Origin of the sequence: Pseudoalteromonas sp. PPB1 (assembly GCF_015356275.1) — a bacterium.
GTDB classification, from domain to species: Bacteria; Pseudomonadota; Gammaproteobacteria; order Enterobacterales; family Alteromonadaceae; genus Pseudoalteromonas; species Pseudoalteromonas rubra_D.
This window is the reverse complement of the sequence record NZ_JACEQV010000026.1, coordinates 1-57,671: the sequence shown is the minus strand read 5'-3', so window position 1 is coordinate 57,671 and position 57,671 is coordinate 1. Positions and strand designations below refer to the sequence as shown.

At 50.3% G+C, this 57,671-nt stretch carries 42 protein-coding genes, 2 tRNA genes and 3 pseudogenes (1 of these 47 running past the window's edge); 21 read left to right on the top strand and 26 right to left on the bottom strand.

Annotation, left to right across the window (positions count from 1 at the left end):
• The 4 genes in view from IY568_RS20330 to IY568_RS20315 are tightly spaced (at most 11 nt apart) and all read left to right on the top strand, a layout consistent with a single transcriptional unit that may run on beyond the window.
• Nucleotides 1-4,541: the 3' portion of a non-ribosomal peptide synthetase gene (locus tag IY568_RS20330; RefSeq protein ID WP_194868521.1), read on the top strand. The gene continues 469 nt to the left of window position 1, outside the view; 4,541 of the gene's 5,010 nt are visible here — the last part of the coding sequence; its start codon lies off the left edge, out of view; the stop codon is at nt 4,539-4,541.
• Between the two features lies 1 nt (nt 4,542).
• Nucleotides 4,543-10,929: a non-ribosomal peptide synthetase gene (locus IY568_RS20325; RefSeq protein ID WP_194868520.1), complete on the top strand. Its 6,387-nt coding sequence runs from the start codon at nt 4,543-4,545 to the stop codon at nt 10,927-10,929.
• Between the two features lie 11 nt (nt 10,930-10,940).
• Nucleotides 10,941-15,062 (top strand): non-ribosomal peptide synthetase, encoded by a 4,122-nt coding sequence (locus tag IY568_RS20320; RefSeq protein WP_194868519.1) that lies wholly within the window; start codon nt 10,941-10,943, stop codon nt 15,060-15,062.
• Complete coding sequence (locus IY568_RS20315) at nt 15,059-16,342, top strand: MFS transporter (RefSeq protein ID WP_125564342.1); 1,284 nt, start codon at nt 15,059-15,061, stop codon at nt 16,340-16,342. Before IY568_RS20320 ends, IY568_RS20315 begins: the two co-directional genes overlap by 4 nt.
• On the opposite strand, the gene IY568_RS20310 is transcribed toward IY568_RS20315, so the two are convergent.
• On the bottom strand, nt 16,332-16,997 hold the full coding sequence (locus tag IY568_RS20310) for a fumarylacetoacetate hydrolase family protein (RefSeq protein WP_125564340.1): 666 nt from the start codon (nt 16,995-16,997) through the stop codon (nt 16,332-16,334). The two genes, IY568_RS20315 and IY568_RS20310, sit on opposite strands and share 11 nt — an antisense overlap.
• A gap of 252 nt (nt 16,998-17,249) precedes the next feature.
• On the opposite strand from IY568_RS20310, the gene IY568_RS20305 reads away from it, so the two are divergent.
• Nucleotides 17,250-17,927 (top strand): nitroreductase family protein, encoded by a 678-nt coding sequence (locus tag IY568_RS20305; RefSeq protein WP_010386962.1) that lies wholly within the window; start codon nt 17,250-17,252, stop codon nt 17,925-17,927.
• Here the strand turns inward: IY568_RS20305 and IY568_RS20300 are convergent.
• From IY568_RS20300 to IY568_RS20290, 3 genes are read right to left on the bottom strand one after another with little or no spacing between them, the layout of a single operon-like run.
• Nucleotides 17,890-18,990 (bottom strand): efflux RND transporter periplasmic adaptor subunit, encoded by a 1,101-nt coding sequence (locus tag IY568_RS20300; protein WP_194868518.1) that lies wholly within the window; start codon nt 18,988-18,990, stop codon nt 17,890-17,892. The genes IY568_RS20305 and IY568_RS20300 overlap by 38 nt on opposite strands.
• Complete coding sequence (locus IY568_RS20295; protein WP_194868517.1) at nt 18,983-22,309, bottom strand: efflux RND transporter permease subunit; 3,327 nt, start codon at nt 22,307-22,309, stop codon at nt 18,983-18,985. Before IY568_RS20295 ends, IY568_RS20300 begins: the two co-directional genes overlap by 8 nt.
• The gene (locus IY568_RS20290; protein ID WP_010386968.1) at nt 22,306-22,614 is read right to left on the bottom strand and encodes an ArsR/SmtB family transcription factor; all 309 of its coding nucleotides are present in this window, start codon (nt 22,612-22,614) and stop codon (nt 22,306-22,308) included. Before IY568_RS20290 ends, IY568_RS20295 begins: the two co-directional genes overlap by 4 nt.
• Nucleotides 22,615-22,728: 114 nt before the next feature.
• On the opposite strand from IY568_RS20290, the gene IY568_RS20285 reads away from it, so the two are divergent.
• Nucleotides 22,729-22,917 (top strand): DUF2892 domain-containing protein, encoded by a 189-nt coding sequence (locus IY568_RS20285; RefSeq protein WP_010386970.1) that lies wholly within the window; start codon nt 22,729-22,731, stop codon nt 22,915-22,917.
• 3 nt (nt 22,918-22,920) lie between these two features.
• Nucleotides 22,921-23,267, top strand: a pseudogene (locus IY568_RS25360) (rhodanese-like domain-containing protein).
• Here the strand turns inward: IY568_RS25360 and IY568_RS24910 are convergent.
• The gene (locus IY568_RS24910) at nt 23,252-23,755 is read right to left on the bottom strand and encodes a DUF6653 family protein (RefSeq protein WP_228553479.1); all 504 of its coding nucleotides are present in this window, start codon (nt 23,753-23,755) and stop codon (nt 23,252-23,254) included. The pseudogene IY568_RS25360 and the gene IY568_RS24910 overlap by 16 nt on opposite strands.
• Nucleotides 23,756-23,952: 197 nt before the next feature.
• Here IY568_RS24910 and IY568_RS20275 point away from each other — a divergent pair, with 197 nt between their 5' ends.
• On the top strand, nt 23,953-26,538 hold the full coding sequence (locus tag IY568_RS20275; RefSeq protein WP_194868515.1) for a serine hydrolase: 2,586 nt from the start codon (nt 23,953-23,955) through the stop codon (nt 26,536-26,538).
• On the opposite strand, the gene IY568_RS20270 is transcribed toward IY568_RS20275, so the two are convergent.
• From IY568_RS20270 to speA, 6 genes are all read right to left on the bottom strand, one after another.
• Nucleotides 26,535-27,353, bottom strand: coding sequence for a substrate-binding periplasmic protein (locus IY568_RS20270; RefSeq protein ID WP_125564328.1), 819 nt, complete (start codon nt 27,351-27,353; stop codon nt 26,535-26,537). The genes IY568_RS20275 and IY568_RS20270 overlap by 4 nt on opposite strands.
• A gap of 109 nt (nt 27,354-27,462) precedes the next feature.
• Entirely contained in the window at nt 27,463-27,894 is a 432-nt protein-coding gene (locus IY568_RS25355; RefSeq protein WP_323744766.1) for a hypothetical protein, read from the bottom strand.
• Nucleotides 27,825-28,667: a mechanosensitive ion channel family protein gene (locus IY568_RS25350; RefSeq protein ID WP_323744765.1), complete on the bottom strand. Its 843-nt coding sequence runs from the start codon at nt 28,665-28,667 to the stop codon at nt 27,825-27,827. Before IY568_RS25350 ends, IY568_RS25355 begins: the two co-directional genes overlap by 70 nt.
• Nucleotides 28,664-29,584 carry an acetyltransferase gene (locus tag IY568_RS20260; RefSeq protein ID WP_194868514.1) on the bottom strand — a complete coding sequence of 307 codons (921 nt, stop codon included), beginning with the start codon at nt 29,582-29,584 and terminating at the stop codon, nt 28,664-28,666. The genes IY568_RS25350 and IY568_RS20260 overlap by 4 nt, the downstream gene beginning before the upstream one ends.
• A 24-nt stretch (nt 29,585-29,608) precedes the next feature.
• Complete coding sequence (locus IY568_RS20255; protein WP_194868513.1) at nt 29,609-30,532, bottom strand: acyltransferase; 924 nt, start codon at nt 30,530-30,532, stop codon at nt 29,609-29,611.
• Between the two features lie 154 nt (nt 30,533-30,686).
• Complete coding sequence (gene speA, locus IY568_RS20250) at nt 30,687-32,567, bottom strand: biosynthetic arginine decarboxylase (RefSeq protein ID WP_194868512.1); 1,881 nt, start codon at nt 32,565-32,567, stop codon at nt 30,687-30,689.
• A gap of 238 nt (nt 32,568-32,805) precedes the next feature.
• Here speA and speE point away from each other — a divergent pair, with 238 nt between their 5' ends.
• On the top strand, nt 32,806-33,672 hold the full coding sequence (gene speE / locus IY568_RS20245; protein ID WP_194868511.1) for a polyamine aminopropyltransferase: 867 nt from the start codon (nt 32,806-32,808) through the stop codon (nt 33,670-33,672).
• Between the two features lie 76 nt (nt 33,673-33,748).
• Here speE and hemE read toward each other — a convergent pair whose 3' ends face one another.
• Nucleotides 33,749-34,816, bottom strand: coding sequence for a uroporphyrinogen decarboxylase (hemE, locus tag IY568_RS20240; protein WP_010386986.1), 1,068 nt, complete (start codon nt 34,814-34,816; stop codon nt 33,749-33,751).
• Nucleotides 34,817-35,458: 642 nt separating this feature from the next.
• Here hemE and rsd point away from each other — a divergent pair.
• On the top strand, nt 35,459-35,932 hold the full coding sequence (gene rsd, locus IY568_RS20235) for a sigma D regulator (RefSeq protein WP_125564318.1): 474 nt from the start codon (nt 35,459-35,461) through the stop codon (nt 35,930-35,932).
• A gap of 105 nt (nt 35,933-36,037) precedes the next feature.
• Here the strand turns inward: rsd and fkpA are convergent, their stop codons facing one another.
• Nucleotides 36,038-36,814 carry an FKBP-type peptidyl-prolyl cis-trans isomerase gene (fkpA, locus tag IY568_RS20230; RefSeq protein ID WP_049863512.1) on the bottom strand — a complete coding sequence of 259 codons (777 nt, stop codon included), beginning with the start codon at nt 36,812-36,814 and terminating at the stop codon, nt 36,038-36,040.
• A gap of 268 nt (nt 36,815-37,082) precedes the next feature.
• On the opposite strand from fkpA, the gene IY568_RS20225 reads away from it, so the two are divergent.
• Complete coding sequence (locus IY568_RS20225; protein WP_125564316.1) at nt 37,083-38,075, top strand: WD40 repeat domain-containing protein; 993 nt, start codon at nt 37,083-37,085, stop codon at nt 38,073-38,075.
• 2 nt (nt 38,076-38,077) lie between these two features.
• Nucleotides 38,078-38,290 (top strand): SlyX family protein, encoded by a 213-nt coding sequence (locus IY568_RS20220; protein ID WP_194868510.1) that lies wholly within the window; start codon nt 38,078-38,080, stop codon nt 38,288-38,290.
• 33 nt (nt 38,291-38,323) lie between these two features.
• Here the strand turns inward: IY568_RS20220 and IY568_RS20215 are convergent, their stop codons facing one another.
• Entirely contained in the window at nt 38,324-38,524 is a 201-nt protein-coding gene (locus tag IY568_RS20215) for a YheV family putative zinc ribbon protein (protein ID WP_010386993.1), read from the bottom strand.
• 172 nt (nt 38,525-38,696) lie between these two features.
• On the opposite strand from IY568_RS20215, the gene IY568_RS20210 reads away from it, so the two are divergent.
• The 6 genes from IY568_RS20210 (at nt 38,697) to IY568_RS20185 (ending at nt 44,304) form a co-directional block, all read left to right on the top strand.
• Nucleotides 38,697-40,619 (top strand): ATP-binding cassette domain-containing protein, encoded by a 1,923-nt coding sequence (locus tag IY568_RS20210; RefSeq protein ID WP_125564315.1) that lies wholly within the window; start codon nt 38,697-38,699, stop codon nt 40,617-40,619.
• Nucleotides 40,613-41,056, top strand: coding sequence for a TIGR02444 family protein (locus IY568_RS20205; protein WP_125564313.1), 444 nt, complete (start codon nt 40,613-40,615; stop codon nt 41,054-41,056). Before IY568_RS20210 ends, IY568_RS20205 begins: the two co-directional genes overlap by 7 nt.
• Nucleotides 41,057-41,174: 118 nt before the next feature.
• A complete protein-coding gene (locus IY568_RS20200) occupies nt 41,175-41,315 on the top strand; it encodes a DUF3149 domain-containing protein (RefSeq protein ID WP_010386996.1) in 141 nt (46 codons plus the stop codon).
• A gap of 463 nt (nt 41,316-41,778) precedes the next feature.
• Nucleotides 41,779-42,768 (top strand): hydrolase, encoded by a 990-nt coding sequence (locus IY568_RS20195; protein ID WP_125564311.1) that lies wholly within the window; start codon nt 41,779-41,781, stop codon nt 42,766-42,768.
• A 7-nt stretch (nt 42,769-42,775) separates the two neighbouring features.
• Nucleotides 42,776-43,021, top strand: a complete 246-nt coding sequence (locus IY568_RS20190; RefSeq protein WP_125564309.1) for a YheU family protein — start codon at nt 42,776-42,778, stop codon at nt 43,019-43,021.
• A gap of 98 nt (nt 43,022-43,119) precedes the next feature.
• Nucleotides 43,120-44,304, top strand: a complete 1,185-nt coding sequence (locus tag IY568_RS20185; protein ID WP_125564307.1) for a dipeptidase — start codon at nt 43,120-43,122, stop codon at nt 44,302-44,304.
• 714 nt (nt 44,305-45,018) lie between these two features.
• Here IY568_RS20185 and IY568_RS20180 read toward each other — a convergent pair.
• The 4 genes from IY568_RS20180 to nudE form a co-directional block, all read right to left on the bottom strand.
• Nucleotides 45,019-45,095: transfer RNA gene (locus IY568_RS20180), tRNA-Met, on the bottom strand.
• Nucleotides 45,096-45,196: 101 nt separating this feature from the next.
• Nucleotides 45,197-45,273 (bottom strand) — tRNA-Met (locus tag IY568_RS20175).
• A 227-nt stretch (nt 45,274-45,500) separates the two neighbouring features.
• A complete protein-coding gene (gene cysQ / locus IY568_RS20170) occupies nt 45,501-46,298 on the bottom strand; it encodes a 3'(2'),5'-bisphosphate nucleotidase CysQ (RefSeq protein WP_125564756.1) in 798 nt (265 codons plus the stop codon).
• A complete protein-coding gene (gene nudE / locus IY568_RS20165; RefSeq protein WP_125564758.1) occupies nt 46,298-46,861 on the bottom strand; it encodes an ADP compounds hydrolase NudE in 564 nt (187 codons plus the stop codon). Before nudE ends, cysQ begins: the two co-directional genes overlap by 1 nt.
• A gap of 61 nt (nt 46,862-46,922) precedes the next feature.
• Between nudE and yrfG the strand changes: the two genes are divergently transcribed.
• Nucleotides 46,923-47,579, top strand: a complete 657-nt coding sequence (yrfG, locus tag IY568_RS20160; RefSeq protein ID WP_125564760.1) for a GMP/IMP nucleotidase — start codon at nt 46,923-46,925, stop codon at nt 47,577-47,579.
• Here yrfG and IY568_RS20155 read toward each other — a convergent pair whose 3' ends face one another.
• Nucleotides 47,580-48,200 carry a dUTP diphosphatase gene (locus IY568_RS20155; protein WP_010387004.1) on the bottom strand — a complete coding sequence of 207 codons (621 nt, stop codon included), beginning with the start codon at nt 48,198-48,200 and terminating at the stop codon, nt 47,580-47,582.
• A gap of 131 nt (nt 48,201-48,331) precedes the next feature.
• Here IY568_RS20155 and IY568_RS20150 point away from each other — a divergent pair, with 131 nt between their 5' ends.
• A complete protein-coding gene (locus IY568_RS20150) occupies nt 48,332-48,973 on the top strand; it encodes a peroxiredoxin-like family protein (protein ID WP_125564764.1) in 642 nt (213 codons plus the stop codon).
• A 28-nt stretch (nt 48,974-49,001) separates the two neighbouring features.
• Here IY568_RS20150 and IY568_RS20145 read toward each other — a convergent pair whose 3' ends face one another.
• The 3 genes and pseudogenes from IY568_RS20145 to IY568_RS20135 all read right to left on the bottom strand — a co-directional run bounded on the left by IY568_RS20145 (nt 49,002) and on the right by IY568_RS20135 (nt 52,451).
• Nucleotides 49,002-51,338: a fatty acid cis/trans isomerase gene (locus IY568_RS20145; RefSeq protein ID WP_194868509.1), complete on the bottom strand. Its 2,337-nt coding sequence runs from the start codon at nt 51,336-51,338 to the stop codon at nt 49,002-49,004.
• Nucleotides 51,338-51,709 (bottom strand): hypothetical protein, encoded by a 372-nt coding sequence (locus tag IY568_RS20140; protein WP_125564768.1) that lies wholly within the window; start codon nt 51,707-51,709, stop codon nt 51,338-51,340. Before IY568_RS20140 ends, IY568_RS20145 begins: the two co-directional genes overlap by 1 nt.
• 77 nt (nt 51,710-51,786) lie before the next feature.
• Nucleotides 51,787-52,451: pseudogene (locus IY568_RS20135) on the bottom strand (SDR family oxidoreductase).
• A gap of 127 nt (nt 52,452-52,578) precedes the next feature.
• Here IY568_RS20135 and IY568_RS20130 point away from each other — a divergent pair.
• Nucleotides 52,579-53,304, top strand: a complete 726-nt coding sequence (locus IY568_RS20130; RefSeq protein ID WP_125564772.1) for a transporter substrate-binding domain-containing protein — start codon at nt 52,579-52,581, stop codon at nt 53,302-53,304.
• A gap of 33 nt (nt 53,305-53,337) precedes the next feature.
• On the opposite strand, the gene IY568_RS20125 is transcribed toward IY568_RS20130, so the two are convergent.
• The 4 genes and pseudogenes from IY568_RS20125 to tuf form a co-directional block, all read right to left on the bottom strand.
• On the bottom strand, nt 53,338-54,141 hold the full coding sequence (locus tag IY568_RS20125; protein WP_194868508.1) for a VOC family protein: 804 nt from the start codon (nt 54,139-54,141) through the stop codon (nt 53,338-53,340).
• Between the two features lie 83 nt (nt 54,142-54,224).
• Nucleotides 54,225-55,868: a DUF4105 domain-containing protein gene (locus IY568_RS20120; protein WP_194868507.1), complete on the bottom strand. Its 1,644-nt coding sequence runs from the start codon at nt 55,866-55,868 to the stop codon at nt 54,225-54,227.
• 152 nt (nt 55,869-56,020) lie between these two features.
• Nucleotides 56,021-56,380: an adenosine deaminase gene (locus IY568_RS20115; RefSeq protein WP_125564777.1), complete on the bottom strand. Its 360-nt coding sequence runs from the start codon at nt 56,378-56,380 to the stop codon at nt 56,021-56,023.
• A 1,067-nt stretch (nt 56,381-57,447) separates the two neighbouring features.
• Nucleotides 57,448-57,671, bottom strand: a pseudogene (gene tuf / locus IY568_RS20110) (elongation factor Tu); the annotation flags it as partial.

Genomic DNA, 57,671 nt, shown 5'->3' with positions numbered 1-57,671 from the left:
ACGCGATAGGGTACGTGATTTATACCTCAGGAACAACCGGGCAACCCAAAGGCGTGCAGATCCCGGCGCAAAATATTTTACACCTCGCCGACACCCATATTGACGCGTTCAACACGCCACAGTATCAGCGCGCCTTGCTATTTGCCTCTTACATTTTTGATGCCAGCGTATTCGAACTGTTCGTCCATTTATTACTAGGCCAAAGCGTGTATATTGCCAGCGAGCATGAGCGCAAAGATGCGCAAGCCTTGAGCACACTGGTACAGCAAAATGACATCGAGTTTGCCTCTATTCCGCCTGCACTGCTGGCATTAATTCCACCGCAACAACTCAGCGCACTCAAATGTCTGATCGTGGCCGGTGAGACACCCAACGTAGCCATGCTCGAAGCTTACAGCCAGATCACCGCGATCTATAATGGGTATGGCCCGACAGAAAACACCGTTGCAACCAGCTTGCATCGCTTTTCACCACAAGACAGTGAGCTGAATATTGGCCAGCCGCTCAATGATACGCGCTTATATGTGCTGGATCCCCAGCTTAATCCCTGTCCACAAGGTGAGGTCGGTGAATTATATATTAGTAGCCCGCGCCTGGCACTCGGGTATCTCAACCGTGATGAGCTGACCCAAAGTCGCTTTATCGCCAACCCGTTTTATGACCCCCAGTCCGATGCCAGCGGTTTCAGCCGCTTATATAAAACAGGCGACTTAGCCTCCTTTGATGGTCAGGAGTACCATTTTGCCGGCCGTGACGATGGTCAGGTCAAGCTACGCGGTTTTCGTATCGAGCTCGAGGAAATCGAACAAACCATCGCCACTTTAGACACAGTCAAACTGGTCAGTTGCGTTATCAAACAACAGGGCAATCGTCGCTTACTCGCCGCCTATGTCGTGACACAGCACGATGAAGCAACTCAGACTCAAGACATCGCCAACCACCTTAGCCGCACTCTGCCAGATTATATGCAGCCCGACCTGATCGTGCTGCTCAGTCAGCTGCCGATGACAGAAAATGGCAAAACGGACAAACGCGCACTGGCGGCATTACCTATTGAAGTTGAACACACCCATCAGGATGCTCAGTTATCGCATACGCAGCACGCCTTTTTGACCCTGATGCAGGGCTATTGCCCGGCAGAGCTACACTGGCACAGTGATTACTTTGAACAAGGTGGTGACTCCATCTCTGCTATCCGTATCGCCAATGAAGTTCAGCAACAGCTTAAATTGCATCTGGATACCCAGCTGATTTACCGCTTGCGTACCCCGGCGCAGATCTGGCAGGCGTTACTGACTCACAACACCCGTCCGCCCGTCGACATTGTCCCGCGCGCAGCGCACTATCAACACACGGCGCCTCTGTCTGCACAACAAAGTGGGCTGTGGTTTTTAGCACGCCAGGCACCCGATAATCTCGCCTATCACTCGGTCAGCCGCCTGACGCTGAGCGGTGTACTCGACCCGGCGGCACTACAAGGTGCACTCAGTACGTTAGTTCAGCGCCACGAAATTTATCGAACGTCATTTGACCTACACGAGCCACTTCAGCATATCCACCCGCATTGTGTCCCTGAACTGCCAGTCTTAGATTACAGTGATCTGAGTGAACAGGACGCCCAGGCGAAGATCACCCAGCATTTGGCCCGGCTTAATGCCCCATTCAAGCTAGACAGCCTGCCACTGGCACGCTGGACACTGGTTAAACTGGATACTGAAAAGCACGTCTTGCTGCAAGTAGAGCACCATTTGATCCATGACGGCTGGTCAGCCAATCAGTTTGCAACACAATTACTGGCCCTGTATGCCCAGCTCAACAATGGCGAATCTCTTGCCACAATGCCCGATGTCATCCAATATGCCGACTATGCCTGCCACCAGGCCCAGTGGCTGGACAGCGAACAGGCACAGCAGCAACGTTTGTACTGGCAGACTCAGTTACAATCCGCTCCGCCGCGTATCAATTTACCTGTTTCACAGCTGGCACAAGATGTGCCCGTCAGCGCCGATACCTTTCGTCTTGAACTACCCAGACGTGTCTGGCAACAGCTTCAGCAATTTTGTCAGCGCAATCAGATAACCCCCTTTTCGGCTACGTTGGCCACATTATATGTCGTACTGTCGCGCTTCAGTGGAGATGAGGATATCTGTATTGGTTCAGCCATGGCCAATCGCAATCACCCTCAGCTTGAAGCCACCATGGGTATGCTGGTGAATACGGTGGTACACCGCTTACAAAGTGATCCGCAGACCACCATCAATGACCTGATCCAGCAGAGCTTTGAGGTATGCGTAGAAGCACAAGCAAACCAGGCTTTCCCCTTCCCGGCGCTGGTTGATGCACTCAATGTGCCACGTATTCCCGGCGTAAACCCGCTGTTTCAGGTATGTTTTACCTTCCAGGACACGCCACTGCCCGCAACCCCCCAGGATACATTCAAGGACATTCAACTTGATCAGGGGGCACCAGCACAGGATGCTAAATTCGAGCTGAATATTGCGATGTTGGACATGCACAGTCAGGATCCAGACCGCCCAGTCGTCATGCAATGGGAATATGACCGCAGTCGCTATGATCTGTGGTTTATTGAGTCTATGGCCAACAATTTTGCTCACCTGTTAGCGCAACTGGTGACATGCACGTCTCCATCCGCACTGTCTCAACCTTTGGCTGCACTGGCACCCGCGGCAACGCAGCCTGAACCGCTCACGACTCCGTTGCACTCCAGTGAAAGTCTGACTGCCTTATTCGAGCAACAGGCACAGCGCCAACCCGGCAATACCGCCTTGTTCACCTCAACAGGCTCCATGAGTTACGATCAGCTGACGCGTCGCGCGAACCGGCTTGCACACTGGTTGATGGCCCAAAATGTGGCCGGTCAGTTTGTCGGGCTATATTTACCGCCGGGCCCGGATACCCTGGTTGCGATTCTCGGCGTACTAAAAGCGGGGGCTGCCTATGTGCCGCTGTCTACACGTGCGCCCGTCAGTCGTAATGGCTTTATTCTCGAGGATGCTCAGGTACAGGTCGTTATCAGCTATCGTGAACTCATTGATGACCTGAATACACCGCGCCTGACTCCCCTTTTCCTTGAGGATGAGGCAACCCTGCTCAGCTATCCGGACACATCGCCCACCAGCTCCATCACAGGCGTAGATCCAGCCTATGTCATCTATACCTCTGGCACCACAGGCAAGCCCAAAGGCGTGGTTCAGACCCATGGCAATGTCGCCCGTTTGCTAAGCGCAGCCGAACAGCATTTTAGCTTTTCAACACAAGATACCTGGGTGCTATACCACGACTATATCTTTGATTTCAGTGTCTGGGAGATCTGGGGCGCACTGGCCTATGGTGGCAAGCTGTTTATTCCGGACTATCTGGAGATCCGCGACAGTATGCAATTTGTCGAGCAATGTCAGCAATTTGGCGTCACCGTACTCAACCAGACGCCCAGTGCGTTTTATACTTTTGCCGACATCGCCAGCACCGCTCAGATGCCGCTCAACACATTGCGCTATGTCATTTTTGGCGGTGAGCAACTGAACTATAGCAAGCTGGCGCCCTGGTGGCAGCAATATGGTGACCGCATCACTTTGGTCAATATGTATGGTATCACCGAGACCACAGTACACGTCACCGCGCTGACTCTGAGCGCTACTATGCCACGTCACATTGCCGACATCGGTCAGCCGCTTGCCGACATGCAGGCGCTGGTGCTGGACGAGCAACATCGCCCTGTCCCTGTAGGTTGCCCGGGTGAGCTCTATATCACCGGCGCAGGCCTGGCAGCGGGTTACCTGAACCGTGATACGCTAAGCGCAGAGCGCTTCTTTACCCTGACCCTGGGCGAGCGTGAATGTCGGGTGTATCGCACCGGTGACAAAGCACGCCTGCTCCCAACCGGACATCTGGAATATCTGGGTAGGCTGGACGATCAGGTCAAGATCCGGGGTCACCGGATAGAGCTGGGTGAGATAGAAGCGCAGTTACTGACCTTCGGCGAAATTTCAAAAGCCTGCGTACTGACTTATGACAATCAGGGGCAAACAGCACTGGTGGGATACATAGTTCCTGCCGTGCATACCAGTGAGTGCGAAGCGCTGCGTCAACGCCTGGCGACACGTCTGCCTAATTATATGATCCCGGACCAGCTGATTGCGCTGGACGCATTTCCGCTCACCGTCAATGGCAAACTGGATAAAAAAGCATTGCCGGCGCCCAGCCTGACCAGTCAGAGTAACTATGTCGCCCCTCAGACACCATTACAACGGCAGCTTTGCCAGCTCTGGCAACAGATCCTGGGGGTGAGTCAGGTGGGGATCCAGGATGACTTTTTCCAGCTAGGTGGGAACTCTATTCTGGCCGTCAAGCTGGTACGCGAAGCGCAGGAGTCTATGCAGCTGGCAATGCCGCTATCAGCCCTGCTGAATTACCCAAATATTGCCACCCTGGCTGAGCACCTGAGCAGCACTCAGGTAAATACCATCGTTCGTTCACAGCGTGCAACACAGACCAGCGCAAAGCAGGTCATGGAGCTTTAATATGTTATCTTTTGTTCAAAAACTACATGCGCAAGGCCTGCGGGTCTGGCTGGGTGACAACAATTCGCTGGCACTGGGATATGAGGAAACCGTCGCAGCAGAATTGATTGCCGAGTTAAAAGCCAACAAGCCTTGCTTGCTGGCTTTGCTTGAAGAGCATCAGATACATTCGGAGCAGGCCTTTTTAAACTGGTCTGTGTTGCAGCTGTCTTCATTGTCGAATGCCCAGGCAAGACTCTTATTTGTTGACCGAATGCAGCCACAGCGCTGTGCCTATCATATTCCGATGCTGGTTGAGCACACGCATCCCGTTGATATTGCAGCACTGGATAACGCGATTCAATCCTTGACGGTGCGTCATCCGATCTTAAACAGCCAGATTGTAGAGCATGACGACCTGCTCTATTGCCAGCCTCGTAGCACGATATGGCGCTCAGAGCAGCATGAATGCGCAGATCACCAGACACTCAAAGCAGAGGTGAAAGCTCAGGTGCTGACACCGTTTGATCTAACTCAGGACGCCCCCATGCGAGTGGTGCATTATCACTGTGTATCAACCACTTACACGTTGTTTTTATGGCATCACATTGCCTTTGACGGCTGGTCAATGCAGCTGTTTTTTGCTGAGCTGGGCCAGGCCCTGGGTGATCCCCTATGGGCTGTGCAACAAACGTCACCCTTATCGTACTTTGACTACGCGGCCTGGCACCGAGATCTGGACCAACAAAAAGCCCATGATTACTGGCAAACATACTTAAAAGGCGCGCTGCCAACCCGACTGCCAAAGACGCTGAGTGAGCCGCTGAGTACACCACTGACACGCGGCAGCAACCTATACTTCACTCTGCCCGACTCACTCGGCACGCAGATCCGTCAGCTGGCCAGCAACCTCAGTGCAACGCCATTTAGTGTGTTGCTCAGTGCCTATTATTACACTCTGATGCTCTTCACCAATCAGAATGATGTGCTGCTTGGCGTTCCATCTGACAACCGGGATCATCCTCAGACGCAGGATATTATTGGTTTTTTTGTCAACACCCTGGCCTTGCGGGCACAACTGGATAAACAAGCCAGCTTCGCGCAACTGGTCTCGCAGGTGAAAGAAAACCTGCATCAGGCCAAGCAACATCAAGATCTGCCATTTGACGAAGTGGTTCAATATTTTGCCCAGGACGACCGCGAGCAAAGTGCGCTGCAAATCATGTTCAGTGTGCAAAAGCTGGCCAGTCAGCTCGACCCCGCGCTGTCATTACCCTTTGCGCTCAGCCCGCTACTCAGTGATGAAGAATTGTATCAGCCTATTAAGGTTGACCTGTTGCTGGCACTGGATGACAGCGAAGAGATTATCTCAGGTCAGATTGATTACAACCCAAACCGCTTCAGTCATGCTTACATTGATGCCTTTCGTCAGACCTTTATTCACTTGCTTGAATCCTGTGTGGCCGCGCCCCACCAGCCTTTGCAGTCACACAGTTATGTACCTGAGGCACAATCCATAAGCAACGTATTGAGTGCTGAAAAGCCGGTGTATGAGCACCTGTATGAACGCTTTATCGAGCAAGCAGAAAAGACCCCTGATGCCACAGCACTTATCTACCAGGAACAAACGGTGAGCTATCGAGCATTGGCTCGGGAAGTCAGGATATTGGCCACTCATCTGCGCGCTCAGATTGCCCATCATGACGACCCCAAAGTCGCGCTGATGTTTGTCCGTGGCCCTCAGATGGTCACCGCTATTCTAGCCACCCTCGCTGCTGGCGCAGCGTATGTGCCCCTGAGCCCGACCCAGGCCAGTAGCCGTAATCAGTTTATTCTCAGCGACTGTGGCGCGGCGTTGCTACTGACACTTCCCCACCTGGCCACACAGGCACAGCAATTGGCGCAGCCGAGTGCCTTGCCTGTGGTCACAACAGAGGCACTGCTAACAGGCCCGGCGGATGATGCGTTACCGCAAGGCTGTACTGAGCAACTTGCCTATGTCATTTACACCTCAGGCAGTACCGGACAACCCAAGGGCGTCATGGTTGAGCATGGCCACGTTGACGCGCTGGTGCATAGTATCTCAGAGGTCTATCAATTCGACGCTGACGAGCGGACCTATTGGTTACCGCCTTACTTTTTTGATGCCTCGGTCGAACCCCTATTTATGACTCTGCTCAATGGCGCCTGCCTGATCATTCCCAGCGAACGCAGCTGTAACGACCCGCTGGCAATGCGAGAAGAAATTCTCGACCGGGAAGTCACCCACCTGGTAGCATCGCCATCGCATTTACAGACCATAGGTCACTGCGGTAAGGCCAGCGCCATCCGGCGTGTGATTTTTGGTGGAGAGTCTTGTAGTCAAAGTCTGATCGATACCTGGCAGCAGCGCTTGTTCAGTGAATATGGCCCCACAGAAGCCACGGTAACAGCAACAGTCCATACCCAGTTTGCCCAACAGCAAAACCTCAAAGCCATTGGCAAGCCCCTCAGCCATGTCACCATCGACATCGTCGATGACACCTTAAGTGCGCTGCCAGTGGGCTGTCCTGGTGAGATACTCATTTGGGGCCACAGTATTGCCCGCGGCTATCTCAATCTGCCAGAACAAACCGAAGCACGTTTTATCACCACCGCGGCCGGACGTGCCTACCGCACTGGTGATATGGCGCGTCGTCTGCCTTGTGGCAACCTCGAATTTATGGGCCGTAATGATGCGCAGGTCAAACTCCGGGGATATCGAATCGAGCTCAACGAAATTGAAGTCGTGCTGCTAAAACATGGCGACATTGAACAAGCCTGTGTGAAAGTACAGACACTGGCTCAGGGACCTGCACTGGTTGCGTATCTCGGCACCAACAGCACCCTAACGCTCGAGCAGTTATTACCCTGGCTGAGTGAGCGCCTGCCAGACTATATGCACCCGGCGGCAATACAATGTAGTGCGACCTTACCTCTGCTGCCATCTGGTAAAGTCGATGCCCGAGCCCTCACGCCACTGGACGTCAGCATCAGCACCACCTATGTCGCGCCGCAAAGCCCGCTGGAAAAAGATCTGTGTGCACTGTGGGCTGAGCATCTGGGAGTGGAGCAAGTGGGGATGTATGACAGCTTTTTTGCTCTGGGTGGCAATTCACTCAGTGCGATGACGCTGGTTGCCAAAATGCAGCGTACCTTATCACTGCCGGTCACACTCAAAGCACTGTTTACCCATAAGACACCCGCTGCGCTGCTGGCTAACCTGGATTCTCAACATAATATTGAGCCAATCCCCGTGCTCACTGATCCTACTGTGCGCGTCGCCGTCACCCCGCAACAGCAGGCCATGCTACTAAGTGAGCGTCTTGCCACCACCGCCGGTGCCTATCATATCCCACTCATGCTGGGTTGCGACTCCCTCGCTCATCAGCAGGCCCTGATGGAGGGGGTACAACAGGTGATCAGCCGACATTTGGTGTTACAACAAGGCTACGAACAGGATGAGCAAGGGCACTGGTACATTAGCCAAACTCGCTATCCCATCCCCTGTCAGGTACTGGCTGTGAGCGGCAATGATGACAGAGGGTTGCAGGAATTTGTCAATGCACCGTTTGCACTGGACACTTCTGCTCCGGTGAAAGTGGCACAGTTACGCGTTGGGCCTTTGCCTAGCTACAGACTGCTACTGGTGTTTCATCATATCGCCTTTGACGGCTGGTCAGTCGAACGCTTTATTCATGAGCTGGATCAGCAAATGGCTGGCAAAGTTATCACGCCTCCAGCACTGACCTATCGGGATTACGCGCACTGGCGCAGTCAACAAGATGAAAGCACTGAGCTGGCTTACTGGCAGCAGGCGTTTGCCGGTATAGACCTGACTCCCTGGGAAAGCGACTTTAGCCGCAGTGCCAGCTATGATCCGCAAGGCCGGGCGCTGACCTTCACATTACCCGATATCCTGACCCAATCATTACGCACTCTGGCACAACAACAGGGCGTAAGTCTGTATGCGACACTGCTTAGCAGTTTTCAGCTCGCTGCTTGCTTCTGGGCTGACCGGGATGACATTGTCATTGGCACCCCCAGCGACAACCGCGCCCATCCGGATAGTCATGAGCTGATGGGCTACTTTGTTAATACCTTGGCGCTGCCTCTGCGCTTGGACAGCACGCTCAGCTTTACCGCACTCATGACACAAGTGCAGGGACAGGTTCATGAAGCCAAAAGTCATCAGGGTGTGTCAGCGGATGTATTGGCAGACGCACTGAACGTTGAACGACAAAGTGGCTTATCGCCGCTCTTCCAGCTGTTCTTCACTCTGGACCAGTTCAATCCAATGGATCAGGCATTTAATGGCTTTGAAGTGATCCAGGAAAACCCAGAGGATTACGCCTATACCCCGGCCAAGTTTGAATGGAATATGGTCTTTAAAGACGACGGCACTCAGCTGCAAGGGCAGTTCACCTATGCCACGACCCGCTTTGATGCCACTCGTTGCGAGCAATTCCTGGCATTCTACCAGGTACTGTTAGAGAACCTGGTGAGTGCACCGGAACGCGCAGTGCGCGACTGTCCACTACTGAGTGACATACAGTTTCAGGCACTCGTTGCCCAACAGGCTCAGCAGTACAGTGAATCACAGACAAACTGGTTAGCCTGCTTTGCACAAGCCTGCCAACGTGCACCACACAACATCGCCCTGTCATTTGAAGACCAGCAACTGAGTTATGCTGAGCTGGATAGCTTGTCGTCACAACTGGCCGCTACACTGCATCAGCGTCTGGGTACACCGGGTGTTGAGCCAGCCCATGTCGCGCTGCATTTTCACAAAGGCTGCGATATGATCATCGCCATGCTGGCCACACTCAAGGCAGGTGCGGCATTCGTCGCGCTATCGCCTAACCACCCACAATCCCGGCGCGAAACCCTGTTGGAGCAGGCACAGTGTGCACTGCTACTCAGTGATGATGCATTAAGCTGGTCAACGGTGCCCACTTTGCTGTATCACTGGCGTGACTGGCCAGAAACGCAATCCGACTCTTATTGTATCGACTTTAACCACAACGCTGATCGCCTCGCTTATCTCATTTATACCTCAGGTACTACTGGCACACCTAAAGGGGCCATGCTCAGCCATCGCGGCTTGATCAATCTCTCAGAACATATGATGTACAGCCACCGCTTAATTGGTCGATCACGTCAGGTGATTGCCAGCCAGTATGCAGAATACGTCTTCGATGCGTCCATCATAGAGATATTTCCTGCGCTTGCTGCAGGCGCGAGACTCGAGATCATGCCTGAGGCGATCCGTCGTGACGTGCCCAGATTATGTGATTTCCTGCGTCGTCAGCAGGTCGATGTCGCGTTCGTGCCCACCGTACTGGTCAATCAATTTCCGGATCTGCTGGCGGCGTGCGAGTTAGACGTCCTGTTTGTCGGCGGCGCGCCACTGAATCCGGTACACATACCGCTGGCAAAAACCTTGTACAACGAATACGGACTCAGTGAAACCAGTGTCTGTATCAGCCAGGCCGAGGTGCTCCCGCAGCAGCCTGTCACCATAGGACGCGCTATTCGTAATAGCCGTTTGTATGTACTGGATAAATATCAGCGACCTGTGCCACCAGGTGGTTGTGGCGAGCTGCACAGTGCAGGAAGTAGTACCGGACTGGGGTATTGGCAAAATGCCGATAAAACAGCAGCGCACTTCTTCGAACTCACACTACATCACGGCTCACAACGCCTCCATGAGCAGGTGTATCGGACTGGTGACTTAGTACGCCGCGTAGATAAAGACACCCTGCAGTTTGTAGCACGTACCGATCAGCAGCTGGAGATTAATGGCTATCGCATAGAGCCGGGCGAGATTGAAGCTAAACTGCTGGCGCATCCCGATATAGCTCAGGCCGTCGTCTGTCAGGTGCAAGGTCATGCACAACAACTGATCGCTTACTGTGTGTTGAATCAGGATGACACCGTACAAGTGGCAGAGTCACAGTCTCGCACCTTGCTCAACTGGCTGAACGCACAGCTGCCCCCTTATATGCGACCAAAACACCTACTGTTTGTGAGTCACTTCCCGCTGACCTTAAATGGCAAGCTGGATCTGAAACAACTGCCACAACCTGAACTGAATCAGCTTCAGGTCGAACAACGGGCACCACAAACCCAAACAGAACAAACCGTGCTCGAACTCTGCCAGCGACTGCTTGGCGTGTCTGAGTTGAACATCAATCATGACTTTTTCGAACTGGGTGGCTCTTCCGTACAAGCCGCCCGGTTAATCGCCGAGTGCGAAAAAGCATTTGTGGTCAGTATTGAACTGGCCACCCTACTGACGCATCCGGTACTGGCCGAATTTGCTGCCGCCGTAGATCGGCTGCTGGCTGAACAAGCCATCCCTGACGCCGAATTTGAAATGGAATTATAATGAGGTTCTCCATGCACCAGTTAATGTACACCCTGAAAAGCCAACAGATCAGTGTCTGGCAAGACCAAGGTAAGCTAAAACTTGCCAGCCAGAGTGATGTAAGCCAGTCGGACATAGTGGCGACAATCCGCGCTCATAAAACCCAGCTGTTGGACTATTTGCAACGCCATAACATCAACAGCAGGCTGTGCTTTGAGCAAACACAGATCTTTGCAGCCGAAAGCAACGCTGCGCCGCTGACGCTGGGACAGACACAAATGATGTTTTCTCAGCAAGTCAGCGAGCAGACCCATACCTATCATATTCCCTGCTTATTGAAGCTTTCCAAAGACTGCGATAGAGACGCAATGGAACAAGCGTTGCAGCGTCTGTGTCAACGACACAGTGCACTCAGTGTCTGCTTTGTCTCCAGTGCACAGGGTCAGATACAGCAACAGTGTTGTGATACCCCTTTTGTGCTGACACAGCTAGACTGCGATGAGGCCACACTGGATGAAACCTGCCAGCAGCTATTTACCCGACCCTTTGCATTAAGTGAGGAACGCCCGTTTCGTGGCACCTGGTTGAGTACAGAGTCACACAATTATCTTTATCTGCTATGGCACCATATTGCCTTTGATGGCTGGTCTTTGGGTGTGTTCTTAACTGAACTGCAGGCCAGTTATCAGGGTACGGCACTTGCCCCCGCATTACAGTTTAATGATTACGCTCACTGGCAGGCACAACGTCTGAGTGCACAGCGTATTGCAACACTGAAAGACTACTGGTTAACGCAACTTGATGCCCATTCTGCCTTACATTTGCCCTGCGCCTACACCAGACCTAAAGTGTTTGACCACACTGGGGCAAATGCCACGCTGACCCTGCCTGATGGCAGCAGCGAACAACTTCAGGCCCTGGCAAAACGTCACAAGATCAGCACCAATACGCTGGGACTGGCAGCCTGGTTCCATACCCTGAGCTTATACAGCGGCCAGCAGGATCTGACCATAGGGTTACCCAGCGACAACCGCCCTAATCAGGCTTGTCAGCAGATCCTGGGTTACTTTGTAAACTCTTTGCCAATCCGCCTTCAAACTGAGCTGAGCCACACGCTGGCCGACTGGCTGGCGTTGGTACAACGTCAGGTGAATGAAGCAAAGGCGCATCAGGATTTACCTTTTGAGGAAATTAAATCTGCACTGGATGTGACCATGGACACCAGTCGTCACCCGGTATTTCAGACCATGTTTACCTCCAGTCAGTTTCAGCACGCCACTGAACATGCGTTGTGGCAACAGCATTTGACCGACACAAATGCACATGTAACCGCTAAGTTTGACCTGACTATGCATCTGGAACTGGCCCCTGATCAAGCTCAGGTCAACCTCAACTATGCCAGCGCACTATATAGTAAAGAGCATGCCCAGCGTATCGCTGCACTCTATACCCAGATCTTAACCGCCTATGCACAGAGTATGGAGACAGAACGCGATACGCTATTTAGCTTACCGCTACTTAGCCAGTCAGATTTAGACGTACAACACCTGTTCAGTGGTCATTCTGACGCCTTCCCGCCTCTCCTGACTATCACGGAACGATTTGCGCACATCGCTGCCAAATACCCGCAACACATCGCCCTGCAAAGCGCCGAACGACACTGGACCTATCAGCAGCTAGATCAGGAAACCAATCGTCTGGCAGCCCAAATCCAGGCATTTGCCCCGGGCGTTCAGGTAGTTGCACTACATTTGCCCGGAAATGCTCCGTTAGTCATCGCCATGCTGGCGACCCTTAAGGCTGGTGCAGCGTACACCACTTTGCCGTATAAAGACCCGCTGCCACGACGGGCCTATCAGCTTGAAGACAGTCAGGCAGAGCTGCTACTGACGCAAAACAGTTTAATTGAAGAAGCCGGGATCCTAGCTGACTCTGCGCAATTGCCACTGCTTAATGTCGATGACATCCTGGGTAATACATCTTTGAGTACTGAGCCCGTGCAATGTGAAACGACCCCACACAGCCCGGCCAATATCATCTATACCTCAGGGACAACCGGCAAACCAAAAGGCGCCTTACTGACGCATTATGGCTGCACGTCTTTCACGGCTGATTGTCAGTACATCAAAATCACGTCTCAATCACGCATGATGCAGCTGGCCAATCCCGCTTTTGATGCCACGACCATTGAGACCTGGATGTGTTTACTCAATGGTGCAACCCTCTATTGCGGTTACAGCGACTTACTCAGTCAGATCACTGAGTTCAAAAAGATGTTGTGTGAAGAGCAGATCTCAACCTTGTTCCTGACCCGGGCATTATTCGACACCCTGTTCCAGCAAGACCCCACACTGTTTGCCTCTTTGGAGCATCTGCTGTCGGGCGGGGAAGCACTGACCCCGGAGCTGGTTAATCAGCTGGTCAATTCACAGTACGCACCTAAACACTTTTATAACCTCTATGGCCCGACGGAATGCTCCAGTTGTACAACCAGTCATGAGATCACTGGTCAGGATACCCGTATCCCCATAGGCAAACCCATCCAGGGCCGGGCCGTTGCCGTCATTGGTCAATATGGCCAGCTGCTGCCGCTGGGCTGTCCCGGCGAATTGTACATTGGCGGCGCAGGCCTCGCGCTGGGGTATTTGAATCGCGATACACTCAGTGCTGAAAAATTCGTCACGCTCAAAGTGTTTGGTCAACCTCAGTCTTATTACCGAAGCGGAGATCTGGTTTACTGGCAACCAGATGGCACACTGGCTTATCTTGGCCGCAATGATGAGCAGGTCAAGATCCGCGGTCACCGCGTTGAACTGGGAGAAATCGAACAACATCTCAATGCCCTCCCCGAGGTCAGCAATTGTGCCTTAGTGGTACGCAAACACCAAGGCCACAGCCAGCTTGATGGCTATGTGGTGCTGGCAGAGGCAGGTGACATCAACACTCAGCTTGATACACTACGCGATACACTCAATCAGCGGCTGCCCGACTATATGCAGCCACATACCTTAAGCGCCATCGAGCAGCTGCCACTGACCACCAGCGGGAAACTCGACAAGCGCCGATTACCTGAGCCGCAACGGGTGTCGGATACCGTGATAGAACCTGAGAGTGCAACAGAGAGAAAACTCTTAGCACTGTGGCAATCCCTGCTGGGCATCGACAGCATGTGTGTCACGCAACCTGTGATGCATTATGGCGCTGACTCTATTCGACTGTTGCACTTTTGCAGTGCAGCAAGCAAAGAAGGTTGGCAGCTGACGCCTAAACTCTTGATAGAGCACAACACCATTCGCACCCAGGCGGCACTGCTGGAGCAGCAAAATCGAGATCTGTTCAACGGCATGAGTGATGATGAGGCGCTACAGGCCGTGTTAACGTTGCCACATTTCGAACCCGGGCTAATCCGCCCCGCAGAAATAGCAGATGCGGCCATTGTGCATCTGTTCCCCGCAGCGGCCAGTGCAGATAGCTTTAATCCCCTGGTGGAAAAATTAAGCACGCAGTTTGAGGTACATGCGCTGGAGAACGTGAAAATATTCACCGGTCGCCACCTCAACCAACTGAGCCTGGTGCGTTATTATGCCGAGCGCATTGTTGCGCATCAAAGCGAGGGACCCTACTACCTGGGTGGTTTCTGTGAAGGCGCAGCCCTGAGCCTTGAAGTTGCCAGACATCTGGAGTCTATGGGTCATGAGGTAGCACACAGCTTCCTGATTGACCCCATCCTGCCGCAACTGAGCGCAACCCAACTGGCCGACGCAGAGCAACGCGTACAGGACAGTGACCCAAGCCTGGAAACCTGGCCAATCGGTCGTGCTTTTGTGGACTTTGTACGTCACTTCCGGACTGCCCACCCTTACGCCTACCCGGTGAGCTTTTTTACCGCCGATCGGGTCAACGATGAAGCAATGCCAACAGAGGCGTTAGGCCTGTTCGAACCGGTGTTTGATGTCGCGACGGTATATAAAGCCACTTTTGCGTTACCCGACAATGGCTTTGCAACCTTGCTGCCCCAGGCCGAGTACATTGACTTGCACAGCGCCCATGATGAAATAATGACCGATGAAGAAGATCTGAATTGCATTGCCACACGCTTCAATCAAGTGTTGTCTTCAGCACAATCTCACCTGGTCCAGGAGCGACGCGCATGACCAAACAACAATTGTGTAAGCGTTACGGTATTCATCTCGGTCTGACCATGTTTGCTGCCATGTTGCTGCTGCCGATCCTGACCCCTTACCTGCTCGCGCAGGGCTTTGTGGTCAGCCAGATAGCCATTGCCATGGTCGTCATGAGTGCCGTGATCATCATCTGTGAAGTACCCAGTGGGGCGCTGGCCGATCATTTTGGCCGTCGCCGACTATTTTGCTGTTCATTGATATTTGCTTTACTGACCAACCTGTTACTGTTGGTCGCCACGGATTTTGTGACTTTACTGATTGCTGTCAGTTGCTGGGGGCTTAACCAGGCCACCCTGAGTGGGACACTCAACGCCTGGTTTGTGGAGCGCTTTCATGAAGCAGAAGGCGAACAAACCCTGAATCAGGGGTTCGCCGCGACCTATGGCCTGGCGTATGGGATTGGTGCCTCCTCCGCGGTGCTCTCCGCTTTGTTTCTGGCGTTTGGCGATCACCTTGCGCTGTCGACCTTGCAGATGTATCAGCTGATCTTTGTGGTGTCGAGCATCGGCTTTATCTTGCTGCTGCCGCTGACCTTTCACTGGGTCAAAGAGGTCAAATCTCCGGCTCAGCAGCGCTTTAAACAGGCACTGAGCCAACATGTTGGCACCACTCTCAGCACAGTGCGTCAACCAGCACTGGCTAAACTGCTCATTGCGCTGGTAATCGTGATCCCGGTCAGCGCCAGTATTGAAAAATTCTGGCCAATCTTTGTTCACCAGCTGGAGCAAGTCGATATGGATTCAGTGGCCTGGTTATTTCCAGCCGTCATGGCTGCAACCTTTGCTCTGAACGGTGTCGCCGCGGTACTCAGTGCTAAGCTGTGTACACTGCTCAATCAAAAGCTGGGGCAGGCAATGGCTGTTGCCCACTTACTTAAGCTGGTGGCTTTGGTTGCCATGGCACTGGCACCTGATCTCAGTTGGTTTGTGGCAGCGTTACTGCTGTTCTTCCTGTGCTTTGGCCTGACCCAGCCGGCACAATTACAGCTGCAGCATCAACTGTGCGACGACAGTGTGCGAGCTACTATAGAATCACTGGGCTCACTAACGACCCGCATGGGTGGCATGCTGGGTGCCGCACTGACAGGCGCTTTACTGAATCTGGTTTCGCTGCCGGTGAGCTGGTTACTGCTTGGCGCCTTGTCGCTACTGGGCATCGTGCTGCTGTTCAGCCCATCGCTCAACCAGCAAGACCCGCCTGCAGTAACAGAGCCAGAGGCTGAACCCGCTTCCGCGGACCTTAACGCCTGACAGTAACCGTCGCGCTATACAGAGGGGCATCCTGGAGCTGTAACGCCAGGGTGTCGCCTTCGTTTAATGCCCCCACCCCCTGTGGGGTGCCAGTCATAACGATATCACCCGGGTTCAGGGTAAAATATCGGCTGATCTCAGTCAGCAAGCTCGTCAGTGAAAAAATCATCAAGCTGCTGTCTCCGTGCTGCTTAAGCGCGTCATTTTGCCAAAACCGATAGTGCAGCACACTGTTTTCATCCAGGCCATTTACGGCTCTGAATGGGGTGACACTGCAACTGTTATCAAACGCCTTGGCACACTCCCAAGGGTGCCCCTGTTGTTTTAATTTGCTCTGTAACTCCCTGAGTGTCAGGTCCAGCCCGGTCGCAATCCCACAGATATGTTGCAACGGCTCACGGGTGTGATTATCTATGGTCTCTCCCACCAGCAGTACGAGCTCAGCTTCATAATGGTGCTCACCCAGCGTGGTATTGAGTACCAGTGGCGACTGAAAATGGCAAAATGCCGAGGCTGGTTTGATAAAAAGCAGGGGGTTATCGGGTATTGGGTTGTTTAGCTCTTTGGCATGTGCCACGTAATTGCGACCCACACATACCGCTTTACCAACCTCCAGAGCGACTGCGTCACCTGATTCCCATAAGTGCTGATACATAATGACCTCCGTTCAGAAATGGGTCACTATTATAACGGATCCTGACCGAGCGACAGAGTCCTGACGGTTGATGTTCAATATAACCAATAAGAATAACAGTCGCCTTTTTACTCTAGCCATTAAAGGTAAAGTAAAATTGCCGTCAGCTCACAGTTAGCTTTACATTGCTCAGCCCCCTGAATTGCCTGCTGGTTGCAAGGGATAGACAGTCAGGATATAACAAAATATAAACAAAAAAGACAAAGGTAAATCATGAAACAACATGCGAACGTGCCTCTCAACGATTTTATTGAGTACCCACAGGAAGAAATGCTCAGCCGCGCCACGGCATTTCTGGATGAAGCAAAACGCCGCCACACTATCCGCAGCTTTAGCGACCGTCCGGTGCCCAAAGAGATCATCGAAGCCTGCATCAAAACGGCTGGCTCAGCGCCCAGTGGCGCTAACCATCAGCCCTGGCATTTTGTGGCCATTCACAGTCAGGACGTAAAGCAACAGATCCGTGCAGCGGCAGAGCAGCAAGAACAGGCTTTCTATGAAGGCCGTGCTGGCGAAGAATGGCTTGATGCTTTAAAACCGTTAGGCACCGATGCAGATAAGCCTTATCTGGAGCATGCTCCCTGGTTAATCGCCATCTTTAGCCAGAAAAAAGGGGGTATCCACACCGAAGATAAAAATACCAACTACTATGTCCATGAATCCGTTGGGATTGCGACTGGCTTTTTGATCCAGGCGCTGCACCATGCTGGACTGGCGACCCTGACCCATACACCAAAGCCCATGAGCTTCCTGACCGAGATCTGTCAGCGAGATAAAGAAAACGAGCGACCCTATATGTTACTGATCGCCGGTTATCCAGCAGAAGACGCAACCGTTCCGGAGCACGCCCTGGTTAAAAAGCCGCTTGAGGAGATTGCGACTTTTCTGTAGTCGTTGTTAACGCTGTCGGTGATCCCGTCACCAGGTGTTCACCGGCACGCAAACCACTGATGACTTCAACCTGCTCACCATACTCTCTGCCGAGACGAATAAAGCGACTCTGCACCTGCCCGTTATGTAACACAGCGACTTTGCTGAGCTGACCATAATGCTGTACCAATGATGTTGGGATCAATATCGCCTGACGTCCGTTACCAGGCAGTTTCAATACAGCATACATGCCCGGTATCACCCCTTGCATCCACTGCATATCCAGCTTTACGGTAAAACTGCGCGCATCGCGATCTGCGACTGGCACCAGCTCGCTGATGGTGGCATATTGCGTGGCTTCCGCGGCCGGGATACTGATCTGATAACGCTCCCCCACCGCCAGCTCCGGCAACAACCGCTCCCGTACAGACACCTCAACCTGCAACTGTGCCGGATTGTAAATAGAGACTAGCGGCGTGCCCGGGTTAAGCATTGCACCGGGCTCTTGCAGACGCGCTACCAGTGTCCCTGAGATAGGTGCCCTGACCTGAGTATAGCCTAAGGCCACCTCTGCCCCAGCCTGCTGTTGCACCAGGGCGGCTTTTCTAGCTGACAGCTCATTGACCTGAGTCTGCCATTCATCGACCTGGTTATGCGCTACCAAACCTTTTTGCTGCAAGGTCAGAGCACGCTCAAGCTGTTTTTGTGCCTGGCTTAGCTGTGCCAGATTAGCCTGTTGCTCCGCTTTAACTGCACGTAATTGTGCTCGCAGATCGGCATCATCCAGTGTGGCAATCAACTGACCTGCCAGGATCGTATCACCAGAACGCACCGTCAGACTTTTGAGCTGTGCCAGCACACGGCTGGCGACAACCGTATTGTGTTTGGCAATCACACTCCCGGGGATCTGCTCTACGTCATAAACCAGTTGCTGCTCCACCTCATACAACTGAGGGAGTGGCCTGTTATCCAGGGTCTTATCTCCGGGTGTCACAGTGTCGTTAAATAATCCAGCCATCCAGGCAACCGCCAACAGCAATAAGGCGATCGCCAGCAACGGACGTACCCATCGAATATCAGACATGCGCAGTCTCCAAATCATCAGAAATCGGGGCTGGTGTATTGTCTTCGTCGGGCGTTTTGAACACCAGATAATAGACAACCGGCACAACCAGTAAAGAAAACAGGGTTGAGGCAACAATGCCAAACATGATTGCCAGCGCCAGGCCACTGAATACAGGATCCAAAATGATCACCAGATTGCCCAGCAAAGTGGTCCCCGCAGTCAGTAATACGGGCCGCATACGCACACTGCCGGCACGGATCAAAGCAGCCTCCAGTGGCATGCCTGCCTGTCGGGCCTGGGTAATAAACTCCACCAGGATCAGTGAGTTTCTCACCACAATACCGGCCAGTGCAATCATGCCGATCATCGCGGTGGCGGTAAACAGGACAGGATCGGGTGACCCAGCAATGGTGCGTTCACCCAACTGATTAAGCACCCAAAAGCCGGGCATAATCCCTATCATGGTTAAAGGAATGGCAGACATGATGATCAGTGCCACCGCACTGGAAGCGGTCTGCCAACGTAAAATCAAGAAAATAGCCGCCAGCGCAAAAGCAAAGGCAATACCCATATCCCGAAACACTCGGATGGTGATGCGCCACTCTCCTTCACCGCTGAAACGATACTGTGTGCCCTCAGGTAGCTGCCAGGATAAACCGCTACCACTGCTGAGAAAAGTGCGTTGCTGCCAGGGTGTCATGTGTGTTTCGTTCTGCACAGGAACACCCGCTTGTTGCTCATCAGCTACCACATCAGCTATTACCTCAGCAGGTGTGCGGCCATTTAATTCCGCAAAAACATAAATGACTGGCGCCAAATCCTTTCGGTAAATCGCAGGCTCTGCCACCAAAGTCTGCATATCTCCGACTTCAGATAAGGCCACCATAGGTCGGGCTGCCCGGCTAAGACCAAAATTATCTTGCGCCTGAGTCACGTCGCTGCTGCCACGGATCTGAGTTGCGAGTAAGTCCGACCAATGCTGACGGTCCGAATAAGCCAGCTGTAACGTGACCGGCACCGGCTGAGCCTCACGAGGCTGATATAACAATCCGGCCTGCATGCCACCACTGACCAACGCCAGAGTATGGTTTATTTCTATGCTGCTCACTCCGGAGAGCGCCGCTTTTTGTTTATCAGTCACAAATCGCTGTAATGTAACCGGGGCGGACAAAGAGGTATCAACTTCCGCCACATGAGGCTCCTGGCGCAAGCGTGCCGCCAGCCTCAGCGCTGCATCGCGGTGCGTATCCGTGGCAATAAAGGGATCAGCATAAACCTCGGCAGTTAGTGTGCTCATAACAGGGGGACCCGGCGGCACTTCCACCACTTTGATCACCGTGCCATCACGATTAAACTCCGCCAACGCTTTGCGCAGCCGCAACACCACAGCATGAGACTGGTGTGCGCGCTCACGCTTGTCTAGTAACACCACCCGTAGCTCCGCCAGGTTGTCACTGTGACGACGATAATATCCCCGCACCATACCGTTGAAATCCATACTGGAAGGCTGGCCCACATAGGCGGCAATCGCACTCACCTCATTCATTTGCCAAACGCGTTGCTGCACTGCGCGCGTGATACGCGCGGTGGCTTCCAATGTGCTGCCCTCCGGTAAATCAATCAGCACCTGAACTTCATTTTTATTGTCATAAGGTATCAGCTTGAGTGGGACAGCCCGAAACACAGGTAAACTGGCACTCAACACAAACAGCACTAACATCACCCACAACACCCCTTTAGCCTTGCGTGGCGAGCGCAGCAAAGGCGTGAGTAATGCCGCATACCAGCCATTATCCACGCTCACTACTGATGATGGTTTGGCGCTCAACAGGCGGCTCGCCAGCCAGGGCGTAATAAACAAAGCCACCCCGGTTGACACAATCACACTCACGGGCACATTAAAGGCCATAGGGGCCATGTAAGGACCCATCATCCCGGTGATGTAAGCAAGCGGTAGAAACGCCATCATAATGGTCAATGTCGACATCAGTAACGCGGTGCGGATCTCCATCATCGCGCTCACAACCTGCTGCTGACGCGGTTTACCGGGCACCAGTATTCGGCTGATGTTGTCGATGCCCGTGATAGGATCGTCCACCAACAGACCCAGCGAGAGGATCAGGGCAAACAGGGTCACCCGGTTAATGGTGTAACCAAACGCCCAGTCCAGCGCCAGCGTCACCCCGTAACACACGGGGATCGCCAGCCCGACCACAATCGCCGGTCGCCAGCCAAGAAAGACACCGACAAAGATCACCACAGTCAGCACCGCAAAGAGCAGGCTAGCCATCAAATCATTGACCTTTTCATCGGCTGTCTGGCCGTAGTCGCGCAATACCTTAATCTCGACTTCCGGTGGCAATAGCTGAGTTTGCAGCTGGCCCATCAGCGCGTGAACCTGCTCAGCAACGGATACCGCATTGCTGCCTTTTTGCTTAGCTACACTGAGGGTCACCAGTGGCAGATCCTGGCTGCTATCACTGATCGCCAGCCACTGGTACTGTTCGGGCTCACCCGGCCCATCTTCAATGCGCGCGACATCTTTGAGTTTCACGGCGCGCCCGTTGACCACAGTGATCACTAACGCGCGCAACGCCGCGGCAGTGCGCAACACGTCGCCAGACTCAAGTACAACCTGCTTGCTGCCCGCGATGCGCTTGCCAACCTGTTGCAACTGATTGCTGTTTTGAATCGCGGTTAACACGTCCAGCGGCGTGCTCTGGTGTGCCGCTAATGCCGTGGCATCCAGCCAGACATTCAGCTGGCGCTGTCGTCCAGCCACCACCTTGACCTCGCTGGTGTCGGGTAACCGCTGCAGCTGCGTTGAGATCTCCTGAGCAAATCGGGTTAAGTCATAATCGTTGTATTGTTGAGGTGCGGTACTATATAAGCCCAGCATAACAATCGGCACATCGTCGACTTCGATGGGCCGGATCTGCCAGTCGCTGACCACAGTGGCCATCTGGTGCTCATTGGCATACAGTTTCGTGTAGGTATTTAGGATGGCCTGCTCACGACTCTCTCCAACATGAAATCGCAGTGTAACCACGGCGGAGCCACTGTTGGTGATCGAATAAACATGTTCTACACCCGGAATTTGCAGCAGCAGCTTCTCAAGCGGCGTGGTGACAAGACGCACTACTTCGGGTGCGGCGGTATTGGGCACCGTGACATGAATATCTAACATCGGCACCACTATCTGAGGCTCTTCCTCCCGCGGCATGAACTGTAAAGCCAGTACACCCAGCACCATAGCAAAGAAGAAAAACAGCGCAGGCAAGCGACCAGTCAGACTCTGGCGTATCGCTCGCTCAGTAAAGCCCACAGTGCCATTCATGGTGTATCCTTGTCGGCACAGAAGAGCTGATAAAGCTGCTGCAAGATCACCAGCACCTTGTCATCCGCAATGCGGTAATACACAGTAGCACCAGCGCGTCGTGAAGCAACGACCCCAGTTTTCCGCATTGCAGCCAGGTGCTGAGACAGTGCAGATTGAGCCAGTGGAACCCGCTCATTCAACTCACCGACACTGAGTTCTGTACTTTGCAAACTGCATAAGATCATCAACCGATTCCGATTCGCGAGCATCTTAAGTAATGCTTCAGCCTGTGCGGCGCTGTCGGCCATTGCGTGTAAATCCATACTTTTCCCCACCTCAATGATGTGGCGAGTATAGAACATAACATTAGAAATTTCTAATATTAGATCTTGCTAATGTTAAATCTTGCCATATACTTGAAGTTGGGAGGTACACTTATGAGACTGGAAGCCGCTATCAGATTGATCGCCGGCAGTATGTTGATACTGTCATTGTTACTTACCTGGTTTATGGATCCGCGCTGGGTGTGGTTGAGTGTGTTTATCGCATTAAACCTGATCCAATCCGCCTTTACAGGCTGGTGTCCAATGATGACCTTACTCAAAAAACTTGGAATGGAGAATTAACGGATGCTGACATCCCCACAGGACATTTTAAAAACCGTCAGGCCCAATCAGCGCTGTATCAGCGCGCAACAGGCCAAAGCAGAAATGGCCACCAATCAGGGCTTATTGATTGACGTGCGAGAGCCTCAGGAGCATCAGGAAAAAGCTGCCCCGGGGGCAATGAATATTCCCCGTGGCGTGCTGGAGTTTCAGTTACCCTCTGTCGAGAAAGATCCAGGTCGACCTCTGTACTTGCACTGTGCCGCTGGCGGCCGGGCGGTGTTTGCGGCAGAGCAACTCACCCGCATTGGCTACCAGAATGTCAGCGTGATCACCTGTAAGTCGATGAGGTGTGTCAGGTCTTTGCCTGACGCGCCGCTATTTCGGCATCTGTGCGGGCCACACTCTGATACAGCCAGACCATACGATCAAGAAACCAGGTCTTGCTCAGGATCACCCCCAGTGCGCCGACGCTGGTACTGATGGCTTCCTGAAACCACAGGCCAATACCACATACCAGGGTACTCAGTGTTAGCAGCGCCATGATGATTTTAATCACCTGATAATGCACCAGTGGCACTCGCTCCAACTGATAAATTAAGATCTGCTCTCCCAATACGGCTTGTGACGCCCAATTATGGGTGTCTCTGGGTTTACTGAAACACCTAGGGTTCAACCACACCCAAAGTAACAGTCCTACCAGCAGCGGCCAAAAAGCCACCTCCAGCCAGTCGCGCCACCACAGACACGCAATCAACAAAGGCAAACAAGAATAACGACTCCAGACACTCCAGGGGTTGGCATGGCGCGCCCACACTTCTTCGCTCATGGCGAAATACTTCGCAGCAGTTCGTTGCATCACTTCAACCTCATACGATCAGTTTAGTTCTCCTCCAGTGTAGCCAGAGTCGGCGTTACCCTCTGTTTAAAAATGTCAATGGCCGGGTACATTTTCTGACCCTTTGGCGCAACTCGCTTACAGCGCCGGCACCCCTCAGCCCCTACACTGGCCACACTACAACAACACATTTGGGTTATTCAGTTAAGGACACAGTCATGTTCAAAGGCTTTTCTCTGCTCACCTCAGGATTGATTGTCAGCGCCGTGCTCAGTGGCTGCGGCGACAGCAAGGATCATCGCGGGGCATTACAAAAGCACCCGGGGGTCTGGCAGAAAACCGCCTATGGTGAAATACTCGATATCCGCGCAGATCGCATGCAACGTTATGAATTTAACACTCATGCCTGTATCAAAGTGGCACAACGTACCCTGCCACTGAGCTCTGCTCCTGAGGTAACCCAGGCTAAGCTCAGGAACACGGGACAGCTGCAACTGACTTATGCGGGCGAAGTCTATCCGCATATCTATGATCCACAGGCGTCACTCCCCGATGCCTGTCAGTCGCCCTTATCCGTTGATACACAAGCCAGCCCTACGGAGGTGTTTGAATACTTCTGGCATGCGTTTAACGATTATTACGCCTTTTTTGCGCTGCGCGACATGGACTGGCAGGCGCAATACAACCATTACCGCCCACGAATCCATGATGCGATGTCTGACGATGATTTATTTGAGGCGTTAACAGAAATGATTGCCCCCCTTGCCGATGGTCATGTGTCGGTTGCCAGAACTCCTGGCCGCCCCTATTTTGTGATGAAAGATGCGCCTATTTTGCGCGCAGCGCGGGGCACAGCCAGTTACTACCTACGCTATAACATGCAACTGACCGATGAACAGGTCTTTTCAGAGCTGGTTCTGGACTCACTGCAAGTTACTCAGCAATATCTGGAGCCTGGCAGTATGGGCAGCTTTCCGGCTGAGCAAGAGGAAAAAACCCTGCTATGGGGTAAGACCAAAAACAACATTGGTGTACTGGTGATCAATAACCTCGCGCACTTCAGTAGCGACGCAGAGGCGGATGAAACTGAGCATCTCGACGCAGCTAATGTGCTGATTGATGGCATTATGGCAGAGCTGGCCGATACTGAGGGAGTGATCCTGGACATTCGCAACAACACTGGCGGCGATGATGCCATAGCTCTGGCTATTGCCTCTCGCTTCAATACCAGCAAACGCCTGGCATTTAATAAACAGGCTCTGAACCAGGCAGGCCAGGGCGTATTGCTCAGCCAGTCTTTGCAAACTCACCCCGATGCGTATACCAAGCCCATTTATTTGCTCACCAGCCAACTGACCATCAACGCTGGCGAAATTCTGGCTATGGCCATGATGCATCTGCCACACGTAACCTTGCTCGGAGAAGAAACATCTGGCGCCTTGTCGGATAAACGCTTTTTCACCTTACCCAATGGCTGGCAAATATCGCTCTCAAATGAAGTCTACCGGGATGCACAGGGTAATTTATATGAACAACGCGGTATCCAGCCTGATATCGCAGTACCTGCATTTTCCATGCATGCACTCGAAAGCGGTCGGTTTGAAAGTTATGATCATGCACTGACTTTACTGGGTAAAGACCCCAAACCTCAACTCACCATTAGAGAATTTGAACGTCAGCTCAGGGCGCTTCAGCAACAGGGGAATATTCCCGCCGTGGCCGTTAATATTATTCACGACGGCCAGTCGGTCTATCAGCAGGGGTTTGGCAATGTGGATGAACAGGGCACGGAAGTTAACGTACATAGCCGCTTCTATCTGGGTTCGGTGAGTAAAACACTGCTGGGGGCGACCCTGGCCCAGGCCGTTGAGCAACAACAGGTTGATCTCGATGCGCCTGTGGAGCATTACCTGAATTTCTCTATCGACTTTGGCGTACCACTAGCTCAGCCCATTACGTTACGGCAGTTGATCACCCACACCAGCGGCATCATGGACGTCGAGGCAGTCTATCGCTGTAATTACTTTGTGCATGCCGACGGTAGCAGTTTGTACAATCGCTTCAGCCAGCAGTCTGTGTGTGAAGAACCTGCAAACACCAACCTCGACCGTTTCTTCGCCGCTTACCTGACACAATCCGGCAGCCACTATCACACTGACAATTTTGTCAGTCGCTTTGGTCTGCGCAATAATGAAGCCGCCGTATACTCCAATATCGGTGCTGCACTGGCAGCTTATGTCACAGAGCAGGCAAGTGGACAAACCCTGTCGGAGTTAACCCAGGAATATGTCTTCACCCCACTGGCGATGCAGCGTAGTGAATGGGGCATTGCACAACCAACAACATCTGTGGTGCACCGCTACATTCACCACCCAGACACGCAACAGCTGCTCCCTTTGCCTGATAATGGCAACATCACCTACAGTGAAGGCAGTGCGATTTCTACCGCACACGATCTGGGCAATTTTCTAATTGCCACCATGCAACAGGGCAAACTCAATGGAGAACAGCGCATCCCAGCACGTGCCATAGCAGCCATGTTGAGCCCACAAACCAATGTCCCGAGTATCTCGGTAGAGCGAGGTTTCTTCTGGGGGCTCGATGGCGACAAAATCTACCACAGCGGGGAAGATCCGGGTGTACTCACCCAGATATATGGAGATATGCGCCATCAGCGCGGTTTTGTGCTGCTGACCAATGCAGATTCAGGGAACGACACCAGTGCTCAGGCTTATGACGACATCGCGCAGCTGGTGCTGGCATTCAGTTACAGCTTCATGAAGGAGCCGCATACCGCACGTTAAAAGGTATTTTTTGGTGTACTCCCCGTCTCTTCTGATAACAGCTGAGGCGGGATAGCTGGCAATTGATAAGGCGCAACCAACTTGTCCAGGATTTTGTTTTTTGCCATTCGCTGCATATGTTCAGTGAACTCGCGCCCCACATGGCTTTGTGCAAACGCACGACTCATCGCCATGTGCCCATAAATCACCTGAGTATGACGATAGTCCATTTTTCTTAGCTGGTGCGCGGGCTGAGCAAGCACATTCATGGCCAGATCAGCCGTATCCTCTACTGCAATCACGAGATCAACCCGACCTTTTAGCACCAAATCTACAGCAGTACGTTCAGAAGGTACTTCAACCTTATCGAGACGACTGTCCTGATCAAAACGAGGGAAAAACGCTGCACCGCGCATCACTGCAATCCGCTTACCAATGAGATCTTCATAGCGACGTACTTCAATCTGACTATGTTGATGACTGTAAAAAACAAAGGAAGAAGATAAAGCCATATAAGGAGGCGTCACAAATGCCATTTGACGTTCACGATCTGGCGTTCTGATCAGTCCACCCATCACATCGACTTCCCCCTGTGCCAGCATTCGAATACAACGAGAAAAAGGACAAGGAACGGCTTTGACAGCGATGTCTTCATCACTGTGGTGTTTAATGTAATTAAGAATATCGAGAATTAACCCTCGTGCGTTACCCTTATCATCCAGGGCACTGTAAGGGGGAGCGTGGTCGATCGCTACCAGAATTTGTTCATGGTCTGCCAAGGCCTGTTTTGTTGAACACAAGCTCATCACCAGCATGATTGCTACAAAATACTTCATTGCACTACCTACCTCTTGGGCAATTCAGCAACCTAACTCGTCTCCATGTCACAAATATGTCATAAAAAGATAAAGTCTGAATCGTTAAGATAACACAAGGATTTGCAGCTTACTCTGGTTTTTTGTGATTTATTTCGTTTTGATGACTTGAAATAACCTGGTACGGTCGCAGCCCAAAATATGGCATCACCGTCAAGACGTGGTCCAGCACATCAGCCTGTAAATGCTCATACTGCACCCAGCGTTTGTCCCTGCTGAAACAATATAATTCTACCGGCAGACCATATTGTGTCGGTGCCAGCTCTCGTACCATACAAAGACAATCCGAATTTACCTGAGGATGTGCCTTCAGGTAGGTTTCGGCATAACGACGAAACACAGAGACATTGCTCCACCGCTGCGCAGTAGTATCTTGTATCAGCGCAGCAACCTCAGGTAACGCCTGACCAAGCGCAGTCAGCTCATCCTGACTTAGTAAGCGAATAGAATCAAAATCAAGGTAGATTGCGCGCTTGATCCGTCGCCCACTGGACTCTTGCATGGCGCGCCAGTTTTTAAACGAGTCGAGATAATTTTATAGGTTGGAATAGTTGTGACCGTGTTATCCCAGTTACGTACGCGCACTGTATTCAGGCCAACCTCAATGACCTCACCGTCCGCACCAAATGCATCCACCTGGATCCAGTCACCCGTTGCCAGCAAGCGGTTGGCTGCAATTTGAATACTGGCCACCAGCCCAAGAATGGTGTCCTTAAACACCAACAGCGTGACCGCAGCGATGGCACCAAATCCAGACAAAATATAGGTTGGCGATTTATCGATGGCCAGGCTGATCACCAAAATGGCACAAACAATAAAAATCAGTAATTTGCTAACCTGCACTAAGCTCTGAATCGGCACACTTTTAGCGAAAGGCTGTTGCTCATAAATCGCGTTCACAATGTTGACCAGGCTACTTAGCAAAAAACCAATACTGATGATTAGGAGCCCCTGAGACACCACACTCAATACATTGAATAAACCTTGTGGCGCCAGAAACAAGGCTTCTTTGAACGCGATAAACAATAGCGTACACACCACCATTGAAAAGCGACCGCTGAATTTACTTAGCTGAGGTGCCAAAAAGCCGATTTTTGAATTGGAGTAGGCACCCAGAAACTGCTGTACCCGTGGCAAGAGCCATTGGCGGATCAACCAAAATACCAGCAGCAATATCACCAGCGCCAGTAAGTTGGTACTCCATATCAACAGCCCACTGTGCGACGTTGCACCAAGCCAGGGCGTGAGTGCTTCACTAAGGTGTGTCACCTTCATAGCTGTTTCACCTCTTCGCCACACACAGCCCCTCGGGCTTGCTGCTGCTCCCAGTACGCTATCAGCTGTGCATCTTTGTTGAGCCACAACTGGTTGAGATAAGCCTGAAAAGCAATCCGATATTGTTTGTCTGTCTGATAGTTCCCTTGAGGTACGGTTGTCATAGACAACAACTGGATCCGCACCTCAATACGTTGCAACTTACCGCACATAAAGCTCCGGCAAATATGCTGATCCGGGCTTTGATAAATCACGGTGGCATCGAGCAGGCCGTCCAGTTGCTGTGCCAACACCTCCAAGGCAAACGCAACACCACCGGCTTTGGGCTTAAGCAAATAATGAAAAGCCTCTCCCTGACGTAGATGCTTTTGCGCAGTAAAGCGCGTACCTTCCACAAAGTTGATGACCGTTGTCGGGTGCTGTCGAAAATGGCGACAACTGTGTCGGGTTCGCTCAACATCCATGCCTTTGAGCTTGGGGTTTTTGGCAATTTTCGCCTTGCTTGCCCGTTTCATAAAAGGCATGCCCAGTGCCCATGCACCGGTGCCAATCAGAGGCACGTATTTGAGCTCGTCTTTAAGAAAAAATTTCGGAGCAGGTAACCGGTCGAGCGCACTCAGCACCACAATATCCAACCAGCTGATATGGTTCGCAACCAGTAAATACCAGGCCTGATTGCTCATGTGATCGGGTATACTCAGGGTGATATCAGGACAGCCCAGCTGGAGCCCGAAACGGTTGCCCCGACACCAGCCTTTATAAGCCCAATGTAGGATGTCTGAAACACCACGTAGTGGCAAAACGCACTTCACCAACCCCAGCGCAAACACGATGATACCCCACAATAGCGTATTCGCCAGTAGTATCATCGTTGCAGTTCCCCCGGCTAACCAGGCTGGTAAAAACTTTCTCAACATGCCACCTCCTTCACCCGCTTTTTATCAGGACTGCTGCGACTTTTCGTGATGTTCGGCGGACACCTGAGGACTGCCATGGCGCGCAACTAAGTCGACTAACTCTTGATCTTTTTGCCCCCACAGCCGATTCAATTCGCTTTGGAAGCGTACCCTGAACTCGCTGTCATTGCTGTAGTCGCCAATCAGATCTGCACTCACTGGCATCAGCTCAACCTGTACATTGACCTCGCCAACGCGACCCGCGACAAAGTCCATAAAACTGGGGGTCCCCTGCGGATAATGAATGGTAACATTCACCACCTGATTGATCTGCTCTCCCATTGCCTGCATCACAAACGCAATCCCGCCGGCTTTCGGTTTTAGCAAATGCTGGAATGGACTGCGCTGCTGCGCGTGTTTCTGTTCGGTAAAACGCGTCCCTTCCACAAAGTTCACAATACTTACGGGCATGGTTTTAAATTTCTCACACGCCTTTCGGGTCGTTTCAACGTCTTTGCCTCGCAGCTTAGGGTTTTTCTTCAACTGACTTTTACTGGTGCGCTTCATAAACGGGAAATCCAGGGCCCACCAGGCCAACCCAAGTACAGGTACATACAGTAATTCTTTTTTCAGAAAAAAGTTCAGAAAAGGGATCTTACGATGTAATACCCGCTGCAAGATCAATATATCAACCCAGCTCTGGTGATTGGCAATCACCAGGTACCAGTCTTTGGCTTTCATCGTCTCTGGCATTGACACATTAAGACGATACGGTGAAATAACAGACTGGTTAAGATTATTACCGGCAACCCATAAACTGGCGCACCCTTTGGCGATGCGACTGGCCACTTTTTGCAGTGGCGCAATAGGTAATAGTTTGATCACGCCCATCAGAAAAATGGGGATAAACCAAACCAGTGTATTAATGGCGTATAACAATAACCCCAGCACCTGGCGGATTAGCGACATGCAATGTTCCTTTACTACGACTGATGATGGTCCGTATGACAGTGCACTCAGACCATATGATTAGAATAACGAACTGGCCCTATTACATCATACCGAGGCCTTGGCTGCCAAGCATCGCTAGGCAGCCCGCGCTGACTTGCGGATCGATTCAAGCTCAATCTTCAAAATAGGTATAGCCGCTAAGTCCGGCGTGTAACTGGGTCAGGTAATCGGCTTTCGTTGCTTCATCAACCTCAAGAGCGGAGATTTGCGTGGTAAAGTTTTCCGCCAGCGCCGCTTTGTCATAATGAACAAACCTCAGCACGTCCTCAACGCTGTCACCTTTAATGGCATTGCTCAACTCATACCCTGTCTGAGTGAGTTCAACATGAACCGAATCCGTATCGCCAAACAGGTTATGTAAATCGCCAAGAATTTCCTGATAGGCGCCCACCATGAACATCGCAATATGATATTGCTCACCCGGCTGATAAGGCGGAATAGGCAAGCTGGACTCAATCCCTGCACCTTCTACATATTCTCGGATCTGCCCATCTGAATCACACGTGATATCCTGGATCACCGCACGCTGAGTCAACGGCTGATCCAGTGACGCAATAGGCATCACCGGAAACAGTTGCTGGATCCCCCAAACATCTGGCAGAGACTGGAATAGCGAGAAATTCACAAACAACTTATCGGCCAGCTTTTCATTGAGCTCATCCAACACCTCACGGTGCGAACGCGAATGCACATTCAGGCACTCTCGGACTCGTTGCAGGGTGGTAAAATAAAGTTGCTCAATTTGCGCCCACTGCTGCATGTCTATCAGACCATGGACATATTGATCATGACCATCACCAAACAGATGCATCGCATCATGATAGGTTTCTATTGCGAGCCTGGGTGTCAGTCGTTGCAGTGACAACCATAACTCCTGCTGGATATGGTGTGCAGAGGACGTTGGGGCGCTCGGCGTGGTCTGAAAAGGCGCTTGCTCTACATCAATCACGTCGGTGATCAGTACAGCATGGTGTGCCGTCAGTGCCCGGCCAGATTCAGTAATAATATCGGGGTGACGCAGACCATGCTGCTCAGCTACTTCGGCAAAAGCCCCTACCACATTACGGGCGTATTCAGCCACTGTGTAGTTCATTGAGCACGCACTGCGAGAGCCTGAACCTTCGTAATCTACCCCCAGGCCACCACCTACATCTACTGTTTTTAGTGGTACACCCAACTGTGACAGCTCTGCATAATGACGGGCGCATTCACGCAGTGCGCGTTGAATATCACGGATGTTGGCGATCTGCGAGCCAATATGAAAATGCACCAGCTGCATCAGATGCAGTTTGCCCTGAGCGGTTAGCTTGTCTACCACACTCAGTACCTGACTGGCTGTCAGACCAAATTTGCCTTTTTCACCGCCGGTGTTTTGCCATTTCCCTTTGCCAATGGAGTTCAGACGGATACGAATACCTATGGTAGGCTCAATGCCCAACACGGAGATCTCCTTAAGCAAAGTATCCAGCTCAGACAGCTTCTCAATAACGATGTGCACTTTATGTCCCATGGCCTGGCCTATCATCGCCAAACGCAAAAACTCGCTGTCTTTGTAGCCATTACACACTATGGTGATGGGGTCTTTGGCAATCCCTAAAATCGCCATAAGCTCGGGCTTAGAGCCCGCTTCCAGTCCAACCAAGCCACTCGGGTGTGCCAGTAATTTGCTCACCACAGAGCGCTGTTGATTCACTTTGATGGGGTAAACACAGGTATACTGCCCCTGATAGGATTTTGCAGCTGTCGCATGTGAAAAAGCCTGTGTCATGGTTTCAACGCGACTATTTAGAATATCGGTAAAACGCACCAGCACCGGCAAGGTCAAGCCTTGCTCTTTAAAGCGCTCGGTTAATTCAACCAGAGAAATGGCCGGCTTTGCGCGATCACCATCGGGATAGGCGACTAACTCCCCCTGATCATTGATGTCAAAATACCCTTCACTCCAGTGCGTAACATTATAAGTGGCTCGTGCGGTTTGCAAACCCCAGGTCATGGCAATCTCAATTAACTAGCTTTACAGATCGCATATTTTAATACTTAAGGCCAAGATGTGACAATCTTTTGCCACCCCATCTGCAAAACCAGGCATGATTTATCTGTCGTGCAGGCAACCTGAGCCAACCTGCGGTATTTTGTCCCTAACCGAGTCGGTGTTTATACGCTAAAATAGATTGAGCTGGGGCGAAAGCGCTGGCAAAATCTCTGAAAATTACATCTGCATGAAGGCAACAATGTCAAATTTAGAAGCAAACCGCTGGTTTACTGAGATCAGCGACCGTGATGGTAGCGCGTTTTCTTTACGCGTCACTCGTAAACTGGACGAGATCCAGTCGCCATTTCAGAATGTTGAAATGTATGAGACCACAGATTTTGGCAATCTGATGATCATTGACGGCTGTACTATGGTCAGCACCCGGGAGAACTTTTTCTATCATGAAATGATGAGCCACCCGGCTTTGTTTTCTCACCCAGCCCCTAAAAATGTTGTGATCATCGGTGGTGGTGATTGTGGCACACTGCGCGAAGTACTTAAGCATCCGGATGTAGAAACCGTGACCCAAATCGACATTGACGAAGTCGTTACGCAAATGTCGCTAAAATATTTTCCAGAGCTCTGTGCCTCGAATGACGACCCGCGTGCAACCGTCATGTTTGACGATGGCATCAAGTATATGCACGATGCTGCACCAGAATCAGTCGATGTGGTCATTGTGGATGGCACCGATCCAGTAGGCCCAGGCGAAGGCCTGTTCAACCATGCATTTTATACCAGCTGCCTCAAAGCATTGCGCCCGGGCGGTATTTTAGTGCAGCAAAGTGAGTCTCCTCTGATGCACATGAACCTGCTCAAAGCCATGCGTCAGGCAATGCTGGACGTGGGGTTTGTGGACTTGCAAACGCTGCCTTTCCCACAGCCTATCTACCCGAGCGGCTTGTGGTCGGCGACACTGGCACGTAAAGGGGAAGCGTTTAACGGCTTCCGTGAGCAAGATGCCGAGCAGGCCAGCTTTGAAACTGAGTATTACAACACCGGCGTACACAAAGGCGCACTGGCAACCCCAGGTTTTATGCGTCGCGCTTTTGAAAGTCAGGACTAATCGGTCATCACGGTATCCTTTTCATAAAAAAACCCGGCAACAGCCGGGTTTTTTATTAATTACATCAAGCTATCAGTTAATCCTGATGGTACTGACGGCTAAACTCATGCACTGCATTAATAAACACGCCGGCATTTTCCGGGTCAACATCTGGAGTAATACCATGCCCCAGGTTGAACACATGCCCCGACCCCTGACCATAGCCAGACAGAATGTGCTGTACTTCTTCGCGAATACGCTCTGGCGTACCATGCAACATAGACGGATCCATATTGCCCTGCAAAGCGACTTTATCACCAACACGACGTCTGGCATCCGCAATATCAATCGTCCAGTCCAGACCAACCGCGTCACAACCCGTTGCCGCAATGGCTTCAATCCACTGGCCGCCATTTTTGGTGAAGAGTGTGACCGGCACTTTACGGCCATCATTTTCACGGATCAGACCATCAACGATCTTGTGCATATATTGCAACGAAAATTCTTTGTAATCACGCGGGCTCAGTACGCCACCCCATGAGTCAAAAATCATCAGCGACTGAGCACCGGCTTTCACTTGGGCATTCAGGTAATCAATAACTGAGTCTGCCACTTTATCCAGTAACAAGTGCAAAGTCTTAGGCTCAGCGAAGGCCATCTTCTTGATCTTGCCGAAGGTCTTGCTGCTGCCGCCTTCAATCATGTAAGTCGCCAGTGTCCAGGGTGAACCAGAGAATCCGATCAGTGGCACTTCACCTTTCAATTCACGGCGAATGGTGCTCACAGCATTCATCACATAACCCAGCTCATCGGTCGGATCCAGCTTAGGCAGCTTTTGTACATCACTCAGCGAGCTGATTGGACGCTCAAACTTAGGTCCTTCACCGGTTTCAAAATACAAGCCCAGACCCATTGCATCCGGGATCGTCAGGATATCGCTGAATAAGATCGCCGCATCAAGCGGGTAACGACGCAACGGCTGAAGGGTGACTTCACACGCCAACTCTGCGTTTTTACACAGGCTCATAAAATCTCCGGCCTGCGCACGGGTCGCGCGATACTCAGGAAGATAGCGGCCTGCCTGACGCATCATCCAAACGGGCGTAACATCTACGGGTTGTTTCATCAACGCGCGCAGGTAACGATCATTTTTCAACTCGCTCATAGCGTAATTTCATTCCAATGCTGTAAAAATTGCTCAGATTGTATCATTAACTTCAATACGTCACTATTGAAACAGCACGCAAATTCCCACCAGTATGATCTGGATTAATCCTCTCCCCCTGAACCGGTCACTTTTTATTCGAACGGCATAAAATTAAAACCCTTTTACTTCAACACATTACAAACCAGATTAAAAACACCCGATTAAACTGTTTGCAACAAGGGTAAAAGCTTGCTATAAATTTGCTGCGCTAAGAAGAATAAAAACACCTTTAAAACCAATAAAAATAAAGCTCTATTGCTAAACTGCATTGATAGCCGCTCAGGAATACCCCCTGACGCGGCTTTTTTGTTTAACTAATTTTCAACATTTTAAGCCGCCTCACTCTTCAGTTTATACAATCCGCTCGTAAACAAGAGTTATTCCCGCACCTACATCGGAGACACACCCTGTTATTTGCTCACTTGGCTAAAAAAGAGGTTGACCTTTTCATCAGATTTCCTTTTTATAGAAGACAGATAAACATAATCGGCATCACCGCTTTTAGGTGGTCACTATTAAGTTTTGACCCCACTTTGGGTCACACTGTGCCGATGTTTTTGGCAAGCCACGGGCAGATGATGACCCGCTAAGGAGATAACTATGCTGTCACGCTTAGAACAAGCCCAACAAAGGTGGGGAGGTAGCCATAGCGTTATCGACAACTGGTTAGCTGAACGACAGGAGCTTTTGCTGCTGTATTGTAAGGTTGCAGGCCTGTCTCCATTTGAACAGGATGACCGGGCACTGCCTGATCAGCTACAAATTCAGACTTTTTGTCAGATCCTGATGGATTACCTGTCCGCCGGACACTTTGAGATTTATGACAACCTGGTCGCAGCGTGTAAAGAGAAGGGCCCGCAAAGCCTGAAACTGGCTCAGTCATTGTACCCTAGGATCACTGACACGACCGACCTGGCACTGGATTTTAACGACAAATATGCAGAAATGCAGTCGGAAACTCTGATGACAAACTTTGACAAAGATCTGTCGGAGCTCGGTGAAGCCCTAGAATTACGCTTCGCACTCGAAGATGAGCTCATCGATAACCTCTATGCCAACCACAGCGAAGATTAATATCAGCTGTGCTTGACCTCGAAAATTGATATAAAAAAGACCTGACGGTCCTTTTTTTATATCTGCTTTCAGTTGCCTCACCTTTAGATGAGGCATCAGCAGGCATTACTCTGAGTCGTGCGCGTGATCGTGGCCGTGCTCTTTCTCTTCCTGGATTTCCAGCAGCTCTACTTCAAAAACTAAGGTTGAGTTAGCAGGGATTTTACCCAGGTTGCGCTCACCGTAGCCCAGTTCTGAAGGAATAGTGAACTTGTACTTAGAGCCAACCGCCATCAGCTGCAGACCTTCAGTCCAACCCGCGATAACCTGGTTCAGTGGGAAAGTAGCTGGTTGGTTACGCGCATAAGAGCTGTCGAACTCAGAACCGTCAAGCAAAGTACCTTTGTAGTGTACTTTCACGATGTCCGTTGCAACTGGCTTTTTACCTTCACCTTCGCTCAGTACTTCATACTGCAGACCCGAGTCAGTGACGTTTACGCCATCTTTCTTCGCGTTCTCAGCCAGGTACTCAGCACCTTCAACTTTGTTCTTCTCAGCATCAGCTTGTGCTTTCGCTGCTTGCTTTTCACGTACAGAAGAATCCAATGCAGTTAGTACTTCACGAATTTTCGCTTCGTCTAGTTTTGCATTTCCATCTAGTGCGTCTTTAAATCCACGCATGATCAGTGCCTGGTCCAGCTCAATACCAAGCTCTTTTTTATCTGCCATATCTTTTTGCAGGAAGTTACCAACGGATGCACCGATACCATAAGCTTGCTGCTGAACTTCAGTCTCCAGCTTTACTTCTGCAACTTGCGCTGTTTTTTCTTCTGCTTTTTGGTTACAAGCGGTCAGTGCCAGAACCGAGGCAGCCACTAAAGATAACTTAATTGTGTGTTTCATGTTTTCTCTCCGACAAACCCAGGCTCAGAGTCAAATATCACTATCCTGGTTGGGTGTCTTTGTTAAAATTATATTAATCTTAAAAAAGGGTGGATGTCACATTACCATCCGTAGCGCATAAAGCCAAATTTCTCTTTTTGACGCAAAATTCATTTCGAGATCGGCGACATTGATATACCGATAGGCTAATATCAGTTTTGTGACCTCTACAAATTACCCATTAGTCTACTCGGTGCAAATCATGGAGTTAAGAGGAAATACCGATTTTATGCCCAAATTTTTATGGCGCAACGCTCAAACTGCTTTAATTATCACCGCATCACTGTTATCTGGTTGTTCAACAGACAGTTCAGATGCATTGCTGACCGTTGAACATGCCGCACGTGGTGCATTCGCCGCGGCTATTTCACACGATGGGCGTTACAGTTTAGTGTCATCCATCGAACATGGCGTGGTTTTATGGGATAACACCACCCATGGTTTAAAATATCAGTGGTCCCAGTCGCAACAAGCGGATGAACTGGTGCACTCTCTGGCCATCGCCCATGACAACTCCAGTGCCGTCACTGCAGCCAACGATCGCTTTGCAATCTGGCGCTTGTCCGATGGACAAAATGTTGGTTATTACCAGATTGAACAAGGCACCATTCGCGACATCGCCATCAGCAACGAAGGCCGTTATGTCTTATATGGACGCAGCGACAATGTGGTTGTGCATCTCGACTTAGAAAGCGGCAGACGCATAGAGTTCCTTGGCCACCAAGAAAAAATTAACAGTATTGCTTTATCCCCCAATGGCCACTTTGCGTTAACCGGCGCAAATGATTACAGCGCTTACTTTTGGGATACCCGGACTGGCCAGGTTATCCATAGATTCAATCACCCCAGCCGGGTCACTAAAGTCGCCTTGGATCCCCAGGGACGTTACGCGTTTACAGCAGACAGTATGAAAAAGGCCAGCATCTGGCAACTCACATCAGGTGAAATCAAAGCGCAATTACAGTATATTGCGCGGCAGAAAATATTCAGTGCCGTGCGCTTTAATCAGGATGGGCAATTAATTGCAACGGGCTCGCCAAACAGACAACTGACCCTGTGGCAGGTTGATAGTGGTGAAAAGCTGGCGACCTGGCGCGTCAAGCCACGCGAGGGAAGCCGGCCTAAGTCTGCTGTTGTCTTTGATGTGGCGTTTACCGGGAATGATGAAACCCTGTTGACAGAGAGCTCCAGCGGCCTGTTAGAACAATTTGCAAGAGAGTAATCATGACAGACCTCGAAGATCGCATTAACGAACTGGAAGCCAAAGTAGCATTTCAGGACGAAACCATAGAAATTTTAAACAACGAACTGAGTGCGCATCAGGCACGTCTGGCAATCATGCAGCGGCAGGTTGAGTTACTGGCAGAAAAAATCAAAGAAGGCAAAGATCCGGGCATGATGCCCCAGCATCAGGAGCCGCCTCCACCACATTATTAGCCTGACTACGGAGCCAAGCCATTTGAGCTCCGGTTATTCTGGCCTGAATACCCCGATAACCTGCTCAAACTGGCGTGTTGAGGCCTGAACAGCTTCTTTCGGCTGTGTCATGATGTGACCACACTTCACACATTCCACCTTTTCCACGTCATGCTCTTTGTACAACATCATGACATCAGCTTCGTGACACTCAGGACAAGATGCCCCTGCAATAAAGCGTTTTTTCTTTCTCACCTTTAGTTACCTCAGGTTAGCTGATCCGTAAACGGTTCAGTTGACGATTCATATCACGGGCTGCGCGCCCTGGTTGGCTATTTTATCCTATATTCTCCGCTGTTGATACGCTTGGAGTGTCCGTAGGGATCCGTGTTATGATGGGCGCATTAGTAAACAGTGATGTAACGGTATGATCCAGCTTTCGAATATTGAACTTATGCGCGGTGGTAAAACGCTGCTTAAAAATGCCAGCGCCACCTTATTTCCACAACACAAAGTGGGTCTGGTCGGTGCCAATGGGTGTGGCAAATCCTCCTTGTTTGCGTTGCTCAAATCAGAATTACATCTGGATGCGGGCGAGCTGCAAATTCCGAAAGACTGGTCCATTGCATCCGTAAAGCAGGAAACGCCTGCACTGGCTATCAGTGCGCTGGAATACGTGCTACAGGGTCACCCCGAATATTATGCACTGCGCAGTGCGCTGCACAGTGCCGAGGCGTCGGGCGACGGTGCCGAGCAGGCTCGCCTGCATCAGCAGATAGAAGTAGTTGGCGGCTATGGAATAGAAGCCAAAGCCGGTGAGTTATTACATGGTCTGGGATTTAGCAATACACAATTGGGTGATGCGGTCAGTGCCTTTTCTGGTGGCTGGCGAATGCGCCTGAACCTCGCCCAGGCACTGATCCGTGATGCCGACCTGTTACTGCTGGATGAGCCAACCAACCACCTCGATCTTGACGCCGTTTACTGGCTGGAACGTTTCTTAAAAGCCTATCAAGGTACGTTAGTACTGATCTCACACGACCGGGAGTTTCTCGATGCAGTGGTCGATCAAATCTGGCATGTGGACCAACAGCAGCTCAACGTTTATAAAGGCCACTACTCCCAGTTTGAACGCCAAAAGGCCGAGCGCATGGCGCAGCAACAGGCGTTATACGAAAAACAACAAGCCACCATTGCCCACCTGGAGCAATTTATCACCCGGTTTAAAGCCAAAGCCAGTAAAGCCAAGCAAGCGCAAAGCCGGGTTAAGGCCCTGGAGCGCATGGAAAAGCTGGCGCCCGCCCATGCTGATTCACCGTTTAGCTTTGAATTCAGTAACCCGGATAGCATGCCTAACCCACTGATGACATTAGATCAGGCTCAGGCCGGATATGGTGAGGTGACTATCTTACACAAAATAAAACTCAATCTGGTGCCGGGTAGCCGTATCGCCCTGCTGGGCCGCAATGGTGCAGGTAAGTCTACGCTGATTAAACTGCTTGCCGGTGAGCTATCACCTCAGGCGGGAGAGGTATTTCAGCATCAGGGGCTGAAAATTGGCTATTTCGCCCAGCATCAATTGGAATCGCTCGATCTTTCTGCCAGCGCGGTTACCCACATACAGCGCCTCGACCCACAAGCGAGTGAGCAGTCACTACGTGACTTTCTGGGCGGCTTCGCCTTTAACGGCGACAAGGCCCTGGAGCCAGTCAAACCTTTCTCTGGGGGCGAAAAAGCACGCCTTGTGCTCGCCATGCTGGTGTATCAAAAACCGAACCTGCTGCTGCTGGATGAGCCCACTAACCACCTGGATCTCGAAATGCGTCATGCCCTGGTGATGGCATTGCAAGGCTTTGAAGGAGCGATGGTCACCGTATCGCACGATCGCCATATGCTTAAACATACGGCGGATGAGTATTACCTGGTTGATCAGGGTGAAGTGAGCGCCTTTGGCTATGACTTGGATGCCTACTACCAGTGGCTACTTAACGCCAACAAAGAAGCCGTGCGCAAAGACAGCAACGAAGACAAGGCCCACTCAAGTGTTAATCGCAAAGAACAGAAGCGCCTGGAAGCGGAATTCCGCAAGGCCGTACAACCCCTGAAAAAATCGATCGACAAGCTGGAGAAAGAGCTCGATAAACTCAGCGCTGCACTTGGGGAGGTTGAAACAGCATTGTCTGACAACGACCTGTACTCTGAACAAAATAAAGGGAAACTCAGTGAGTTACTGGCCCAACAAGCTAAACTCACGCCACAGCTAAACGACACCGAAGAAGCGCTGCTTATGGCTCTGGAAGAGCTTGAAGAAAAACAGACCCATTTCGAACAAAGTGGCGAGATATGCTAGACGCTGCAGATTTCTGGACTTATGCCTGCACGCAATATGCGCGTGCAGGCATGCAGGATGCCCTGCTCGCGCTGCAAGATAATGATCACAAAAACGTCAACCTGATTTTACTGTTGATGTACCTGGACGCACGTGATCTGTCACTTCATGCCACACACGTTCAGGCATTGCACGCGCTGTGTGACGCATTTGACCACACCGTTTTGCATCCTCAGCGTCAAATACGTCGCATATTAAAGCAGCAACATCAGCACTATGAAGCGTATGCTGAGCTGCGCCAGCACATGCTCAATGCAGAACTGGCCCAGGAAAAGTGCCAGCAAACTATGCTGATTGACTACCTCAATCAGCAATCACCACAGCAAAACCCACACCCAGATAACCTGGCACACTACCTGACTCCCACCCAACGACTCACTATCCCCATAAAAACATGATCGGGATCAAGCAATTTACCGAGTCCTGTATAGGGCCCCCGGAAACTTGATCTTGATCATATCTGCTCTGTGCATGCTCGACTAAGATTACTTCATCGACAAATCAGGAGGCACAGACATGAACGTATTCTTCAGAGACTTTTTTACTGACCCAGTGTTATTTCTCTCTTTCGGCATCTTGGGCGTGGTAATCGTACTGTGTTGTTTCTACGTCTACTACTTCATCAAGAAAGTGCAAGAAGCAGAAGTACCTGAGTAAATCGTCGACACTCTTTTATGTTATTCGAAACATGTTGTTGAAACGTTAAGCAATTAGTTCCCGTTCTAGAATTAAGCACGACGCACAAAGCACCTTATCAGCCTGGCTGATCGGGTGCTTTTTATTATACCAATTTCACTTAATACCTGTTCAATTTGAAGGAGCAAATAGGACGCTAACGGCGTTAAAAATTTCTCATTTAGAACCTTATACCTTAGACATAGGTTCACAAATTTTTGTCTGGTTATCGACCCTATTTTCTCGCCTCAAAATAGAACACTTAATTAAGCAAATTGGTATTACCCGAACATTCTTTTGGTTATTTCCCGCAGTTTGATACACTGATGGCACTTTCAGGCTCATCATCCCCGCTTTTTGATTGGCGTCACACGATGCGATTGCTCTTCTGGGTGCATACATGAGTCTCACCGTCGCAGAGGTATTTACAGGAAATACAAACCACATGTTAGAGCCGTCAGAGTTAACCTTTCAACCCGCCTGGTGGATGCGTAACCGTCACCTGCAAACCATTTTGCCCCGTCTGTTCAGGCCAAACCTGAAAGCCAATGTACGCTACGAGCATCTCGAGACACCCGACGATGACTTTCTAGAGCTGGCTTGGGCAAATAATGGTAATCAACAAGCTCCGCTGGTTGTCGTACTGCACGGACTTGAAGGTAACATCAATAGCTTTTATGCCAAAGGGCTGCTTCGGGCACTGACCACTGCCGGATTGGACGCCGTACTGATGCACTTTCGTAACTGCTCACGTCAGGTGAACCGTCAGGCCCGGGCCTACCACAGCGGTGAAACCGGCGACCTGGCATTTTTACTGCAAACCTTGAAACAACGCTTTGTTGATCGTCCCTTGTACGCAGTGGGATTCTCGCTGGGCGGTAATGTGCTGGCCAAATACCTTGGAGAACAAGGCCACGACAGCCAGCTGGATGGGGCTGCGGTGATCTCTGCACCCTACCACTTGTCTTCCTCCTGCCAGGTGATCCGCAAGAGCTGTTTTAAACTGTATCAAAAATACTTGCTTGATCGCATGAAGCGCTCTTTTTCGCGCAAGTTTGATCAAATAGAAGATGCACTTCAGATCGGCCGTGATGAGATTCAGCAGATCCGTGATCTATGGCAGTTTGATGAGCGGATCACTGCGCCATTACATGGCTTTAAAGGTGCAGAAGATTACTATGCCAAAGCCAGTGCGCAACCCTATCTGAAGCAAATAGCCACGCCGACCTTGCTGATCCATGCAGCCGATGATCCCATGCTGTCGACCCGTGCGATCCCAACTCAGGCTCAGATCAGCGATCAGGTTACGCTGGCAGTATCGCCGCAAGGGGGCCATGTCGGCTTTATTGCCGGTCGCAACCCACTCAGGCCTGTTTTCTGGCTTGAGCAAATTGTCCCCGCTTATTTGCATTCACTACTAAATCATCGAGTTTAAAGAAATTATGATCATTCCATATCAGCAACTGGATCCAGCCACGCTAAGCAATCTAATTGAGCATTATGTGCTGCGGGAAGGCACCGACTATGGTGACAGTGAAATCAGTACGGAACGTAAAGTCGAGCAGGTTCATGCTCAGCTTAAGTCAGGAGAAGCATTACTGGTTTATTCTGAATTGCATGAGTCTGTCAATATTGTTTCGAAAGCCCAATTCCAGGCGATGCAAACCGAGGATTACACCTACGACTAATTTCGATCAGTCCCACGGGCAAACCGACAGAATGGATTGTAGATCAACGCCAACTTGCTACAATCGACACACACTACAAAGAATAACAAGGTCAATCCATGAAGTTACCCGCTACACTCTGCGCCCTGGCTTTAAGCTTGTCGAATGCCTACGCCAGCGACATTAAGGTATCTGAGCGCGCTCACCGCATCGCTCAGCAGAACCTCCTGATAGACACACACATCGACGTTCCTTATCGTATCAAGGAGCACTGGGAAGATGTCACTAAGGCCACGAAAGGCGGCGACTTTGATTATCCCCGTGCGGTACAGGGTGGTCTGAACGCCCCCTTTATGTCGATATATATTCCTGCGAACCTGGAGTTTGAAGGCAAAGGTAAAAGCTACCAACTGGCAAACCAGCTAATAGATGGCATGGAAGCGCTGGCGCAACGCGCACCAGATAAATTTGCCATGGCCTACAATACCAAAGATATCCTTCGTCATTTTCGTGAAAAGAAAATCTCGGTTGCAATGGGCATGGAGAACGGCTCCCCCATTGAAGGTGATATGAACAACCTGAAGCATTTCTTTGATAGAGGTGTACGCTATATCACTCTGGCACACTCACAAAGCAACCATATTTCTGACTCGTCGTACGACATTCGCCGTAAGTGGAAAGGCCTGAGCCCATTTGGTAAAAAGCTTGTCGTGGAAATGAATAAGATTGGTATGCTGATCGATGTCTCGCATATTTCAGATGCCGCCTTCTATCAAGTGATGGAACTGTCTAAAGTACCCGTGATTGCATCACATTCCTCGTTGCGCAAATACACTCCTGGATTTGAGCGCAATATGGATGACGATATGCTCAAAGCCCTGAAAAAGAATGGCGGAGTCATTCAAATTAACTTTGGTTCAAGCTTTGTTACAGCCAGCTCCCGCAGTTGGTACGACCAACGCAATGAAGCAGAAGCGCAAGCAACCAGTCAGGGCAAAAGCAAAACCGATTTCAGAGCAGCATACCGTGCGAAAAACCCATTCCCATACGCCACTTTGGAGCAAGTACTCGACCACATTGATCATGTCGTAGAACTCATTGGTATCGACCATGTGGGGATTGGCTCCGATTATGACGGTGTTGGTGATTCATTGCCTATCGGATTAAAAGACGTCTCTACTTACCCTAACCTGGTACAGGGTCTGTTGGACCGCAACTACACCGAAGGACAGATCAAGAAAATACTGGGTGGCAATACCCTGCGTGTATGGCGTCATGCAGAAGAGTACGCAAAACAGTTTTAACCTGCAGTGAGAAGTGGCCCTGCCACTTCTCCTTCTTCCCCTCACTCTTTTTGTTACTTTCCCTAAATATCTGTTGCAGTACAGCACCCAAATCAGATCAGCGCTACATTCGACCAATCATAATTGATGAGACTAGACACAGAAGCGGACGTAAAGTTATTTATACTCGAAAACGTGTTGATGATTAAAGCAAAGAGAAAAACGAAAACGATAAGTTAAATAATGATTGAGTAGTGAAAGAGAATTGAGATATGAAAGGTGAACCAAATACCTTCGGCGTTACCACTCAGAAAGTGGTTGCGGGAGCCGTTACCACTCAGAAAGTGGTTGTGGGAGCCCTTGATTTATGAAGAGCGAACTGACGACCTTCGGCGTTACCACTCAAGAAGTGGTTGCGGGAGCCCTTGATTTATGAAGAGTGAACCGACGACCTTTCGGTGTTGCCACTTTAAAGTGCTTACAGGAGATTTTTAATTATGAAGAGTGAACCGACTACCTTCGGTGTTGCCACTTGAAAGTACTTACAGGAGATTTTGAATTATGAAGAGTAAACCGACGACCTTTCGGTGTTGCCACTTGAAAGTACTTACAGGAGATTTTGAATTATGAAGAGTGAACCGATTTCCTTCGGTGAAGACCACTTAAGAAGTGATTGCGGGAGCCCTTGACTTATGAAGAGCGAACCGACGACCTTCGTCGTTACCACTCAGAAAGTGGTTGCGGGAGCCGGATTTGAACCGACGACCTTCGGGTTATGAGCCCGACGAGCTACCAGGCTGCTCCATCCCGCGCCTGTATGTTCAACATTTTACTTCTGTTGAGAGAAGTGGTTACAGGAGCCCTTGACTTATGAAGAGCGAACCGACGAAGTTCGACGTTACCACTTTAAAAGTGGTTGCGGGAGCCGGATTTGAACCGACGACCTTCGGGTTATGAGCCCGACGAGCTACCAGGCTGCTCCATCCCGCGCCTGTATTTTCAACGTTTTACTTCTGTTGAGAGAAGTACTTAAACAGTTTTTTATGAGGCTTAATTTGCCCTAACTCTTTAAGAGGTCGCTATAATATAGAATTGATTTAATATTGCAAGGTATTAATCGAGAAAAGGGCACCAACCGCTCAAAAAGCAGTCAAACCACTCTAGTTTAACGCCCAAATATGACATTTATTGTCTTAGCGGCCAAAACGACCGCCAGGCTATTGCTCTCTCTGATGCGGATTAATCAGCTTCTGAAACTGCCAGTCGGGATGACCCATCACAATGAAATCGGGATTTTCTGTACTTTCTCTTTGATTGTATGTCAGCGGGTTAAATTCAGCATCCGTGATACAGCCTCCAGCTTCTTCAACAATCACCTGTGATGCCCCCGTGTCCCATTCACCGGTCGGCCCAACCCGTAAAAAGCAGTCAGCCTTTCCTTCAGCCACGATGCACGCCTTAAGCGAACAAGACCCCAGTGCCACCGTATCAAACTGGCTGTTTAAATACTGACTTACAGCCTCAATTTTTTGCCTGCGGCTCACAGCCAGAGTCAGGGTGCTTTTCGGGGCAACAGAAATCGGCTCATCGCGTCCTGCGATGCGCTTAAACGCACCACCCTGATGGGTAGCAAAATAGGTCACGTCTTTTGCCGGCCAATGGATCACACCAAGCACAGGCTGATTGTTCTCAATCAGCGCTATGTTGACTGCAAAATCACCACTTTCAAGAATGAACTCTCCGGTACCGTCCATAGGGTCCAGCAGCCAGTAACGTTGCCAGTGTTGTCGATTCTCTAGCGGGGGAATGGGTGTCTCTTCTGACATGATCGGTACATCTGGGGCCAGGGCTTGAAGCCCAGCGGTCAGTACTTCATTCGAAGCCAAATCGGCAGCCGTCACCGGCGTATGATCTGACTTTTCCCGCGCACCTATGTCGTCTTGCTGATAGATGGCCATGATCGCTTGCCCAGCCTGTTCAGCAAGCGCAATACAGGGCTCTAAAAATGACTGCATTAAGCCTCCGTTGTCAGGTACTGTTGCAGTAACAACAACGCGGCGACACTACGGGCTTCTGTAAAGTCAGGCTGACTCAGTAACCCTTGCCATTGCGACATGGGCCACTTCACCACCACCAGCGGTTCAGGCTCATCACCAGCCAATTGCTCCGGATATAAATCCTGGGCCACTAAAATATGCATTCTGGCATTAAAGTAGCTGGGTGCCAGTGATAAGGTTTTCAAATCACAAAATTGATGAGCGCCAAAGCCAACTTCTTCTTTTAACTCACGATTTCCCGCTTCAATCGGGGTTTCCCCCGGATCAATCAGCCCTTTTGGAAAGCCAAGCTGATAATCATGTGTCCCCGCACAGTATTCTCTCACTAATAGTAGCTCATTTTCGGCTGATATGGGCACTATCATTACGGCACCCCGGCCGCCGCCACGAACACGTTCATACTCACGGCGCTCACCATTAGAAAATGACAGCGACAGTGACTCAACCGTAAAGAGCTTACTTTTTGCGACAACCTCAGAGGCTATTATCTCAGGGGGAATTGGGTGCTTTTTCTGTGACATAGAGATTATTTTGCTATCATGGCGATTAACCTCATCATAAAGCCTTTACAGGTAAAAGCCTATGTTAAATTGGTCAAAGATCGATACTGTGTTGCTGGATATGGACGGCACGTTACTCGACCTGCATTTTGATAATCACTTTTGGCTCGACGTGATCCCAAAAGCCCATGCCGTTAAGCAAGGTCTGACACTCGAACAAGCCCGGGCTGATATTCTCGCGCGCTATGAAGCTGTCATGGGACAGATTGAGTGGTATTGCCTGGATTACTGGCAACAACAACTTCAATTGCCCATTATGGAACTCAAGCGCGAGATCCAGCATCTGATTTCTGTACGCGAGGATGTACCAGCATTTTTACAAGCATTAAAAGCAGCTGGAAAAGAGTTGATTTTACTCACCAATGCGCACCCGGATAGCTTAAGTCTTAAAGTAGAAAGAACCCAGTTTGACCAATACCTGGATAAATTAATTTCAACGCACAGCTATGGGGTGAGTAAGGAAAGCCAGCAGCTATGGCAACAGGTTCAGGCTGATCTGGGGTTTGATAAAGACCGAACTTTATTTGTCGATGACAGTCTGGCGGTGTTGGCCGCAGCAAGAGAATATGGCATCGGGCATTTACTGGCCATCGCGAATCCGGATAGCCAGCAACCTCACAACGACATCACTGACTACCCGGCCATTTGTGACTACCGCACGTTACTACCGATCAGCTGATCAGCCTGGGTAGCGCGCTTGCAAGCCCTGATATACCTGCTTAGCAAAGTCTGGATGTTCTGTATCCAGGCTTTTCACAACTTCAACCAGGTGCTCATTGTCTTCTTTGCCATGCCACTCTTTGATGTAGCTACCATCTTTATATCCATGGTCCTGGCGGAAGAAATTCAGGGTGTTTTTACCCACATATCCCCGATATAGGTCGTCGATGCTCATACCAATCTGCTGCATACACCCTGCAAAAGCGGCGGCATTGAAGGTTTTGTCGGCCACAGCCGATGCAGCAAGGACTTCCAGCGTTGCCTTAAAATCTTCGGCATACAAAGGCTGAGACAACTCACTATCCAACTGTGCTGCCAGTGCCTCATAAGTCGTTTCACCATCAATGCGCAGCGACAGGCCAAAGTGGAAGATGTCGACCAACTCCAGGATCACTTGCTCGGTATCCGGGGTTTGTTTCTTCCACCACTTCCAACCGTAGTGGTCCAACATTTCTGCACACTCAACCCAGATGGCCCGGTACCATTCAAACCCCTGGCTGAACCATTGCTCATGCACTTTGGTATTCATGGCGTTTTGCATCTCTAGCATCACAACCAGCTTTGCACTATTCGCAGACATATTTGGGCTCTCACTCTCACTATTCAGTCAAAGCGCTATGATACCCACACAGTGGTGCAAATGCCACGATGAAAGCTTTTTTGCTCTGCCCCGTTCTATTAGGAGTCATAAATACATTTTTGAGGTTTTACATGCGATCCATACTTCTTGCGATAACACTCTCAGTCTCGCAATTACTGTCTTTTTCTCTGTCAGCTGCACAAGCCACTAACATCAGTGATCACCCGGAGAAGGTATCCCCCTTGCTTCCTGGCCTCACAGCCCCTGCTTTAACGCTGCAGGATAACAATGCCAAGGCCATCGATCTGAGCAAGCTGTATCAGGACAAAACCACTGTTTTGGTGGTGTACCGTGGTGGCTGGTGCCCCTATTGCTCTCGTCAGTTGGCTGGACTACAAAAAATTGAAAAGCAAATTGTTGAGCTAGATGCACAGATAGTTGCGGTTTCACCGGACAGCCCACAAGCATTGAGTAAAAGTACCATCAGTTCACCCAATTACCGGTTACTCTCAGATAACCAGCTGGCTTTAACTCAGGCACTGGGACTGGCATATTACCTTGATGACAAAACCGCAAAAGCCTATCGCGACCGCATGGGTGTGCAGTTTGTCGACCTGGATGGCAAAAGCCGAGTGGCACTGCCAGTACCTGCGGTCTTTGTCATTGATAAAGCGGGTCTGGTACAGTTTCAGTATGCCAACCCCAATTACAAAGTGCGTCTGGAAGAAAGTGTACTGCTAGCAGCAGTCCGTGCCGCCAGCAATCTGAAATAATCATCAGCGGGCCTGAGCCCGCTGTTAGTTACCTGTTTTCCAATCGGTTGTAGTCAAACAATCCGTACTCTACACCCCGCACGTCACGGGCAACACGGTGCAATAGGTCACTGTATTGCCAAAACTGCGGGTGTGTTCTACGGATCCCAAACGTGGCTTTTAGCATCCGGTAATCCGACTCGCTACGCACCTCACCCAGCTGTTGCACAAAAGCGTCTATATGCGCCTGATTCGGCAGGTGCCAGATAGCTTCCGGGTAGTCACCGATAAACCCTGGTACCACAGTCGCAGTGTCTTCTTCGTACGCACGCTGACCTTCCTCATTCAGCAGACTAGAAATATTAAAGTGCGCATTGTGGTGGATCAGGGTGTAGGGCTGATGCTCGCCTTTGCCATCAACAGCCAAAATAAACGACACCTGAGGCAGCTGATTAATCGCGCGCACGGGCAGTGTATTGAGTGGTTGCAGTGCTGCCGGAACGGCGGTGTAATCGTAGGCCTCACTCAGAACCGGCTTCAGATGCGCTTTTAACATGTCATACAATTCTGCCTGTGGGTCATCGCTGTGATAGTGGATCCCAGACGGCGCCCCCAGTAATGACTTGCGGTTAATGAACTCACTGAGGCTCAAATGAGATTTACGATACCAGTGCTGTTTAATCGCCTGGCGCTGACTCAGCGGCAGTAAATTCAGAAAGTTCTGTTCGCCTTCGAGACGCAAAAAATCCATATATAACCGGGTCACCAACTGATGGCCAATATTCCCATACACATCAAAGCCCGCGACCAGTAAATAATGGATCCGCTCAAACAAAGCATAATCCAGCACCCAGGTCGTTTTGGGAGCTTGCCCAATGAACCCTTTCACCACGGTGGCGCTGTCAAAGTGGCGGAATATAGTCAATGCGGCATTCTGATTGTGTCCTTCTCCTTGCCAGATCAAGTCAAGGTTAAGCTGCTTGCCATCGGCAAATACCTGATTAGACAGGGCCGTTTTGGCTTCCAAATAATCATGCTGGCGCTTGGCATACTTCGCCCAGCTCGATAAAGGCAAAACATTACTCTGCTCTGCCGCTGGTAGGAGCAAGTCATCATCATGACGGGTAAGCAATTGCGCCACGGCCGGCGACGCATTTTTCTCAGGGTCCACAAAAGCCACCCAGAAGTGGTCGTTGATCACGTTCAGGGCTATCTGACCACGACACACCGGGCCTTTAATAAAACCTTTGACGATCAGTTCCGCTTCATCGAGCATAAATTGATACCGTGACTTCACGGGGATCGCCGCAAACACTTTAAAGGGGTTCGCTGCCAGTTTAGGGGCATAGCCCGGTAACTGTGGCACCTGATAATCACTGTGAATAAATTGCGCCTGCAAGCGTGCCAGTTTGTCGTCATTCAGTGCCAGCGGCATATGCGTTTTAGACAGGATAGTGCTGCGTACCTGCATAAAACGATAATAAACCCGTGTGATTTTGGGGTCATCAAATGGCCTGACCGTCGCAATAAGTTCAATGGGCTCACCCGGTGGCGTCTTAGAGCGCACTAACTTAAAAAAGGCCTCGCCACCCAGGCGGTCAAAATAAGCGTTCGCCAGATACCAATGTTCATAAATATAACGAGCGGCAAGACGAGACTTATTATCATCCTGATTTAAAAAGCTTTCCCACTTTGCAGCGGCCAATTGCTCATTCGCATTGGGTGGGGCAATCTGGCTCATCGGCGAGCCTTGCTTGATCCATTCAGTGAGTTGTGTAAATTCACTGTTCGTCAGTGCCGGCAAACCATAGGGCATGCCTGCATGGGGCTGCTCTTTAGCATAGTCTGGATACTCATCCATCGTCGGACAGGTCTGCGCTCTGTCTAATGAAAAGTCATAGTGCTGAGGCAACAGCCCTTGCTGAGCAAACGGCTGCGTATGTTTGAGCAGTAAGCTATTATACAGCACACTGCCGTTGAGGTTGGCATACTCCGTTTGTACGCGCTCATTGAGAATAGGGGTAAAACCCTTCTCACGCCATTGTGATGTAGACTGCGCATCAAACAGTAAGCGGGTTGGAGATTCGGCCAGCAAGCGGGTGCCATCATACACTCGGGTTTTACTTACCCCTCGGTCTATGCCTTCTGGTGAGCTCAATTTAAGCTGACAGGGCGCATCATAACAGCCATGGCATACCACACACCGGGTATCCAGAATTGGCTTAATATCATTTAGGTAAGCCGCGCCGTGCGGCTCTGATTGCGGTTGGATGCGCTGTTGCACCTGCTGTGGCCCGAACAAATCATCGTAATGATTCATACCCAATGCCACACACCCACTTAAAAACGTAACTAAGCCAATCAGTATCCAGCCCGATCTGCGCATTACTCATCCTCTTCGTCATCAAGCCCTAAATCGAATGTGGGCATCATTTCCATTGGTGGAGAAACAAACACAACCTCGCTTTCACAGCTTAAAACGGCACTCAGTACCGGACCGTGATTAAGCAACAACTGCGCCTGGTGGCCATGGCTCAAAACCTCAGCCACTTGGTGTTCGATGTTACTGACCTGATAACCTTCAAGTGGAATACTCACACTTTGCTCGGGGGCGGGGTTCTGACAAAGATTGGCCAGTAGATTGGCATCCAGGATAACTTCCAGTGTCAGGTCAGGCTGCGCGATATCGCGCTCAGCCAGATTATCATCCAGTTTAAACAGAGGCAGGTTTAGTGGGGTGTTTTCTTGAAGTTCCATGAAAATTAGCTCATTTATGCAAATACCTGCCCGAAGTTTAGCACAAATTTGCCCCTTTCCGGTGTACTACCCTGCACTTACCAGGGCAAGCGATCGCCATTGGCGTGCCAGAATCCACCACTGGTTTCCAACGTTAACTCAGCAATACGTTGGATTAGACGCTGCGCGGCGTCTGTCGCAGAAATATCACCGGCAAAATTGACCATCTGCGTTTGTACAACCCCGGGTGAAGCAAAGCCACAGCAACTCCCTGCGGCTTTAGCTCATGCGCCAGACTCACCCCAGCCGCATTCAGCGCCGCTTTGGACATACGATAGCCTATATAAGCACCCGAGCCATTGTCCTCAATGGAGCCCATTCGGCTGGTGATCATCGCCACCTTGCCCCCCGCAGTTAGATTGCGCAGCAACGCATGCGTAACACGCACTGGTGCGACGGCATTGACCATCAGCTGCTGTTCCAAAGTGGTAAAATCCATCTGTTGCAGGGTTTCATTGTGAAAAATGCCAGCATTATTAATCAGTATGTCAATAACCTGGTCTCCAAGAGCTGATGACAGTGTGCGCACATCTTCGGCAATACTAACATCAATGCCATCAAGGACTGTAACGCCTAGCGACTGAAGCTCTTCCGATGTACGACGCACTACGGCCGTTACCCGATCACCCGCTGCTACATAATGTCGGCATAACTCCAAACCAATACCACGGTTAGCGCCGGTGATCACCACATGTTTTGACATACCTTTCTCCTCGTTTATTTATCTGCGCTCACATTAGCATACCAGCCATTCTATAGATTGCGGTGATTACTTTCAGCCTCACCAGGTTCTGCTACCTTTAAAGGACGCCAGTTAAGGGAGTACACTCTTGCCACGATATTTCATCCTGATCGCCCTGTTGTGGCTGCCAGCTGCGCTAGCAAATACCTATCGTGTCAATATCAGCGAAGCTTTGTCATATACGCTCGGGCAGCAGCAAATCACAGCGATGTTCAGCGCCATTTATGCGCCATTGGGGATCCAACCGGAATTTGAGTTCTTGCCAAGCGAGCGGGGCCTGCAATTGGTGAATGAGGGTGAACTGGATGCGGAAGCCGGACGCGTTGACTTAGTTGGTGCACGCTATGCTAATTTAATCGCTGTGCCTGCACCACTCGGTCAACTCAAATTGATGCTGCTTTGTACAGATCCAAAGTACTGTGACCTGTCTTATGAAACAGACCTGGCAATCATTGCCGGTAATCTGATCACAGTTTGGTTTTGTCAGCAGCACCAGCTCAATTGTAACCGGGTCCAGAATGACATATCAGCCTATCAGGCACTGAGCCGTGGCCGCGTCAATCGGATATTAGCCACAGATAAATATGCCTTGGGCTCCTTATGTGAGTCCGGATTGACCACACTGTATAGTAAAACGGCCTCAGCACGTACTTTTACCATCTATCATTATGTTCATAAAAAGCACCAGGCTCTGGTACCGAAACTCAGTGCCCACATAAAAGCAATAAGAAAAAGCGGACAACTCAGGCAATATGCAGAGCGACTGGAAAACGCCTTTTCTCAGTGTCAGGGGCAGCTGATCTCACTAGACTAAAGAACAGGCGGTCGTACCTTAGCCATATGTGAGTTAAGGTTCAATGTCATGCATTTGAGATTGAATAATTGAAAAGACAGCCCCCTGAGGGTCAGTGATCACAGCAAATCGACCAACCTGAGGGATATCCGTCGGCGGCACACACACTTGCCCACCCAGAGTCCGGGCTTTATCGGCCATGGCATCGCAATCCAGCACTGCAAAGTAGGTCATCCAATGTGCGGGGATCTCATCTCCCCATTCTTCACTCATCTGTAACATGCCCGCCACAACTGTGTCGCGTGCGCTGAACAACACATAATCCATGCCTTCCATAGGCTTATCTTGCGCCTGCCAACCCAGTAGTGCACTGTAAAATGCCCTACTTTTTTGGCTACTCCGTGTCGCCAACTCAAACCAATAAGGCACATTAGCTTCCAGCTCTCGGAGGCACCCCGGGTGCTCTTTTGCCTGCCAAAGCGCAAAATGGGCCCCCTCTGCGGGTTCCTGTAACATCACCATTCTGCCCGCTTCAGGCACATCATGCGGGCCGGCAATGATTTCAGCGCCCAGTGCCTGCGCTCTGTCAGCCATCTCATCCACATTCTCAACCGCGATATAGCTCAGCCACTGGCTCTGCGCACCCGCTTCTTTCTGCTGCGGCATCATCTGATACATAGCCGCAATATCATCGCCCTGTTTTTGCAGCATTGTATAATAAGCGCCCTCTCCAATTGGTTGATCGTCAAACCCCCAGTCAAAAAGTTGCGTGTAAAAGGCTTTCGCCTCCTGCCAATTGCTGGTGCACAGCTCTGCCCAGCAAAACGCCCCCACCCGGTTATAAGAAACTAATGCCATATTGCACCCACTGATAAAATACCATTCACCGCTTAAGTGAAGCACTGGATACACGATTGAGCAATAATTAAGTCACCATGCACCTAATAATGCAGAACAAATTGCACACCCAACTCATGGTTTTCATAATCACGATTTCGCTCTAGTTTAAAAGACAGATTGAACATACTGTCCTGGGTCATAAACCAGCTCAGGGAAGTATTTAAGTAATGACTGCGGCTTGACTCGGCGACAGCACCGCTTATCGCCCCCAACTCCAGCGTAAATTTACTGTCTACCAGTACATCTGCCGATAACCCTGCAGTGGCTTCGATATAGCCACGGGTATGGCTGACATCCGATGTCAAACCGCCACCCAGTAACCAATAACCCAATATGTCTCTGTGTAACTGATATGATTTGCCAGCAAGACCTGAGAGCTCCAGCAACGACTTTTCATCGAGCTGTTGTGTTTTTTGTGGCCGGTAACCAAAGTACACTTGTGAAGATAATTGTCCAAATGCAGGTAAAGATGCCGCTAAAGATCGCGCTTTATAGAGCGTCAACTCATCCAGGCTCAAACTTTGCGCATCAAAATCATAAGCCAAAACGGTATAGCCCATTTGTAGTTCTGATTCCGACAAATACTGCCGAGTATCACTTTGCAAAAAATGTCCAGCGGGTAACCAGCCTAGTTTAATTACATCATGGCCATTTCTTTGCCTCGCAAATCGCAGATCAAAAGAAGAATCTTGGGGAGCCTTAGTCGGCATTTTATGATGCATCAAATTAAGCTGATGCTGATCGACTTCAGCCTGAAGATCCGCAACATAAGTCTGTGCACGCTCGGAGACAGAAAGGTACTTTAACGATCTCATCAGGTACTCTTTCTCAAGCGGCGTTAATGGCGCCTGTCCCAAGGTAGACAAATCACTGACAAGCAACTGGTCCATTCTAGCTAGGCTGGAGGCAGGTAGCTCATCAGACATGGCATGTACGAGCCATAAATCCGATGCATCGACATGAATTGTATCTACTTGCCTATGCTTTGTAGCCGCCTTCACAACATCCAAAGGTGACACAATACTGCCTTTTTCATCGATAATATCGATATTGAGCAAAGCCAGAAGTTCAAGCGTCATCGTAGCGCAGTTATACGATTGAAAATAGTATACTAACTCTTTACCTTTAAGCTCCCACAAGTGTAACTGCAATAACGATAGCTTTTTAGGGTCTGCCTTTAATTTATACTGCCACAAGCTGCGTTGTTCAATATCACGATACTTCACCAAATCTTTGGAAAATGGCCGCACTGAGAAAAACCCTGGCATTCCCGTGTAGGTACTCTCAACCAGTAGTTTAAATGGGTTGAATGTGGTGATTTCCGTAAAATAAGCCAAAGAGTGGGCCACGTCCGTCCCTTTGTGATTTTTGCCTTCGGCCTTAAAAAATATATGTCCCATCATACTGGATGCAGACGTCACCACTTCTGATGCAAAAACCAGTGTCAGTGAATCAAAGGGAACATAATCAAGAAACTTTTGTAATTCAGGGCATTGTTGAGCCATATCGGGGGAAAGTATCTGCCCGGTGGCTTGCGATATAAGCGTCACTCGCGCAGGAAACTGGCAATAAGCAAGGCGAAGATCTTCATTCATTAACGCCAGTGTTTTATCCAGCTCAGCCTTTGCCGAGAAGTGGCCAGACTCAGCAGAAAGTACAAACTGTGGGTCCTTAATCTGAGGCATACCGTTGTCATCTAAATGAAGTAACAGATGCCACTGTTTTGAATTAGCAAGACGCTCCAATGGTGCTGTGGTATGTGCAACAGACTGCACCGTGAATAAAAAAAAAGCTGTTATAAAACAGCTTAATATTTGTTTCATATTGGAACTACAGCTTAGTTATCACACTGGATTTCTACGCTATCTGCATAGTCCCACATTTTACCTGTTGAGGAATCTGTGGTTGAACCAAACACGCCTCCGATAAGGATGTTACCGAAAAATGCAGGCGTAACAGATTTCTTAATTGGTGTTTCAGAAGCACAGCCCGCAGCAGTGGTTCTGATCACTTTATCCTGACCATCTCTCAGCACCTGAACGGCACCTGGGGTGTTTGCTAGATTACCATCAGCAGTCACTTCAACAACTTTACCTGTGTTTGTTGTTACCTGGATAGTTTGCATATCAGAAGTCATAACACTTGCGCAGCCAGACAACATTACTAGTGCAGCAGCAGGGATAATTGAGTATTTCATTTCCATTTATCTTTATATTAAAAAAGTTACCTAAATTCTACACGCGAGCACTAACCTGTCAATAAAAATGTTCATTATACATTCAGAAAAAACAAACAATTGAATAAACATCAACCAAAAAAACAATCTCTGAATATTAAACATTTAACATTAATGAAATGAACAACGCTCTCGTCAAATACTGAGAATATAACTACTCAAATTACGGCTAAAGAAGCGTATTGAGTGATTATAAAATCGTATATTAATCATTAATTAATCAGCTTTACTACTCTCTTTCCTAATTCAAATTCATGTCGGGTTATAATCATGGTGCACTGCACAAGTCGCAACAATGGTAACTGTGTTCAGTGACAAATCATCGTATCGCCTGATGCTAATACCGCAATCTCTTTCGCAAGGGTGGAAAGTGTACGACAAAAGTATCTGGAATACTTTTGAACAGCTATGCTGGCTCGAAGAGCGTAAGACAAGAAGCACGGAGTCACCACCGCTTCGCAGCATGAGGAGGAGAGCGCACGGACCCACATGGATGCGGGGAAGTAGAATAATGCAGGAGCAATTATCGAGATGCGCGATGGGCGTAGCTACATGGATGTAGCTCCACACTAAACGACCCACTCTCATATTCCAGGCATTAAAAAAGGCCGCCTCAGCAACCTTTTTCACAGTGTTACAGCAATCTGTAGATTATTCTACGATTGTAGCTACAAGCACCAACATTGCCTTGTGGAAGGCGCCACCTATCGTGCAAAGGGCTAATGACACAGTGCTTGCACTGGCATTTCCTTTGCGCAAGGTGAAATGATCCAGTTTAACTGACCCCCCACTTTTCTCATATTTCAGGCATTAAAAAGGCCACGCTCTTTATTAGAGAATGGCCTTTTTCACAATGCTTATTGCATTACTGTCGTGCAAAGGGCTAATGACACAGTGCTTGCACTGGCATTTCCTTTGCGCAAGGTGAAATGAGCCAGTTTAACTGAACGCCCCACTTTTCTCATATTTCAGGCATTAAAAAAGGCCGCCTAAGCGACCTTTTTCAAAGTGTTACTGCAATCTGTAGATTATTCTACGATAGTTGCAACAACACCAGCACCTACTGTACGGCCACCTTCACGGATCGCGAAACGTAGACCTTCGTCCATCGCGATTGGAACGATTAGCTCAACAGTCATCTTGATGTTGTCACCAGGCATTACCATTTCTACGCCTTCTGGAAGCTCAACGTTACCAGTTACGTCAGTTGTACGGAAGTAGAACTGTGGACGGTAGCCTTTGAAGAATGGAG

Bases quoted from the DNA above. Each gene is read 5' to 3' on its own strand.
- IY568_RS20325 (WP_194868520.1), top strand. From the start codon at position 4,543: ATGTTATCTTTTGTTCAAAAACTACATGCGCAAGGCCTGCGGGTCTGG.
- IY568_RS20320 (WP_194868519.1), top strand. From the start codon at position 10,941: ATGCACCAGTTAATGTACACCCTGAAAAGCCAACAGATCAGTGTCTGG.
- IY568_RS20315 (WP_125564342.1), top strand. From the start codon at position 15,059: ATGACCAAACAACAATTGTGTAAGCGTTACGGTATTCATCTCGGTCTG.
- IY568_RS20310 (WP_125564340.1), bottom strand. From the start codon at position 16,997: ATGTATCAGCACTTATGGGAATCAGGTGACGCAGTCGCTCTGGAGGTT.
- IY568_RS20305 (WP_010386962.1), top strand. From the start codon at position 17,250: ATGAAACAACATGCGAACGTGCCTCTCAACGATTTTATTGAGTACCCA.
- IY568_RS20300 (WP_194868518.1), bottom strand. From the start codon at position 18,990: ATGTCTGATATTCGATGGGTACGTCCGTTGCTGGCGATCGCCTTATTG.
- IY568_RS20295 (WP_194868517.1), bottom strand. From the start codon at position 22,309: ATGAATGGCACTGTGGGCTTTACTGAGCGAGCGATACGCCAGAGTCTG.
- IY568_RS20290 (WP_010386968.1), bottom strand. From the start codon at position 22,614: ATGGATTTACACGCAATGGCCGACAGCGCCGCACAGGCTGAAGCATTA.
- IY568_RS20285 (WP_010386970.1), top strand. From the start codon at position 22,729: ATGAGACTGGAAGCCGCTATCAGATTGATCGCCGGCAGTATGTTGATA.
- IY568_RS24910 (WP_228553479.1), bottom strand. From the start codon at position 23,755: ATGCAACGAACTGCTGCGAAGTATTTCGCCATGAGCGAAGAAGTGTGG.
- IY568_RS20275 (WP_194868515.1), top strand. From the start codon at position 23,953: ATGTTCAAAGGCTTTTCTCTGCTCACCTCAGGATTGATTGTCAGCGCC.
- IY568_RS20270 (WP_125564328.1), bottom strand. From the start codon at position 27,353: ATGAAGTATTTTGTAGCAATCATGCTGGTGATGAGCTTGTGTTCAACA.
- IY568_RS25355 (WP_323744766.1), bottom strand. From the start codon at position 27,894: ATGCAAGAGTCCAGTGGGCGACGGATCAAGCGCGCAATCTACCTTGAT.
- IY568_RS25350 (WP_323744765.1), bottom strand. From the start codon at position 28,667: ATGAAGGTGACACACCTTAGTGAAGCACTCACGCCCTGGCTTGGTGCA.
- IY568_RS20260 (WP_194868514.1), bottom strand. From the start codon at position 29,584: ATGTTGAGAAAGTTTTTACCAGCCTGGTTAGCCGGGGGAACTGCAACG.
- IY568_RS20255 (WP_194868513.1), bottom strand. From the start codon at position 30,532: ATGTCGCTAATCCGCCAGGTGCTGGGGTTATTGTTATACGCCATTAAT.
- speA (WP_194868512.1), bottom strand. From the start codon at position 32,567: ATGACCTGGGGTTTGCAAACCGCACGAGCCACTTATAATGTTACGCAC.
- speE (WP_194868511.1), top strand. From the start codon at position 32,806: ATGTCAAATTTAGAAGCAAACCGCTGGTTTACTGAGATCAGCGACCGT.
- hemE (WP_010386986.1), bottom strand. From the start codon at position 34,816: ATGAGCGAGTTGAAAAATGATCGTTACCTGCGCGCGTTGATGAAACAA.
- rsd (WP_125564318.1), top strand. From the start codon at position 35,459: ATGCTGTCACGCTTAGAACAAGCCCAACAAAGGTGGGGAGGTAGCCAT.
- fkpA (WP_049863512.1), bottom strand. From the start codon at position 36,814: ATGAAACACACAATTAAGTTATCTTTAGTGGCTGCCTCGGTTCTGGCA.
- IY568_RS20225 (WP_125564316.1), top strand. From the start codon at position 37,083: ATGCCCAAATTTTTATGGCGCAACGCTCAAACTGCTTTAATTATCACC.
- IY568_RS20220 (WP_194868510.1), top strand. From the start codon at position 38,078: ATGACAGACCTCGAAGATCGCATTAACGAACTGGAAGCCAAAGTAGCA.
- IY568_RS20210 (WP_125564315.1), top strand. From the start codon at position 38,697: ATGATCCAGCTTTCGAATATTGAACTTATGCGCGGTGGTAAAACGCTG.
- IY568_RS20205 (WP_125564313.1), top strand. From the start codon at position 40,613: ATGCTAGACGCTGCAGATTTCTGGACTTATGCCTGCACGCAATATGCG.
- IY568_RS20200 (WP_010386996.1), top strand. From the start codon at position 41,175: ATGAACGTATTCTTCAGAGACTTTTTTACTGACCCAGTGTTATTTCTC.
- IY568_RS20195 (WP_125564311.1), top strand. From the start codon at position 41,779: ATGTTAGAGCCGTCAGAGTTAACCTTTCAACCCGCCTGGTGGATGCGT.
- IY568_RS20190 (WP_125564309.1), top strand. From the start codon at position 42,776: ATGATCATTCCATATCAGCAACTGGATCCAGCCACGCTAAGCAATCTA.
- IY568_RS20185 (WP_125564307.1), top strand. From the start codon at position 43,120: ATGAAGTTACCCGCTACACTCTGCGCCCTGGCTTTAAGCTTGTCGAAT.
- cysQ (WP_125564756.1), bottom strand. From the start codon at position 46,298: ATGCAGTCATTTTTAGAGCCCTGTATTGCGCTTGCTGAACAGGCTGGG.
- nudE (WP_125564758.1), bottom strand. From the start codon at position 46,861: ATGTCACAGAAAAAGCACCCAATTCCCCCTGAGATAATAGCCTCTGAG.
- yrfG (WP_125564760.1), top strand. From the start codon at position 46,923: ATGTTAAATTGGTCAAAGATCGATACTGTGTTGCTGGATATGGACGGC.
- IY568_RS20155 (WP_010387004.1), bottom strand. From the start codon at position 48,200: ATGTCTGCGAATAGTGCAAAGCTGGTTGTGATGCTAGAGATGCAAAAC.
- IY568_RS20150 (WP_125564764.1), top strand. From the start codon at position 48,332: ATGCGATCCATACTTCTTGCGATAACACTCTCAGTCTCGCAATTACTG.
- IY568_RS20145 (WP_194868509.1), bottom strand. From the start codon at position 51,338: ATGCGCAGATCGGGCTGGATACTGATTGGCTTAGTTACGTTTTTAAGT.
- IY568_RS20140 (WP_125564768.1), bottom strand. From the start codon at position 51,709: ATGGAACTTCAAGAAAACACCCCACTAAACCTGCCTCTGTTTAAACTG.
- IY568_RS20125 (WP_194868508.1), bottom strand. From the start codon at position 54,141: ATGGCATTAGTTTCTTATAACCGGGTGGGGGCGTTTTGCTGGGCAGAG.
- IY568_RS20120 (WP_194868507.1), bottom strand. From the start codon at position 55,868: ATGCCTCAGATTAAGGACCCACAGTTTGTACTTTCTGCTGAGTCTGGC.
- IY568_RS20115 (WP_125564777.1), bottom strand. From the start codon at position 56,380: ATGAAATACTCAATTATCCCTGCTGCTGCACTAGTAATGTTGTCTGGC.